Below are 57,671 nucleotides of genomic sequence, written 5' to 3' on the forward strand. Positions count from 1 at the left end.
GTGTGGGTGCGTCAATTCCCTCCCAAGGAATCGAAAAACAATTCGTCCTGACATGAGCTTGCACTCCGGATATTCAAAGCAACGCCACCCCTCTTTGTGTGCTGGCGCCGAAGTTCTTCGCGCTGCACGGTCGACGGCGCCGCCGGTGGGGCCGTTTCTCCCCACCCCTGGCGTTCTCAACGCCAGGCTGCACGTCGTCCGCATCCTTGTGCCCAGATGCCCCACCAACACCGCCGCCGACCGGCACACCACGACTACGCGACTACGCGACGGCATTACCGGACGACCAGCACGCACCCTCCCGGTGCCGCACTGACGAGTCAGGAAACGCCACGGCGACGACTCGTCGCCTCTGCCCGCAGTCTCGTGCGCCGCCACTGTACCGCCACAACTTCACCCTGAACCCATTGCGAGCGTCATCGGTAACGCTATCGGTTGTTACATGATCGGCGTGATTATCGCGTTCGGGTTCGGTTCTCTGCTCGAACGGCCCGAAATTCTGCTTCACGCGATCAAGTGGGCCGGCATCGCATACCTACTCTGGCTGGGAGTTCAGGCGATCCGCCATGCCCGCTCCATAGCCGAAACCCCTTCCGAATGGGCCCCTGTGGAGCCTATTTGGCGCGCAGTTCGCACCGGCACATTTGTTGGATTGACTAATCCGAAGAGCTTCGTCTTGTTCACGGCTATCGTTACCAGAAGGGAAATACAACCGCCGCCTACCGCATCTACTCAAGCAGTTGATTATCGATCTGGCCGATGAACGACCCCCGACATCGGAGCAGAGACACCCTCAAGATTACCTAACACTCACCTCACAGTCGTTCAGCGAGAATCTGCCGACACCCGCGCTCACACTCCATATCAGGGGGCTTTCCGAGAACGAACGACCCCAGCGGTGGTGTGTAGCACTGCGAGACCGCGTTCGACGCCGCAAGCGACGCAAGGCGATCAGAGCAGCAGTTTCGTCTTGAGTTCGTGGATCGTGGCAGTGCTCAGTCCGAGCCCGTCGGTGAGGTAGTTCTCGACGGAACCGTAGATGGCCGTTAGCTCATCTACCCCGGCCTGAAGGTAGCTGGCCTCGACACCGAACAGTGGCTCTAACATCAGCGCAACATGCTCACCCTGCGTGGCCGCAATATAGGTCCGGGTCTTGGTCACCCATTCCCTGTTGTATTCGTTGGTGAGCAGGTAATCCTGCATGATCGTGGCATCGTCGACGCCGGCGATGCTCTGCAGCAGCATCGTCGTCCAGTCGGTACGGTCCTTGCCTGCCGTGCAATGGAAAACCTGGCTTCCGTCGGCGTTGGCCATGCCGGTGAGCAATTGCTTGAACCCTGCGCGTTCACCCTCACCCGTAACGAAGGCACGATTGATGTGACGCATCATGTTCCGGGCATCTTCGGCAGTCCTGATGTCATCGACCCTGTCGATGACATTGCCGGACAGGATCGGAATACGGACATACTCGGCGCCTGCAGGCAAGCGATCTGGCTTCTCTGCGACTTCCCCGTCGGTCCGAAGATCGTAGACGGTCGACACATTCAGATTTTCGAGTGCGGCGAGGTCTGCATCGCCCGGCACGATCGCGTCAGCACGGTAGAGGACACCCTTGTTCAGATGGGCTCCGCCGGTGCCAACGTAGCCCGCGCCAGTTCCTGCCACATCACGAAAATTGGGCACGCTCGCCAAACGCGGTGCATCCACTGCAGGAATGTCCACGCTGCCGAACGCGAGGGACCCGGTATCGAATAATTCGGTCACCAGCGGCAGCACAGGAGTCTGTGCTTGCACCAACCCGGCCGAGGCGGCATTCAAGCCCGCCGTCAACAAGCTTGCAGCCAACACTGTCGCGGGGAGGCGATAGCTATAACGAGTCACAATTGATCTTTCTGTTCGATTGGCGAAGAAGAAAATTCTTCTCGAAATAGAATTACACTATTCTCTAGGACAATGTGCGATAAAGAGTAAATCGATCCAGGTCGACATTCTCCGGGCAGCTGCATTGCCTGTTGTCGAGGGTTAGCTGCATGGGGCACGGACGTCGGTGACGCGACCCCGTAGGTAAGCTACGGTTGTCGCCGTCGCCGTGTCGAATGCAGCCCATGATAGTGGTAGTGAACATTCCAGATCTCGACGGCGTACGTCGTTGTTGCTCGCTGCTGTATTCGAGGGAGGAGCAGTTCTTCGGCAATTTTGCGCTTGTAGCGCTCTACTTTCCCATGGTGTTTCGGGCTGTACGGCCGGGTGCGGCAGTGCCGCCACCTCGCAGCGAAGACATTAAATTTGCTGTCCGATAGCGTGGTCCGTTGTCGGCGATCACCCGCGCGCTCCGGGCGATGCCGTATGTGGCGAATAGGACGCGGGCGTTGTTCATGAATCGATGGCGATCACGACAGTTCGTTGTCCGTGGACTCGGTGTACGCCACCGCTATGTTGCCGTCGATCGCGAAGCGCAGGTGCATGTAGCCGATCCACGACTACTTCGCTCGGATCTTGCTGCGCTGGGATCGTTTGGCCTGCTCGGACCCGCGGTGGAGACGCACTAACCGCCGCCTTCTAGGATCTTCCCGACCTTGTTGACATCGGCATGGATCATCTGGCGGGGCCGTTTCGGGACGATAACCTGCGATCCATACATCCCCATTCCGGTCCGGATCAAATTTTTGGTCTGGTACTGTCCCGAGTATCCAACGATGACCAGATGAGGATGAGGACTCGGCATTGATCCAAGAACATGACATGTTCGTACTCAGCGAGGACCAGCAGCGCGGCAGTCCTGCCGACTCATGTGCCGGCAGTCTCCGATTTCATCTTAGCTTAATGTTAGCCGAACGGTGTTCACATCCGTGATATCTAACGACTTTGCACATCCCGGGCATGGCAGAGTGCGATCTGTCGATTGAAAGTACTTGGCCATGCAGTCTTCGAATCGACGACCGGTCCGTTGCAAACAATGAAAGGCGTGAACCTTGTCCCGATTTCGTGTCCACCTAGCCACAACGATCGCCGGGTTACCGGCATACCTTAATTCTGAGACGATCGACCGAATAAAAAAGTCAGAACACACCTCATCTCGGTAACCGAAGCGCAGAAACACCCCAATGTATCCGACAAGAATGTTCTTTACTCCAAGCTCCAAGTGGCTACAGAAGAGGCCCGACGCGCACTGGAATCTGCACAAAGATATAGATACATCGAAATCGAGGGGACCCCATCAGATTGCTTCGGCAAGGCTACGCCTGGTTGGTTAAAGCTGGATGTCGAAGCGACTACCGAAGCAGAAACCGCTCTTGTGACCGAACTTTGCAGTCTGTGCCGCGCGGAGGGCAGTCATCAAGAGGATAGTTCATTGACCGCCGCCTACACGCCTGCGCTGTACCTGCGCACCGGATCGACACGGTTCTTGGTGCCGAATCGATTGGTCACTTCATTTCAGGACATCAGTTCCGAGATACGACCATAGCGACGACGTCGGACTACTTCACTTCCACAATCGACTGAACACGCATCGATACCAGTTGACGGCAAGCATTCAACGGACCAATCGGCACATCACCAACAGGATCAGGAAATTCCATGACCAGCACTGATACTCGTGTCATCGCACACTGGTTGGACGGCAAGTCGTTCGCCGGAACATCCGAGAACACCGCCCCCGTCACCAACCCCGCCACCGGACAGATCACCGGCCGACTCGCCCTGGCGAACCTCGAGGACGCTCGCACCGTCATCGACGCTGCTGCGGCGGCCTTCCCCGCCTGGCGTGACACCTCCCTGGCCCGGCGAACACAGATACTGTTCAGCTTCCGCGAACTCCTCAACGCTCGCAAAGGTGAACTCGCCGAGATCATCACAGCCGAGCACGGCAAGGTTCTCTCCGACGCCCTCGGCGAAATCAGCCGCGGACAAGAAGTAGTCGAATTCGCCTGCGGAATACCGCATCTCCTCAAGGGCGGATACACCGAGAATGCATCGACCAAGGTCGACGTCTACTCCATCCGCCAACCCCTCGGCCCCGTAGGCATCATCTCCCCCTTCAACTTTCCCGCGACGGTCCCGATGTGGTTCTTCCCGGTCGCCATCGCCGCCGGGAACACCGTGATTCTCAAACCCTCGGAGAAGGACCCCACCGCGGCGATCTGGCTCGCCGAACTCTGGGCCGAAGCCGGTCTGCCCCCCGGCGTCTTCAACGTCCTCCAAGGTGACAAGCTCGCCGTCGATGAACTTCTGGAAAACAAAGCAGTCAAAGCGATTTCGTTTGTCGGATCCACCCCCATCGCCCAGTACGTCTATGCCACCGGCACCGCCAACGGCAAACGCGTGCAAGCACTCGGCGGCGCCAAGAACCACGCCATCGTTCTGCCGGACGCCGACCTCGACCTCGCCGCCGACGCAATGGTCAACGCGGGATTCGGCTCCGCGGGCGAACGATGCATGGCGATCTCCGCTCTGGTCGCAGTCGGCGACATCGCCGACGAACTGGTCGCCAAGATCGTCGAGCGGACCACTCCCCTCGTCACCGGTGACGGCACCAAGAACTCCGACATGGGTCCGCTCGTCACCAAGGCCCACCGCGACAAGGTCGCCTCATACGTCGATGCAGGCGAGAAGGACGGCGCCACCATCGTGGTCGACGGACGTACAGTCCAGGCCGATGGTGGACCGGACGGCTTCTGGCTTGGACCCACCCTCATCGACCACGTCACCACCGACATGTCGATCTACACCGACGAAATCTTCGGGCCTGTTCTCTCCGTCGTGCGCGTCGATACCTACGACCAAGCCCTCGAACTGATCAACAACAACCCGTACGGAAACGGCACCGCCATCTTCACCAACGACGGCGGCGCTGCCCGACGCTTCCAGAACGAGGTGGAGGTCGGCATGATCGGCATCAACGTCCCCATCCCGGTTCCCATGGCCTACTACAGCTTCGGCGGCTGGAAGAACAGCCTCTTCGGTGACACCCACGCTCACGGGACAGAAGGTGTTCATTTCTTCACGCGAGGTAAAGCCGTCACCAGTCGCTGGCTCGACCCCAGCCACGGCGGCATCAACCTCGGCTTCCCCGAAAACAGTTAGCCGCAAGACACCTGTGGCCGAGACTCTCGAAGAGGCTCGGCCACAGATGTTTTCGAGGTCTACGCGACCGTGGGGTGGTACGGAACACCGAGACTGACACCAAATGTACTTCCGTCGGGCAACGATTCTCGAATGCTTCGCTCGAAAACATCTCGCCTACTCCGACTTTCACTACCGTTCAGTACAGCTGACGGGCTCGCCCGAACCCCGTTGCAGTAATCACCGGGCGTAGGATCACTGTCGTGACTATCGCCCCAGAAGGACGTAAGCTGCTCCGTCTCGAGATCCGAAACGCGGAGACGCCCATCGAACGCAAACCCAACTGGATCAAGACCCGAGCAAAGATGGGCCCCGAGTACACGGAGCTTCGAGGGCCTGGTCAAGCGTGAAGGTTTGCACACCGTCTGCGAGGAAGCGGGCTGCCCCAACATCTACGAGTGCTGGGAAGACCGCGAAGCCACGTTCCTGATCGGCGGTGAGCAGTGCACACGCCGCTGCGACTTCTGCCAGATCGACACCGGCAAGCCCGAAGCCCTCGACCGCGACGAGCCCCGTCGCGTCGCGGAAAGCGTTCAGGCCATGGGCCTTCGGTACTCCACGATCACCGGCGTCGCCCGCGACGACCTCCCCGACGGCGGCGCCTGGCTCTACGCCGAGACCGTCCGCAAGATCCACGAACTCAACCCGGGCACCGGCGTCGAGAACCTGGTTCCGGACTTCAACGGCAAGCCCGAACTGCTCGACGAGGTCTTCGCCTCACGCCCCGAGGTACTCGCACACAACCTCGAGACCGTCCCCCGCATCTTCAAGCGGATCCGTCCGGCATTCCGGTACCAGCGCAGCCTCGACGTCATCACCGCAGCACGCGACTACGGACTGGTCACCAAGTCCAACCTGATCCTCGGCATGGGCGAAACCCCTGAAGAGGTCACCGAGGCGATGGCAGATCTCCACGCCGCCGGTTGCGACATCCTCACCATCACCCAGTACCTGCGCCCCTCGCCCCGGCACCACCCCGTCGAGCGGTGGGTCAAGCCCGAGGAGTTCGTCGCACACTCGAAGGCTGCAGAAGAGATGGGCTTCGCCGGCGTCATGGCCGGTCCGTTGGTTCGCTCGTCGTACCGCGCCGGCCGCCTGTATGCGCAGGCCATGGCACATCACGGCCGTGAACTGCCCGAGGCGCAGCGTCATCTGACCGAGGGCGGAGACGCTTCCCAGGAAGCCAGCTCACTCATGGCGCGCCTGAATCGCTGATCCACTTTTCGCTGTGCGCCTTACTCATTCACACCACGTCACTAACTCTGTCCCAGTCGGATCAAATATTTGGTTTAATTATCGGGATTTCATTCCGCGAAATGACAGGGGCTCGATGAACCAGCCGATGACGGATTTCGACATAGTTGTTCTTGGCGGCGGCAGCGGTGGATATGCCACTGCACTACGCGCATCTCAGCTCGGCTTCAGCGTGGCCCTCATCGAACAGGATCGCCTTGGCGGAACCTGTCTACACTCGGGCTGCATCCCGACGAAGGCCCTGTTGCACGTTGCCGAAGTCGCAGACACCGTCCGGGGCAGTTCCTTGCTCGGCATCAAGAGCGGCGTAGAGGCCCTGGACATGAAGGTGATTCAGGGCTTCAAGTCCGGAATCGTCGATCGTCTGCACCGCGGCCTGGAGGGGTTGGTCTCGTCGGCGTCCGGAATAACGTATGTCGAGGGCACCGGCCGACTGGTAGGACCGCTTTCGGTGAATGTCGATGGCACGATCATCACCGGGCGGCACCTCGTGCTGGCCACAGGTTCCTCGCCACGCTCCATCCCGGGAACGTCGACCGGAAAGCGTGTACTCACAAGCAGCGATGCTCTCGCCCTGAACGAAATACCGGAACGCGCCGTCATCATCGGCGGAAGTGTCATCGGTGTCGAATTCGCCAGCGCATGGAGGTCACTGGGTACCGAGGTGACCATCGTTGAAACCCTCGCGAACCTCGTTCCCCTGGAGGACCCTGCACTGTCGCGGCAATTGGAACGCGCATTCAGGAAGCGAAAGATCCTGTTCCGAAAGAAAACTCGGGTTACCGGGATCGAAGAGTTCCACGACCACGTACTGGTCACACTCGACGACGACAGCACGATCGAAACCGACTACGTCTTGGTCGCGGTGGGCCGCGCCCCGAACACCGCTGGTATCGGGCTGGAAGAAGCTGGCATCGATCTTCAAAAGGAGTGGATCAGGACCGATGAAAGGTTGTCGACGTCGATAGAGAACGTCTACGCCGTCGGCGACGTGGTTGAAGGGCTGCAACTTGCCCATCGGGGCTTCGCCCACGGGATCTTCGTAGCCGAAGAAATTGCCGGACTTTCGCCACTTCCCGTGCACGACTCGAGCATCCCCAGGGTCACATACTCGGATCCAGAACTTGCAAGTGTTGGACTCTCGGAGCTACAAGCTCGCGAGCAATTCGGTGAATCCGTCACGACGTACGAATACAGCTTGGCAGGAAATGGGAAGAGTCAGATTCTCAACACCACCGGGGTGGTTAAACTCGTCAAAGATCCGGCAGGGTCGATCGTCGGAGTGCACATGGTCGGCTCGCGTATCAGTGAACAGGCCGGTGAGGCGAGCTTGATCGTCGCTCTCGGCGCGACAACCGAGAGCCTCTCCCGCATAGTTCACGCGCACCCGACCCAGAATGAGGCATTGGGCGAAGCCATCCTCGCATTGGCAGGAAAGCCGCTCCACAGTCACAGCTGAGTGGTCGGTGCAGAATATGGCGGTGCGGGCGCGCCAAAAGGGCGCGCCCGCACCGCCGTTAAGACTGCCGTTAAACCAGGTACGGACTCAGCTCCCCCTCGAAGTTTTCGACAGCCAGATAGCCGCGCAGGGCCGTGAGGAAACGGCCCGCTGCCGCTCCGTCGATGAGCCGATGGTCGTAGGTAAGAGGTAGCGAACACACAGAGCGCGGAACAATCTGTTCGGTCCCGTCCTCGCCCGTCAGCACCCTGGGCCTGCGCACAACCGCTCCCGTGCCGAGAATGGCAACTTCCGGATAATTGATGATCGGAGTATCCGTCAGCGATCCGGCACCGCCGATGTTCGAGAGCGTGATGGTGCTCCCGGACAACTCGTCGGGCGAGGCCGTTCCTTCACGAATTTTACTGGCTCCCTTGGAAATTTCGCAGGCAAAGTCGCGCAGCGTGAAACTCTCCGCGTTTCGCAACACCGCGACCACCAAGCCAGCCGGGGTGTCGACAGCAATGCCGAGATGAACGACGCCGTGATAGGTGACGGACTTGCCATCGGGTTCGATCGAAGCGTTGAACTCCGGAAAGTCCTGTGCAGCAGAGACTAGCGCCCGTGCGATGAATGCAAGATAGGTCAGCGACGCACCTTCCTCTGCACGGAAGGCAGCCTTCGCTCGGTCCCGAAGCCGACCCAGCTCCGTCACGTCTGCTTCCTGCACCGCGGTCAATTGCGCAGTAGATCTCAGCGACTCGGTCATGCGCTCGGCAATGATCTTGCGGACACGGGGAAGTCGCCGGGTCGAACCGGCCAATGACTCTGCGGAGGGATGATTCTCGGACGATGCTGATACTTCAGTGATCATGTAGCGCAATGACTTTCGTGTCGTCAGGGACGGTTGGCCCAGTGCACGGGCGATCGTGGATCAAAGTTGGTTCCGAAACACCGTGCAGCGGGCGCACCGCTTCGTCATGTGTGAATCGATGCTCCGCCATCGACATTGATGTTCTGTCCCGTGATCCATCTGCTTTCGTCCGAGGCCAGGAAAATCAGCGCGGGTGCGATGTCCCGCGCCGGGTCTCCCAATCTGCCCAAGGGCCCTTTCGACATTTCCCCCTTGACGAAATCCGTGTATTCGGGAGCGAGTGTGTGTTCGATTGTGTCGGTCCAGGCGACCGGGCTCAGGTTGTTGACACGAATTCCGTCGACTCCCCACTCGCGAGCAACCACCATGGACAGCGCCCGGATTGCTGCTTTGTCCGGAGCGTACGAGGAATAGCCGGCCATTCCGCTTTGATAGACCCCGGACACGAAATTGATGATCGACGACGATTTGCCCTTCAGGTGCGGGTAGCACAATTTCATCAATCGCCATGCCGCATAGGCGCCGACGGCGAGTGCCTTGTCGAGATGGTCTTCGCTCTGCTCGAGGAACGGGAGGTGGTCAGCCTGGTAGTTTGCATTGTTGACAAGCACGTCGATGGTGCCGAATCGCTCGACTGTTCCTGCGACCATTGCTTCGAGTTCGTCAGGCTTCGACACGTCGCACTTGATAGCGAATACTTCTGCTCCCTCGGCTTTGCACAAGGCCTCCGTTTCGGCCAACTTGTCGTCCCAGAGATCGGAAATGGCCATCCTGGCACCCTCAGCCGCCATCCGAACTGCATTCTGCCTTCCCAACCCGGCCCCGACACCGGTGATGATTACGACCTTGCCATCCAGCTTTCCCACGAAGACTCCTTGATATATGTGATGGTTTCACCTGTAGGAAACGATCTCGAAAGTGTCGAACTAGTCCTTGCGATCGATACTCGGGGCTTCGGTCGGCGAAACCAACGCCTCCGTGTCACCGACCGTGGGCACCAAATCCTCTGGCGCACCTCCCACTTGAGCCGCCAGCAATTCGGCCTGCGCTTCGTCCATGTCGTCCGCTGCAGCGAAGCTGTTCACGCGCGGGCGAAGAACCGTCGACATGATGACTGCACCCGTGGCCGCGAGTGCAACGCAGCCGAACAATGCAGCAGTAATCGCTGCATCCGAGTAGACAATCGCGCCGCCCGGTCCCGAGAACGCCGATCGGCCGAGAACTACGAAGCCGAGAACCGGTGTGACACCACCAATTCCGGATATGACAACCTGGATGCCGGATGAGAACGAAGCCTGGTCCTTCTTCGGCGAAGCTGCGATGACGAGGTTGGGGACCGAGGCCGCACAGGAGCCGGACCCGAGGCCCATCAGCAGGACACCAAAGATCATGTCGGGAACGGAATCATGACGCAACGCAATCCAGAGAGTCCCCAGTCCGATGAACACCATCCCGAAGCGCGCCGTGTGCCATGGACCGACGCGTCGGACGACTAACCCGGTGATCAAACCGGCGACGACAGATGTCAGTGACTGAGTAGTGGTGATCTGAGCGAGACCGGTTGCCGACAAACCGAGACCGTACCCGCCCCCCAGGATACTGGGCGTCAATCCGATGATCGAGACCAAGGTGAGTGCCAGCGAGGACACGCCGTACATGACAGCGGCCGCGGTCGCAGCCATCAGAATTCCGCGGCGCGTAAACATCCGTACGTTGAGAATGGGGTCGGTGCGACGGAGCGACGAAACGACGTAGAGGACACCCAGAGCGAGGCCCAAGACGATGAGCCCAAGGGTCTTGAAGTCCGTCCATCCCCACGTGTTCCCCATACTGATACCAGTGAGGAAGCTTCCCAATGCGGCGGCGAACAGGAATGCGCCCAGGCCATCTGTGCGCGATTCCGTGCGCACCGTGGATTCCTTCGTGGTGAAGAGAATCGCGAAGAACATCGTGCCCACCCAGATCGAGCTGAGCACGAATACCCCGCGCCATCCGAAATTGTCGATGATAGTTCCGACGACTGTCGGGATCAGGGCCGCCAGCGCGCCTGCACCTGTGACTGTGACGGCGGCGGCGAACGGAACGATCTTGGCCGGATAAGTGTCACGCACGAGTGAGTAGCTCAAGAACATTGCGCCGGTTAGGCAGCCCTCGAGCGCACGTCCGAGCAGCAATATCTCGAAACTCTGTGAGGTGGCAGCAATTACCGACCCGGCTACGGACAGTACGGCAATGATGAGCAGCATTCGCCGCTTGCCGTATTTGTCCGCCAGCTTTCCGAATAGGGGCGCGGTGACTGCGCCTGACAGGGAGTAGACCGTGAGGATCCACGCACCCTGCGTCGTCTGGAAATGACTACTGATGAAAGGCAGCGCCGTCGTGGCCTTGGTGTACGACAGTGTCACCGCCTCGATGAGGAAAACCACGCTGATCAAGGACAGGACGAGACGGGGCGTCCAACCCGCGCCGCGGAACGTGCCGGCGGTTGCGGAGCTTCCGCTCGAAATTGGTGATGGCAAGGCAATCTCCATGATGTGATGGGGACGGGCACGTGGGGTGCACCGACGGGCTGATGGCCTCGTTCGGCGTTGGCTTCCCTTGTTCTGCAAGTCGCGCCAGCGCGGTGTCGAGACTAAGTTCACGGATTTGAATTTGTGTTCGGCGTCACTGTACTTCGTTTCGGCCCCGCCGTAGTCCTTTTGAACCCCAGACTGAACAAATATTTGGTGCGCGGCAGATTCAGTCCGCATACACAAGGAGTCGACCGTGGCCACAACCGTCCGAGGACACGGAAAGGCCCTTGCCGCACTCACGTGCAGCAAGGGCCTTACATGAATACCGGCTACTTCGACGCGTGCGCGAGGTCGTACAACTTGCGCCATTCGTGCTTCGAGCGAATCTCCGTGCTGACATCAGGCGACGACGCACGAAGTGCGCCGACAGTGGCGTTTTCCTTCGAGATGTGCTTAAACGGATCGATACCGAAGAACCGTGCAGAGTTCTGGTAAAGAATCTTGTTCATCTCGTCGTCCGGAACACCGACCTTCTCCATCTCGGCGTGAACGAACTCCGGTGCGTTCGGCCAGATAGCATCCGAGTGCGGGTAGTCGCACTCCCACGCGATGATGTCCATGCCGATATCGTGCCGCACCTTGAGCGCAGTCGGATCGGTGACGTAGCAGGCCAGCGAGTGCTGTTTGAAGATTTCACTCGGAAGTAGGCCGTTGAAGTCGTGACCGAGCCAACGCTGGTTGGTGTAATGCCGATCGCACCGATCGAGATAGAAAGGGATCCAACCGATTCCGGCCTCGGACCAGGCGATCTTGAGGTCGGGGTACTTGGTCATCGCGCCGCCCCAGAGCAGGTCCTGAGCCGCGAACGTTGAAACTTGAGTGGCAAGGATGATCATGTTGTCCAAGGGTGCATCCGGTGCGCCGTTGATCGCACCGAACCCTTGACCGATGTGCAGACACATGACGACCTGTAGCTCGGAAATCGTCTGCATGAACGGACCCCAGTACTCGAGATCGTGGTAGCTGGGCAGGCCCTGAAGGTGCGGGAGCTCCGGCATCGTGACGGCCCTGACACCCTTGGCTGCAACTCGGCGGACTTCTTCCACCAGCGCGACAGGATCCCAGACCGGGAGGATCGCGCATGGAATCATGCGTCCGGGGTAGGCCGTGCACCACTCGTCGATGTGCCAGTCATTGTAGGCCTTGAGCATGATCAGAGCCATGTCCTTGTCCTTCGCCTCCTGGAAGTAGCGGGCACTGAAGCCGGCGAAGGAGGGGAAGCACATGGACGAAACGATGCCGTTGCGATTCATGTCGCGGATGCGCTCGTGAATGTCGTATGCCCCGGGACGCATCTCGGCGAATGTCGACGGATTCAGGCCCCACTCCTCGTTGGGCCATCCGACGACAGCGTTGAGACCAATCGTTCCCATCGAGTTGCCCTGGAACCACCAGCGCTCGTAGCCGTTCTCGTCGACGATGCTCTTGGGCGCCTGGTCTTTCCATTTGGCCGGCACATGGTTCTTGAACATGTCGGGCGGCTCCACGACGTGGTCGTCGATACTCAGCATGATCATGTCTTCGATCTTCATATTGCGTTCCTTTCGCTTGTGAAATAGACCAATGTCCGCCGGGACGGCGGTCTAGTTACCAGGAGTTGGTTTCGGTGACGACTTTCGATCCGAGAAGTTCAAGTGGAGCAACGTCACCCAAATCCGGGACAGCGCCGTAGACGGTAGTGAACCCGAGATCGTGAAGTCGCCGCAGATCGTCGAGCAAAGCGTCAACTCCACCTTTGCCATTGACGTCGAAGTTGATCAACGCGGTCTTCTCGATCTCGTCCGGATTGCGGCCGATCTCGTCGCAACGCTCGGCCAGGCGGGTGATCTTCTGACGCGCTTCCTCGCCACCCCACACGTTCATGGCATCGGCGTACTTCGCGACCAACTTGAGGGTTCGCAGCTCACCGCCTCCCCCGAGCAGAATCCGCGGACGCGGACGGGACACGGGCGCGGGAATGCTCATCGTCTGCCCGAGCTGGTAGTTCTCGGTGACGTACTCACCGTCGTTGTCGCTCCACATCTGCAGGACGATCTTCAACGTCTCTTCGAGTCTGCGGAACCGGCCGTCGTGGTGGTCGAACGGCAGTCCGAGCCCTGTCGCTTCCTGCTCGTTCCATCCCGTCCCGATTCCCAACCATGCGCGGCCGCCGGAAAGCACGTCCAACGTCGTCACTATCTTTGCCAGCAATCCCGGCGCCCGGTACGTTGCCGCGGTAACGAGGGTCTGCAGTTCGATTTTCGATGTTGACCCCGCGAGGAACGCCAGAACGGTGTACGCCTCCAGCATCGGCTCGTCCTCTTCGCCGACCAGGCTGATCTGCCAGAGGTGATCCGTCACGCTCAATCGCGCGAAGCCAACCTCCTCGGCCGTCTTCGCGATGCGAACCAGCGACGGCCCCATCTCCGCGGGGGATCCAAGGTGCGAGTAGTCGTTCAGATGTAGTGCGAGTTTCATACTGCGCTCCGTACCGCCCGAACCGGGCGCCTCGAAATAGTGTCGGTGATCACTTGAACCTTAGTGACGAGTGATCATTCACACAAGTGAAACTTGGTTCATAGTCTTGAGACTACGTTCGGACTGTCTCCCCACCACCCGAGAAAGCGCTGCGTCGACGCGAACCGCGGGACGCAACTATGCTCGGTCGATGCCCGTCAACGCTGAACGGTCCGACACTGACGTGCTCATATCGAACGGTCTCGATCTGGACGGTGCGCCGTTGAGTCTGCGTCTACGACACGGATCGATCGCAGAGCGTGCACCTAGCCTCGCCGCTCATCCCGACGAGAGGGTCATCGATGCCAAGGGCTGCACGGTGATCCCTGGCCTTCACGATCACCACGTGCATCTGAGATCCGCTGCTGCGTCGCTGGATTCGATCCAACTCGGCCCACCGGTGATCTCGACTCACGCCCAGGCCGTCAGAGCTGTGCAAACGGCGCATCCACGTGCCGACGGCTGGGTTCGGGCTGTGGGTTATCACGAGTCGGTCGCCGGACACCTCGACCGCGGCGTCCTCGACCACTGGCGCAGCGATGTCCCGGTCCGAGTACAACACCGCAGCGGAGCCCTCTGGATCGTCAACTCTGCCGGTTTACATGAACTCGACCAGGCAGAGCATCCAGACGGACTGTTGTTCCGCCGTGACGCGGATGTGGGCAGACGCGCCGGCGACACTGGCGGGAATCTGACCGCAATCGGAAAGCTGTTGTCCGCCCTCGGGGTCACGGGGTGCACGGACGCGACCCCTGACATGGGATCGGCGACGATCGACTACTTCGACGAGGAAATCCGCACCGGCCGTTTTCGGCAGAACGTTCACCTTTTAACACGGCGAGACCACACCACACGCGCTGTGACCTTCGGACCTGTCAAGCGGATCCTCGACGATACCGATTTAGTACTCGACGACCTCGTCGCATGGATACGCGACGTACACGACGCAGATCAGTCGATCGCAGTGCACTGTGTGACCGTGGCTCAACTGGTCCTAACCATGGTCGCACTGCGCAGCACGGGAATCCGGCCAGGAGACCGAATCGAACACGCCGCCATGGTTCCCTCGGATGCGCTCGAGGAATTGGCGGAACTCGGCGTCACTGTCGTCACGTCGCCGAACTTTATCTCCGAACGAGGTGAGCAGTATCTGCGCGACATCGACGCGTCGTGTCACCACCAGTTGTGGCGGGTGGCCTCCTTGGTCCACGCAGGAGTATCGACTGCCTGCGGGACCGATGCCCCGTTCGGTGACATCGATCCCTGGGCGTGCATGCGCGCTGCCCGCACTCGATCGAGCCCGTCCGGTGCGGTCATCGGCGCCGCGGAACGGATAGGTAGCCGACAGGCGCTCGAGATGTTTCTGGGCGCCGCGGACTCCCCGACCAGGCTGCGTCTTCTTCAACCAGGACATTCTGCTGATCTCTGCATCCTCGCTGCCACGCCCTCAACGGTTCTCGCAGATCTGTCGGCGGACCTGGTTCGCACCACCATCGTCCGCGGCGAAGTGGTCTTCAGACGATGACGCTTCAGGACACTGGCGCTGTCGGGACCGCAGAACGTCCGTCGGCACCGAGTTTCCTCGCGATGTTCTTCAACGGAAAGTGACATGCCGCGAACTGCCCCGAGCCTACCTCTCGCATCATGGGTTCCTCCGTCGCACAAACATCCTGCACCGACGGACACCGATTGCGAAAACGACAGCCCGACGGCGGATTCAGGGGTGAGGGGACGTCGCCTTCCAGAGCAGGTCCCTCAAAGCCCTTGTCCGGATCCGTCAGCGGCACCGAGTCCAGAAGCGCACGTGTATACGGATGCGCCGGATTTTCATACACCTGCGCTGAGTCGCCGAATTCGCACACCTTACCGAGGTACATGACCATGACGTTGTCGCTCACCGCGCGCACGACACCGAGGTCGTGCGCGATGAACACGACGGTCAGGTCGAACTCCGCCTTCAGTTTCTCCAGCAGGTTGATGATCTGCGCCTGCACCGAGACATCAAGAGCAGAAACTGGTTCGTCACAGATCAGCAGTGTCGGTTTCACAGCCAATGCCCTACCGATCGCCACACGCTGCGCCTGCCCACCCGACAGTTGGCGCGGCAGCATCCCCGCAAAGCGTTCGCCGCCCAGCCCAACCTGGCCGAGCACCGCCGAAGACGTCGCATCCCTCTCCGCTGTCGGTTTGCCTTCAATCGCGAGTCCCTCGGCAACGATGTCCCGAACGGTCCGCCGCGGATTCAACGATCCGACGGGGTCCTGGAAGATCATCTGCATGTCTCGCCGGAGCGTGCGCATACGGCTCTCTGACGCGTCGCCGATTGACTCTCCGTTGAACTCGATCCGCCCGGAGGTTACGCGGTCCAGCCGCAGCACAGCCCGTCCGGTCGTCGACTTGCCGCAGCCGGATTCTCCGACGATCCCCAGGGTTTCGCCGGGAAGAACGTCGAAACTGATGTCCGAGACGGCCTGGACCACACCCGATTTCGCCGGGTATTCGACTACCAGACTTTCCACTCTGAGCAATGCCTCGGGTCCGCGAAGATGCGCAGTTCCACTACCTGCCATGATGACTGCCTCCGGACGACGCTGCTGCGCCAACTGGCGCGACTGGGTTGACAGGTACGGGTCCGCCAGTAGATACCGGTGCACCGACCGGAACAACGCACGCGACCGCGTGGTCCGGACCGACAGACTCGAAGATCGGACCCGGCGTCGAACACGCTGCGACTGCCACCTCGCATCGCGGGCCGTACCGGCAGCCGTCTGGTTGACTGACCGGGTCCGGCAGAGCACCGTCGATCAGCCGGAGTGGGGTGTGACGAGGGTGATCGATCCGGGGCGTCGCCCCCAGCAGCGCATACGTATATCGATGGCGCGGAGAGTCGAATACCTCCCTCGTCGAGCCCATTTCGGCGAGGCGCCCCGCATACATGACGGCGACTCGATCGGTCTGACCTGCCACGACGGCCAAATCGTGGCTGATCAACATGATCGACGTGCCCCGGTCCCGCTGGATCCTGCGCAGTAGGTCGAGTATCTGTCGCTGGACGGTCACGTCCAACGCGGTGGTCGGTTCGTCCGCGATGAGCAATTCGGGTTCACAGGCGAGTGCAATCGCGATCATGACGCGTTGCCGCATCCCACCGGACATCTCGTGTGGATAGTTGCGGAGGCGACGCTCGGGGTCGGGAACTCCGACTTCCTCGAGAAGCTGCAAAGCGCGCGAATGGGCATCAGATCGGTTCATTCCCAGGTGCTTGCGCATTCCCTCGGTCAGCTGTCGCTCGACGCGAACAACAGGATTCAGCGAACGCCCGGGATCCTGGAAGACCATCGATATCTGGTTACCCCAGATTTCGAGTTTGTCTTTCTTACTCAGCGACAACAGGTCTCGTCCGTCAAAGATCACCTCGCCCGACCGCCCGGATCGTGGAGGCATGAGGCCCATCAGGGCTTTCGCCATCACCGACTTTCCAGAACCGGACTCTCCGACGACGCCCAGAGACTCCCCTCGCCCGAGCGCGAACGTCACGTCGTCCACCGCGCGCACGTTTCCGCGCGGAGTTCCGATGTAGGCGCGGAGGTTACGTACTTCCAACAGTGCCTCGGTAGTCATCGGTGCCACGCCTCTCGAGCCTCGAAAATGTCTGTTTGCGGGTCTAGTCGGCGATCCATAGTTCCTCCGGTAACAGTGATCCCGTTCCGTACTGGTGAACGCCGCCCACGTCGAGACCGCTGACGACTGCGGGTGAAGCACGCACGTAGAAGATTCCGGGAGTCAACGCCAGCACTCGCTCCTGGACGACCTCGTAGGCAGCCTTCCGTTCCTCCGTCGACTCGCTGTATCGGCCGGTGGCCAGCGCACGATCGAGTTCCGGATCCGAGATACCGCTCACGTTTCCGCGGGACTTGCTCTGAAAAGCCAACCACAGCCCGTAGTCCGGATCCTGGATGTTCGACGCACTGATGATGACCTGGAAGTCCTTCGACCCAGCTTTGGCCAGGCCAGTGGGAAAGTCGACGGTCTCGACGTTCACTTTTACGTTGTCGAACGCGCTCAACTGTGCCTGCACACTTTCCGATCCTGCTCGATTCTCAACCGTGGAGAAGGCGGTGAAGGTGAACTCGACTGGTCGTCCCTCTGCTGCCAACTCGTCGAACAGCGCCTGCGCACCATCCGGGTTGTACTGGCTCAGCTTCGTGTCGGTGTAGTAGGGAGTCCCGTCCTTGAACAACGACTCCGGGATTTCGCCCTCGCCGTTGTAGACGGCGAGGTTCAGTGATTCGACGTTAACTGCCATTGCAACCGCCTGGCGTGCCCGAATATCATCGAACGGCGCTCGTGCGCTGTTCATCGCGATGTACTGGCCCCCGCTCATCGGAACCACGTCGACCGGTAGACCGGCGTTCCTGGCCTTGGCCAGGCTCGCCCAATTCGATTCCATCACCACATCCGCCCCGCCCGCGATCACCGTGTTGATGCGCTGGTTGGTGTCGTTGGCCGAGCGCAGACTGATCTTGTCCAGATACGGCTTGGGGGCATCCCAATAGTCCGGGTTCCGCACCAACTCGGTGACGTCCTGGCGTGTCCAGGATTCGAGGAGAAACGGTCCTGCGCCGACTGGTTTGGCGTTGAAGGCTTCCGGGCTTCCAGCGAGCGCGGCCGGCGACCCGATCCAATTCATCGACGAATTCACGATGGACTGCGCGAAATGCGGATTGGGTGTTTGCAACGTCGAGCGCAGAGTGAGCGGATCGAGGACTTCGTTGGATGCCACATTGACCGCTTGCGCGATCGACTGGGATGCGGTTACTGGATCGCGCAGCCTGTCCCAGTTGAACTTCACCGCAGCCGCGTCCAACGGTGATCCGTCCGAGAACTTCAGACCCGGACGCAATTTCAAGATGAACGTCGCACCGCCGTCCGTGGTGTCGTACTTCAATGCCATCGAGGGTTCGATGGCCGTGGTAACGACGTCGTTAATCAGCAATGTTCCGTACAGGGCGTTGCCGAGAAAACCCTGGGTTGTCCAGGTGTTGGACAAGGCTGCGGGGTCGAGTGCTCGGGGTTCGGCCGCTTGAACGGCCCGGGCAGAACCACCGATGATCGGATCACCGGTGGCACCGACGGCGGGTGTGGACGGTTGGGGTGGCGTCACAGAGCACCCAGCGCCAACGAGCATCGTCACGGTGGCGAAGGCGAGCCAACCGACAACTAGACTGTGACCGCTGAAAACGCGTCGACGAAGCATGTTTGCCTTTCTTTCATGAACTCGCACGGAGACGGTGATCTCGCAGCGAAGAGACATGCGCTCAATCTCGCAACGCACTGTCGAACTTGCCGCGCAAATAGTCGCCTACCTGGTTGAGGGCAAAGACGGTGAAGAAGATCGCCAACGCCGGAACGAACACGAGGTGCGGTGACGTTGCTATCGCGTCCTTGCCGTCGTTGATCATTCCGCCCCAACTGGGTGCGGGCGGAGGAACGCCCATGCCGAGGAAGCTCAGCGAACCCTCGGCGACGATCATGGCGGCCATGACGATCGGGAGATACGATGCAAGTGGCGCAACTAGATTGGGCATAATTTCTCTGAAAAGAATCCTTCCTTGCCCAGCGCCCATGTTCCGTGCTGCGCGGACGAACTCACGCGCAGACCACACCAAGGTATTGGCACGAGCGAGCCTGATGAATGACGGAATTACGATCAGGCTCAGTCCAATCAGAATGGTTCCGACAGTCGGCGTGAGAATCGAGGACAGCGCGAGCAGAAGAATCAGCGGCGGGAACGCCAGCATTGCGTCCGTCAAGAGCGAGATTCCCGCGTCGGTTGCCTTGCCGAAGTAGCCGGCCACCATTCCGATCAACGATCCGATCGAGAAACCGATTATCGCGGCGACGGAACCGACAACGAGCGAGATCCGCGCTCCGTAGACGACCCGCGACAACATCGACCTACCAAGCGAATCGGTGCCGAGTAGCAGGTCCCAAGATCCCCACTGTGGACCTAGTCGAGGGAGTCCGACGGGAATTGTGTACGAGGCCAAGGGAAGTACGTTCGCGAACACAGCTGCGAAAAAAATGACGGCCAGCCATCCAATTGCGAGACAGACGAGTACGGATCGCGTGGTCTTGACCGGTGGTATCTCCGGAAGGGCGACTGGAGCGATGGATTCGCGCATCGGCTGACTTAATGGCCTGCTCGTGGTCGTGTCGGTCATGCGCGCACTGCCTTTCTGACGCGGGGGTCGATCATTCCGTAACTCAGATCGACAACGGCGTTGATGCCGACGTAGGTGATTGCGATGAAGACGACGACTCCCTGCACCATGACGACGTCCCTTGATGTAATGGACAGCGCCACCAGCTGGCCCAGGCCTGGCAGACCGAATAGCGTCTCGACGACGACGGTCCCACCGATCAGACGACCGAGGTTGATTCCCGCGACCGTGATCAGTGAAAAGGTCGATGGCCGTAGGGCATGGCGAAGCATGACGTATGAGCTGCTCATTCCCTTCGCCCGCGCTGCAATCACGTAGTCCTCTCGCAGCGTGCCGATGAGGTCGGTTCGGAGCAGACGATGAAAGGCTGCGATCTCGGTAAGCGCGATCGCGAGGGCCGGCAGCAGTGCGCTGCGTAGGTTGTCGCCCAGCCCGTCGGCCATACGCGACCAGCCGGTGACCGGGAAGTAATTCACTTGAATAGCGAAGAAGTAGATCAATACCGGGCCCGCGATGAACGCGGGGACCGAGAGGAATACCGAGGTGACGCCATTGATAGCGCGATCGAGTGCGCTTCCCGGCTTGGATGCCGACGCAATTCCCAAAACCACGGCGACGGCCAGCGAGATGGCCAGTCCCATCAGCGCGAGTTGCATTGTGACAGGCAACCGTTCGACGATCGCCTCCGTGACCGACTGGCCGGTCAGAGGCGAGACGCCGAGATCCCCTTGGACCGCGTTGCCAAGCCAACCGCCGTACTGAACCCAGATCGGGTCGTCCAGACCCAGTTTCGCGTCGAGAGCCGCGAGCGCCTCGGGGGTGGCGTTCTCACCGAGCATCACCTGCGCGATAGAACCGGGAGCGAGACTCAGCAGGGCCACCGCGGCGACCGTCACCAGCAACACGACTATGACGCTTCGGCCAAGTCTCTTCGAGAGGTCGATAAGCATCGGCACTCAACTTTCGTTGCACTGCAGTGGAATTAATTAACGTTCGAAGATTTCGATACCGCTTGCCGGCGGTGGTTTGCGGGCAGCCGATGTCATTGATTGTGACGCACGTCATTAAAGTCGCATTCACCCCGATATGCAAGCGCAACGAACAACCGATGTGCCGATTCGCTTGTACATCAGTAATTTTCGCGAACAGATGTGACCTACCGATGGCTCGGATACAACTCCCCCAACGTCATCGGCCGCGCCACCATCTCACGATGGTGGCGCGGCCGATGACGAGCGCTGCTGTGGCGGCAGATCAGACGCTGATTCCGATCAGCTTGGTGTCGAGGTACTCCGCGATTCCTACCGCGGATCCTTCTCTACCCAAACCACTTTCCTTGACCCCGCCGAAAGGTGCAGCTGCGGAGGTGGGGTTAATGTCATTGATGCCGACCATTCCGAACCGGAGCTTCTCGGCAACACGAATTGCACGAGAGATATCCCGGGTGTAGACGTACGACGCCAACCCATAGTCGGTGTCGTTGGCCATTGCGATCACTTCGTCTTCGGTGTCGAAGATCGTGACTGCGGCGATCGGCCCGAACGTCTCCTCTCGATAGATATCCATGTCCGAGGTCACATCCGTCAGAATCGTTGGGGGGTAGAAGTATCCCGCGTCGTACGGCGCATTCGTCAACCTCGCACCTCCCGCCAGCACGTGCGCGCCGCCGGACACAGCATTGTCGACCTGCCGCTGCATCCGCCCGACCGAGGCCTCGTCGATCAACGGGCCGACGCCACTGGCTGCGTCCATTCCGTTGCCCGCCTTCAACTTACTCGTTCGAGCCACCAACGTATCGAGAAATTTGTCGGCAATGGACCGGTGCACGAAGATGCGGTTGGGACTGATGCACGCTTGCCCCGTATTGAGGAACTTGACCAAAGTGGCGCCCTTGGCGGCATGCTCGGGATCTGCGTCGGGAAAGACGATGAACGGCGCATGGCCGCCCAATTCCAACGACACGCGCTTGACCGTCGATGCAGCATCTCGCGCAATCATCTTGCCGACTTCGGTGGAACCGGTGAAGGTGATCTTGCGAACTGCCTTGCTCGCGAGCACTTCCTCGCTGAAGAAGTTCGGTTTCTTCGTCGTGACGAGGTTGACGACGCCTGCCGGAATCCCGACTTCCTCGAAGATTCGAAACACCGCGAGAGCTGTCAGTGGTGTCTGTTTGGCCGGCTTGAGCACGACTGTGCACCCCGCAGCCAAGGCGGGTGCGACCTTGCGCGTGATCATCGAAATCGGGTAGTTCCAAGGCGTAATTGCCGCGACGACGCCAACCGGCTGCTGAAGGACGACGAAGCGCTGGTCTGCGCGGGCGGACGGGATGGTAGATCCGTAGACACGCTTGGCTTCCTCCGCGAACCAGATCAGGAAGTCCGCAGCGTATTTGACTTCGGTGCGTGATGCTTTGAGCGGTTTACCTTGCTCGAGCGTCATCAACGTGGCGAGATCCTCGGATCGCTCCAGCATCAACTTGTGCGCGGCGTAGAGGTACTCGGCCCGCTGATATGCGGTTGACTCCGACCACACAGGGAACGCCTCGTCGGCGGCAGTGATTGCGTCACGGACGTCGGACTGCTGCCCCGCGGCGATCGATGCCAGTACCTCACCCGTCGCCGGATTGGTGACGTCCAGATATTCTTCCGAAGCCCCGGATCGCCATTTTCCGTTGATGAACAGTGAATCTCGCGCATCCGCGGGACGATCGAACAACGGTAGCGACATGAAATCTCCTGAGCTGAACTGGGCGACCCCTGTGATCGCAGGCCAAGTGTATCGCGTTCATGGACTTATTTTCAGTTGAATGAACTGTGATTCACAAGATGTTAGAGAGCGATGCCCAACTCAGCGAGAACGGCGGCGGTATGTGTTCCGCTTACGGGCGCGCGCCCGACCGGTGTTCGGCCGCGGGGTGGTTGTGCCGTCGGAGCATCATTCGCATCGGCGGTGTCGTTCTCGTCGGCAGAACACGTCAGTGTCGAGGCTGCCAGCGTCGAGGACACCACCTCCGTCATCGACACGTCCCACACTCGCCCTGCGGAGACGTTGCGGGCATCCAGCGCACAGACTGCAGCACGTAACCCCGTCAAAGGGTCTGCGATCGCGTCACCCACGAAGAGCGGGTTGGTTTCATTTTCCCATGCAACGAGCCCGGCCGATGCCGCCACGTCGTCACCGAACCCGACGCGATTCGAGGATCTGCCGTCGGCGGTGATGGACACCCAGGTGCATCCCCGTGCGGCCTCGGCATGCGCGTCGAGTCCGAAGCGGGCGAGTGCTCGGGGCCTCGACGACTCGATGACAATGTCTGCGGATGCGACAAGGGCGGCAAGCGCGGCACGCTCGCCGGGTCTATTCGGGTCGAGGACCACGCTCTCATGGCCGGCGTGCAACAGATCGTAGAAGTCCTTGTTTCCCAAACGCGCCCCGTCGAGTCTGGTCGGTGTCTCGACTTTGATCACCCGCGCACCCGCCGCGCCCAGGATGTGAGCACACAAAGGTCCTGCCCACAGCGCGCTGAAGTCGACCACCACCGCTCCACTGACGGATCGAGCAGCGCGGGGTAACTCTGGGGACAGCGCCACATCTCGTGGCCTGACCTCGCCGCCCCGAACACAGCAGCCCGCGATTCCGAGCAGGTCCGTGCGCTCGTTCACCTCGTCATCGATGCGGGTAGCGAGCCAATTCTCCACCAACGGCCACGGGTCTCCATCGATTGTGCTGCCGATCATGGCCCCTAACAAGCCGACGTCGTCCGGTCTCGCACATGAGAGTGCCGCCCAGCCGTCCGCAGTCGGAAGTAGTCTGGCGTGCCCGCCCACCGATGTTCGCCCTTGTCGCGTGTGGCCGGTAAAAGCAGCACGCTCCCCCAACAACGCGGCGCCGTCGAGTCCGTCCAGCGGCGTTCCACCGACGGGCGTGGAGTCGAGAATCCATGCAGCCCAACGCCGGGCCCACAAGGGCGCGTCCCCCACCGGAACAACTGGCGGTCCGTCCGGCCTGCCGGTGAGCGCGAGCGCTCCACTCTCGGCCCAATCCTTACGCGCCTGCATCTCATTCACCTCGTGGACGATACGATCTCTTCTCGAGCCCGAAGGTTCATCGCCGGAAGAGGAATACTACGTGTCCGCCACCCTGACCGTTATCGACCTGGACCTGCCTGCATCGGAATTCGCCGGTTCGGAAATTGGGAATTTCTCCGCATCGGACAAAGTCACGATCGGCGTAAGCGCGGATCCGAGCCTTTTGACAGATTCAGCCAGAGCAATCACAGACGTGATGGACTTCAATCTGACCGAAGCGGATACCGTGAACAGGCGCTTCATTCAGGTCGATTCGATCGCGGACACGGTGGAGTTATGCCGCCAACGCGTCTCATCGCGACCAAGTGCGTCTGCGGTATTGCTCGACGTACTGCGTTCCTTCGACTGCCACGGTGACGTCGAAGCAGGTCTGGTCACCGAGTCTCTCGCCTATTCGACGTTGCAAGCTGGTCCGGAGTTCCAGGAATGGCTTTCGGTCCAGAAACCGAGGCGCAGACACATCCAGGACGATTCTGTCCGACTGGCACGACGCAACGACAGTCTCGAGATCGTGTTCGACCGTCCCTACATGCATAATGCTTTCAGCGATTCGCTTCGGGCCGGGCTGATCGCCGGACTGGAGGTGGCGATCATGGATGCAACGATCACCGACGTCACGCTGCAGGGCAACGGACCCTCATTCTGTAGCGGCGGCGATTTGGGCGAGTTCGGCTTGTTCACCGACCCTACTTCTTCGCACTTGGCACGGCGATTACACAGTCCAGCAACCCTTCTGGAGATTCTGCGTACCCGACTCGGGAGCGCACTCGGAGCCGACGTGCACGGGGCCGTCATCGGCAGCGGACTGGAGATGGCCGCGTTCTGCGGGACTGTCACCGCGCATCCAGACAGCATCTTCGGGCTGCCGGAGCTCACGCTCGGGCTAATTCCCGGCGCGGGTGGAACCGTCAGCGTCACACGCCGCGTGGGTCGGTGGCGCACCTGCTACCTGGTGCTGTCTGGTGCTCGCCTCGACGCCGACACCGCGCTGCGATGGGGTCTGATCGACGCCGTCGCAGCGCAGTGAGCCTGCCGGACACGACGATCAGAAGGCGTGTGCGCCACCGTCGATGGACAGGTGCTCAGCGGTCATGAACTTCGACTCGTCAGACGCAAGGAACGCAACAACCGCGGCGACCTCTTCCGGTTCCGCCAGCCATTGCTGCAGCATCGGAGTCCCCATCGGAGCCAGACGCGGATAGGATGCTGCGGTCTCGGTGATGCGATCGACCATTGTTCCTGAACCCATCGGCGTTCCGACCGCTCCGGGATGCACACTGTTGACGCGAATACTGTGCTGCCCCAGCTCTGCAGCGAAGGCGCGAGCCATGCCCGTCACTGCATGCTTGCTGGTCGTGTAATGAACCATGAAGGGTTGCATCTTCATTCCTGCGAGCGAGCTGATCATCACGATCGATCCACCGCCGCGCGTCACCAGGTGCGGCGCCGTGGCCATGACGGTGTTCCACACTCCTGTGACGTTGATGTCCATCGTGTCCTTGAACATCTCCGGGGTCGACTCGTCCCATGTAGCGGGTATGCAGATTCCGGCATTCGCCACCACGACATCCAAGCCGCCGAAGCGTTCCACTCCACCGTCCACGACGCGCTTCAACGCGTCGAGGTCACGGACGTCAGCCTGCTCCAGAAAGGCTTTGCGCCCCTCGGCTTCGACGAGAGCAGCGGTCTCCGCCAGGTCTGCCATGGTCGCCGAGTCATATGGCACCCCGGGCAAGGTAGCGGCGAGGTCGATGCCGACGATGTCAGCGCCTTCTCGTGCCAGACGCACCGCGTGCGCCCGTCCCTGACCGCGGGCGACGCCGGTGATGAATGCAACTTTATTGTCGAGTCTTGCCATTCGAACCAATTCCTTTGCTGTCGAGGTCTCTTCGACGTCGAAGTTATCTAGTCAGGGTCGCGTCGAGAATTCCCAAGTTCACGTCGAGGTCGGCCGCAACCTGCCGAACGACCTCCACGTCCTTGCCTAGAAACTCGCCGACGGCCAGTGCGAAGACTTCGGATCCGCCTGCGCGAAGAACGTTGTCGAGCACAATGCTCGACGCACTGCCTTGTTGCAGGCACTGCAGCAGCACGGACTCGTCGACTCCGAGTCCGCGTCCGATACCCGTCGCAGCATCAAGAACGGCGATGTTCGACGCAAACACTGCGTTGTTGACCAGCTTCGTCAGCTGCCCCGTACCGAGATCGCCCGTGTGAAAGCTGGGATTGGAGTAGTGGCAGAGTACCTCGCTCGCTGCTGCGAATGCGCCGACGCTACCGCCCACAAATGTTGTGATACTGCCTTTTTCAATGTCCTGAGGACCGCCGCTCACCGGGGCGTCGACGATCTCGACACCCCGGTGAGTGAGGACATCTTCCATGTCTCGAACGGTCTGCGGGTGTCCCGTCGTGTGCACTATCAACACCGAGTTCGGACGCATCGCGGAAAGCAATCCTCCGTCATGACAGACGTGCCGGACCTGCGCGTCGTTGTGCACACACACCACTACGGCATCGGCGTCGGCGACAGTGGCCGCGATGGTGGCGACCATCTCGACGTCTCCGTCGAAACCGATCCGCAAGGCGTTCGGTCGTGCATGCACACGGACTGTCTCCCTCATCAAAGCAAGCCGCGCCACCATTGGGGCTCCCATTCGACCCGCGCCGACGAAACCGATGACCATGCAGTTGCTCCCTTCGAGTCCTTCAAATCCGGCTAGGTGACTGCGCCCGCGATTTTCAGCTCGATGATGCGCTCGTCGCTCGCGCCGATCTCCTTGAGGATCTCGTCGGTGTGCTCCGCGAATTGTGGTGCGCGTCCCGGAGCCGCGGGCGTCTCGTCGAATTGCACCGGCGAGGTGACGAGTTCGCGGCTGACGCCATTGACGTCGATGATCGTTGCGATGTAACCATTGGAACGGAGCTGAACGTCGTGACCCGCTTCCAATGCGTTCTGCACAGCACCCCACTGTCCTTCGAGTGTCTTAAACTTCTCGATCCAGTGGGCGAGCGGCTGGGAACCCAAAGCTGCCGCAACGATTTCCGTGGCGGGTTCCCAGTTCCGCATGAGATTCTCTGCGGAGTCGAAACGCGGGTCTTCGACAAGCTCGGGGCGATCGAGGTGCTGGACGAAGTCCGCCCAGTAACGGCCCGGCTGCAGCATGCACAGGTTCAGGTGCCGACTGTCCGATGTTTCGTACATTCCGACCAGCGGGTTGCCTGGCACTCCGGACCTGGGCTCGGAGCCACCCGAGACAGGTCCGCCGGCCAGCGCCACGTCGATGGACATGGCGTTGGCCCATGCACCGCTTGCGAGCAGAGAGACGTCGACGATTGACGGCTCCCCCGTCTGTGCGCGCGCGAACAACGCTGCGGCGATACCGCCGGCGATGTTCAAGCCACCAATGGTGTCTCCCCAGGCGGGTCCCGGCTGGTTCAGCGCACCCTTCAAGCTCGGTGGTGTGGCGCCGAACGAGCTGCCGCCTCGGCACCAGAACATCGGTGAGTCGTAGCCGCCCTTTTCCGCTTCCGGTCCCCTGGCTCCGAGAGCCGAGCCGCGGACGTAAATGATGTCGGGGTTGATCGCCCGGATGTGCTCGATATCGATCTTGAGTCGAGTCCGTGCATCCGGAAGAAAGTTCGTCACGAATACATCGCTGTTGCGAACGATCTCGTACAGAACTTCCAGAGCCTCCGGATTTTCGAGGGCGAGCCCGATGCCCCGCTTGCTGCGGTTGGGATGTTCCATCAGAGGCGCGAACCCGCCGATTGCGTCGGTGCCGCCCAGGTTGGCCAGCCCGCGCTGCGCGTCACCCTTGACCGCGTGCTCGACCTTGATGACATCAGCACCCCAGTCCGCGAGAACTGCGCCCGACACTGGTACGTACGTGAACTGAGCGACCTCTACGACCCGCACACCGCTCATTGGCCTGGCTGGCATCTTCACTCCTGAATGTGTTTCAAGTTTCTCCGCCACCTCACCCTGAGATGTGCGTCACTCTACTGTAGAGCTTTTCACCAAATTGCACTATCGATTCATGCAATTGAATCAATGTTCATCCATGGGCGGTGCCTACAATCGCGGATGATCCAGCTTGTCGAGGCCAACGTCAGCCGCAGTCCAGACCAATCCGTTCGCACCGGAACGTTCCTCCATGAGTGATGCGAGGAGACCGACATCCTTCCGAAGTAGTGGACCGGCCGTACCCGCCATCGCTGCCAAATTGCCCCCCATCGGGCCGACGAGATTCATCGCGAAACTCGCACCGCTACCGCGGGCGATCACCTCACCGAGCTTTCGCGGATCAACTCCGAGTTCAGCCCCGACGGCAAGCACACTCTCCGAAGTCGCAAGATGAGCAGCAAAGAGGGTGTTGTTCAGCAACTTCGTCACCTGGCCAGACCCGAGCGGCCCCAGGTGGACGATGGGGTCGGCGAAGATCTCGAACACCGGCCTGAAGCGGTCGACAACTTGGACGTCTCCGCCAACCATCACCAGCAGCGACTTCGTTGTCGCGGCTGCTCCGCCGCCGCTCACCGGCGCATCGATAATATCGATGCCACGCGCCTTGGCGGCATCCGCGAGGCGAAGGCATGTCCTCGGATGGACCGTGCTGTGAATGGCGATTGCGCCGCCGGGGGCCAACCCGGCCAACACGCCTTCCTCTCCCAGCACAATTTCCTCCACGCCCGCGTCATCCAGGACACAGATGCAGACGAGGTCGCTTCGTGAAGCTAGTTCAGCCGGGGTCGAGGCCGTCGCGGCATCGGTGTCGCCATACGGCTCGAGAGACTCCGGGCGCCTGGCCCACAACGTCGTTGGAAAGTGGGAGCGCGCAATGGCGTGCGCCATCGGCCCTCCTTGACTGCCAAGCCCTATGAAACCGACGCGCGGCAGATCGTCGGTGCCTTCCGCATCCGTGGCATGCACTGTGGGTAATTCGGTCATGGTGTACTCCTCCTGATTCACCGCAGACTACTATGAACTGTGGTTCAGTTTGATGAGTTTTGTGTCTACGATGTGATAATACTGGTTCATTCGCATGCATCCGTCGGGTGTGTGCGTTGCGGTAAATGGGTGCGAATCAAGCCGAGGAGCGTTGTGAGCGAAGGACATATCACGGATTCGATGCGATCGGTGATCGGTAAGGAGTATTCCAGATCTACCAGCTTTCCCGTTTCCGAATCTGACATCCGCCGGTGGGCGATGGCAACTTATTACCCGGAACCGCCGCCGCGCAGGTTCTGGGACGCGTCGGAGAGTGTAGGCATCGTCGCCCCGGAGGACTTCAACCCGTTCGCATGGATGTCGGCGTCGGGCCCGAAAACTTCGTCTGCAGACTACGACCCGGACGACCATTTCAGGGCTCTCGGCGTCGACGGACCAGGCCTGCAACGTCAGGTCAATGGCGGACTCGAAGTCACGTACGGCGAATCGATGAGACCAGGCGATGTGATCACTTCCTCGGCGTCGGTGTCCGCGCTGTCCGAGCGCACAGGGCGACTCGGTTTGATGCTCTTCACAACGCTCGAGACCGTGTGGACGAATCAGACCGGGGCGGAAGTCCGCCGACAGAAGATGACCATCATCCGCTACTGAAGCGCAGGAGCGAACATCATGACTACCAGTACATTCGACATCGCAATAGGCCAATCGGTGCTGCCTTTCGAGCGATCCACAGGCTTGGAGAATTGGAACCGCTTCGCTGCAGTGAACTACGAATTCGTAGACATCCACATGGACGACGAGGCGGGTCGGGCTGCGGGATACGACTCCGCCTTCGGGATGGGAAACCTCCTGTGGTCCTACCTCCACTGCATGCTCCGCGAGTGGATCGGCGAGAACGGTCGCATCCTCGAAGTTCGCTGCCAGTTCCGCAGTCCCAACACCAAGGGGATGCATCTCACCGCGGGCGGCACGGTCACTGCGGTGCGTGACGAGGACGGCCATCGGCTCGTCGACCTCGACGTCTGGATCTCGAACTCGGACGGGACGATCCTGACGCCTGGTTCGGCCACCGTCGAACTGTTCCGCTGACCCCCACACATACGGCGAGCTAGAATTCGCGACGATCGAAAGGAGCGTCCTCAGTGACGCTTGGCAAGATATTCCACCTGATCCACATGACCGGAGACCTGCCGGGTCTCGAAGCTTGGTACGACGACGTGTTCGCCGTCCGTAGGGGATGGCTGGACCACAACTACCTCGAATGGGAACAGCGCGACGCCTCCCTAGTCACGTTGGCTGACACGGTGATCGAACCCCTCGCGCCGTCGTTCAGCGTCGACGGCTGGGACAAGTATCCACTGGGACGGTTCTACAACAAGTTCGGCAACCATTGGCACTCCATCGCCTGGTACTGCGAGGACAATGGAGTCGTATGGAAGAATTTGGTGGACAACAACATTCGTGTACTCGGCACTGCTGGTTCGTCCACCGACCAACCGCCGGCACCCGACGCGACACTGATGACCCACCCGAAAGACACCATCACGCAGCTCGAGATGGAGCCGCCAAGGGATTTCCGCAATCTGGACCCACGTCTGAAGCCGGATTACGACCCGTTGTGGTGGCGCGACAATCACCCACTCGGTCTGCACGGACTCGCGTACACCACGGTCATCACCAAGGATCTCGATCGTGCGACTCGAATCTACGCCGACGTCCTGGGCGGGACCGTTCTGGAACGCTCGACCTCGACCCTGACGGGAACGCAGGACGTTTACGTCCGCGTCGGCGAAGCCGTGGTGCAGCTGTCGCTACCGACGGAGTCGGACACCATCGCTGGCAGGGATATGAGTGCCAACGGCGAGATGCACCATGCCGTGTCATTCCGCGTCGAAGATCTAGACGTGGCGGAGAAGTACCTGGCGTCCAAAGGCATCAAGACCGAAACCCGGAACGACGACACTATTCTCAGCCAGCCCGACACGACTCACGGCGTTCCGTTCCGATGGACTACTCGCCGGATCGAAGGAGATACCTTCTCCTGATCTTTCGACCTGATACAGAAGGGCAGGCTAGCTGTTGTGGGTATGGACGTTGATGACGCGGGACTGAAGTAGACGGGCTGGTCCTCGGCGTAAGAATGGGAGTTGCGGCACAACCGTTCTCGACCAAGAAGGACCAGCCCTGTGACACACCGTAATGCCCCCTTGACTGTCGAGGGAAGACGACGCCTGATCGAGCGGCGCCAGAGCCGTCCGATCGCCCATGTCGCCGCCGAGATGGGTATCTCCCGCCAATGCGCCTCCACATGGGTCAACCGGTACCGCAAGTACGGTGACCTGGGATTACAAGACCGATCCAGCGCACCGAAGCATCACCCGGCCGCCACAGCGGCAGAGGTCGTCACCGAGATCGAAGCGATGCGACGGACCCGGAAATGGTCTTCCCTCACGGATCACATTCGAGCTGCGCACCGACGGCATCCCCATTGCTCGTCGAACGGTCACGAGAATCTTGCGGGACCTCGGTCTGAATCGTCGCCGGTTCATCGACCCGAACGGCGAAACCACCCGAAAACCCCAGGTCATCGCCCAAGAAACGATCTGGTCAGATGGTCCATGTCGATGTGAAGAAAGTCGGAAGAATCCCGGACGGCGGCGGCTGGCGTGCCCACGGCCGCGGGTCCGAGCAGGCCAAACGATCCCAACGGCGGAAAACCCGAGCGAAGTAACCTCGGATCGGTTACACCTACCTGCATTCCGCGATCGACGGCAACACCCGTTTGGCGTACACCGAGGCACGCGACAACGAAACCGCTGCAACAGCCATCGATTTCATGAACAACGCCCGCGTCTTCTTCGCTGCACACGGAATCACCTGTATCGAGCGCGTGATCACCGACAACGGATCATGCTATCGGGCAGCAGATTTCACATCTTCACTGCGAGAGGCACGGCACTACCGGATCAAGCCGTACACGCCGAAACACAACGGGAAGGTCGAACGCTACAACCGTATCCTCGCCGAGGAGTTGTTGTACTCCCGCGAGTACACCAGCGAAGCCCAGCGTCGCACTGCCGTTGAGGTATGGAATGTTCACTACAATTATCACCGACCGCATTCAACACGCGGAGGACGACCGCCCGCCGCTTACCGCCGGCACCGCGTAACTAACGTCCGCGCCTCATACAGCTAGCGAGAAATGAACTGTTCCCTCGGTATCGGGCTTATCGACAAGGGGACAAGGCAGCGAGGGTCAGGGTTCGGTATTTCGCCGGGTTCCGGCTCTCGCGCCTTGTGGAGATACATTCGTGGTTGTGCAGCGGGAGGCCCCGTTCAGCGCCGCAACCAGCCCACCGATTGGAGTCCAGGAAGGGTGAAGGTCCTCCCACTCGAGGTGGCCGAAAAATTCTTCGATCGCAGCGGTGGCAAATAGAGTTGCCCTACTCGCCACCGACTGGATCGCACCGGCGACGGCGATGCTGACGCCGCCCGTACAAGACGTCGGTCAATCCCTCGATCCGAGTACGCCAGCGGCGTACACCCGGCGTCGAGTGGCGAAGTTACGGCGCGTAGCGAAACTGTTGGTCAGCTTCAGGTTCGGTGACATTCCAGCCGAGTGAGCGATGACCTGTCAGTCGAATGGTTCCATCACTGGACAGTGTCACGATGACGGAACTCAGCCACGGCGGTGTCCCGCTGCCGACTAGGCGCGATGGCCCGGGAAGTCGCGTCCGAGCGCGTTCGGGGCGATCTTGTCGACCGGTCGTCCGTAGCGCCCGTGCATGCGAGCGGCACATCGAGTCGGCACCGAACACAGAAGAGCACCAACATAGAACTGCCCCTCAATTTCGGAACTGAACTCTCAGTCCAACCCTCTGGGGAGCAGTCCAAGACGCTTGTGCACCCTATTCGGATTCCCGCCCCTACTCGCCGTCCGAGTCGTCGCTCGTACGGGCGGAGAACGTATCGTGCAGAAATGTCAGGAATTCCTGCGGGTCGTCGGGCTGGTCGGTGCCATACATCGTGCCCATCGCGCTGACGACGATGAACGATGTAACCACTGCCCAATAGAGCCGAGCAAGACTCTTCGGCGAGCCGGGGCGCAACGTACCGTCCTCCTGCCCCTGCCGCACGACATCCACGAGAAACTTCTGCAGGCGCTGGGCATGATGACTCCATACCTCGGGAATTGCCGTGCCCGGCGACCGTGCGATGCGTGTGACCTCCGCAGTGAGGGCGCCCCAGGCCGGGTGTTCGACCGAATGATTGATGAGGACCTCGGCGACACGGACAAGACGCTCATCCGCTGGCATCGAATCGGGCGCAAGTATCTGCAACGCGTCCACACCGATGCTCCGGCGCATCAAAACCTGTTCGTAAAGAACGTCTTTGCTCTCGAAAAACGTGTAGATCGACCCGACGGAGAATTCACACTTCGCCGCGACATCCTTCAATCCAGTGTCGTAGTACCCGTGTGTCGCGAACAGTTCTTCGGCAGTGTCCAGAATCTGTTCGCGCGAGAGCTCGATCCGCTGGAGGCGGCGAGCTTCGCGTGGACTCTGCTTCACTGGCTTTCTCGATGCTGCTGATCGCTTCGCAGGGGCAGCTTTGGCCGCGGTCGTTTTAGCAGCGCTCTTCTTGGCCGCGGTCGTTTTGGCAGCGACAGCCCTGCTGGTGGCCGCATTGACAGACGTAGCCCGCTTGACAGGCGTCGCCCTGCTGACCGGCGCTGCGGCACCCTCCGCGCTGGCTCCCTCTTTCGGCATCTGCCGACCCTCCTACTACTGGACGTCACGTCTACCAGCCCACCCGCCGCCAGACCGCTATCGGCAATTGAACCACGGTTCTCGCAGATGAACTTACTATGAACGCACTTGGGCATCATCGCGCCTCCCCTTGTACTGCAGGACTGATGCCGCCCACCAACCACCGGTCGGTGGCGTCGTCGATTCGCCGATGACGATGCCCCGGGGTCGCCTCCAGCAAGGCGGTTGCGACCGCAGATCTAGTTCCGACCAGCGACTGCGAAGAGGTGTCGGACGAGAGCACTCGGTCGCAGACGCCGAGTTCACGCAGTGCTTGGGCATCGATCCGTAAAGCAGATGTCGCCTCACTGGAACGCGTAGCGTCGTGCCAGAGGATCACCGCCGCCGCCTCGGGGCCGATCACAGAAAACACGGAATCCTCAAGCATGAGCATGAGATCGGTGTGGGCGATAGCTATGGCCCCCCCGCTTCCGCCCTCGCCGACGCACAGCGACACACTCGCGGTACCCAGCAGGTCGAAGCTCCGTAGGGTTCTCGCGATCTCGCGAGCGATACCGCCGGCCTCGGAATCGGGCGTCGGGTCTGCACCCGGTGTATCCACGAGAGTCAGAACCGGTAAGGACAGCTTCTCGGCGAGTTCGACTGCTCGCTGCGCCAATCGATACGCGGCAGGGCTCTGCCGTGCCCGCCCGTCGGAATACGCGTGCCGGTCCATAGCGACAACTACGCACCGCACACCGCCGACGGTCGCGAGACCGGCCCGCAGCGATGAATCCGAGCCTTTGATCTCAGACCAGCTCTCACAAAGCGCTGCTGCCCATTCCAGACCCGACGGGCGGGATACCTCGCGTACCGCGCCGATTGACGGAGGGCTCAGCGAGTGCCGCCTGTCGACTGCTTCATCGAGCACCGGGCGACCGGCTGGTAGCTCCAGTACGCCTGTCCCGGATCCGAGTACGCCGCGCAGCCAAGGTAGGAACTGACCGGGTCCGACGACCGCGTCCACGAGGCCAGCGGCAAGGGCCGATTCTGCGTTGTGGGACGTCGCGGGTGGGTACGCACCGGTCATCTCCGCGACGACCCGTGGCCCGGCGAACCCGATAGTCGCGCCGCTTTCTGCAACGCGGAGGTCCAACAACGACGCCCACGAGGCGAACACGCCGCCCGTGGTCGGCGATTGCAGCAGCCCGACCGACACCTTGCCGCAAGCCGCGTGTGCGTTGATCGCCGCCACCACGCGCGGCATCTGCACGAGCGAAAGCATGCCCTCCTGCATTCGTGCTCCACCGGTGCGCACGAACGCGACAACAGGAAGACGCTCGGCTGCCGCGCGCCGAAAGGCCCGTGAGACTTTTTCTCCCACAGCCAAACCCATGCTGCCACCGAAAACCGAATAGTCGCTATCCACGACGGCGCACCTAATATCGTCGACGTATCCCACGCCCGTGCGCACCGCTTCGGAATCACCGCGCCGGAGGTCGTACCCGGGGAAGCCCAACGGATCACCCGACGACAACCCCACGTCCCATTCGGTCATGATTTCGACGGGATGCGAGTCCCTCAGGGCACTGCCCGGCACCGAGACGCTCACCGATCGGCCCTCAGCAGCATTACACCGCTCGGGGTCAGGCCGCCGCTACTGACGACCGCGACATTTGCGTCGGCAACCTGCCGAGCGTCTGCTTCACCGCGTAGCTGCGCCACCGCTTCGTAGAGCAAACCCATACCGTGCGTGCGGCCGTGGGAAAGCTGGCCACCGTTGGTATTCAACGGCAGCACACCGTCACGGGCGATGTTGTGGCCCCCGTCAAGGAAGTCCTTGGCTTCGCCGATTCCACAGAAGCCGAGTGCCTCGATCCACGAGACGCAGTTGAAAGTGAACCCGTCGTACAGCTGCGCTACATCTACGTCCGCCGGCGTCAGATCGGTCCTCGTCCACAGGTGCGCGGCAGGTCCGAGCACCTGCGGCTCGTGTGTAGACGTACTTTGGTCCCATTCGAGCCGCTCGATCAGTTGTGTACCGACCGCCTCGACGAGCACTGGGGGCTTGGCGAGATCGCGTGCCGCGTCGACGGCCGAGACGATCACAGCGACCGCGCCGTCACACGGCACGTCGCAATCGTTGAGCCCGAAAGGAGTCGTAATGGCTCGGGCGCTCATGTAGTCGTCCATCGTCAACGGATCGCGGTAGATCGCCGTCGGATTCAGTGCGGCGTTCGCACGCTGATTGACTGCGATCCACCCCAGGGTTTCCCGAGTAGTCCCGTACTTCTGGAAGTGGCGCTGCGCATTCTGAGCCAACGTGTGCGCCGCGGAGACTCCACCGAAAGGAATCGTCCACAACATCGGACCGCCGATGCGCCCACCGCCTGGTGAAGCTACTTCGCCCTCGCGGACCAAGGCGTCATGGGTTGACTGCCACACCGTCCGGAAGCACAAAACGTGCTTGGCCAGACCCGCCGCAACCGCAAGCATCGCCGCGATCACGGACCCACCAGGCCCGAACGTCTCGCCTCCGCCGTTGTACCAGGTGGGGCGGATACGAAGAGCTGATTCAAGCGCTGTCACACCACCTTCGCCGAATCCGGAGTCACCGCCGCCTCCGCCCGGGTACGTCGAGAGCCCGTCGATGTCGTCGAACGTCAATCCGGCGTCGGCGACAGCCCGCTCGCACGCCTGAATGGTCAAACTCAGCGGATCAACCATCAGTCGCCGGCCCAGCGTAGAGGCACCTATTCCGCTGATCGCGACCTTGTCCTCGAATTTGTCCGTGGTGACCATCGGCCGTACCCACTTCGAGTATTCCCGTGGGTCGATCTCGTCCTCGGGCAATGGTGCGGGCGCGGGCTGATCGGCAGAAGGCCTGAACAACGGGAGCCACACGTCCGCGACGTTTTCGAAGAGAACCTCCATCTGCATTCCGAGAACCAGGTCGTTCGGATCGCACTCAACCACTGAGGTCGTGAGGCGAACCCGTGGATCCTCGACCAGAGCCACCTGGGCCACGACGTAAGGCGGGTTCAAGCCCGGTAATGCGAACCGTTCGTTGATCGTGAAGCCGAACAGGGTTGCCAGGCCCGACACAGTCCGGACGGCCGTGTCCTTGCTCCGGCAATGTGGGCACACGGGTCGCGGCGGATGTATCAGTGCAGAGCACGAGACGCACGACTGCAGCTGTAGTTCTCCGTTCCTACCCGAAGTCCAATAAAACTCGGTTTCAGGTGTGACGACGGGAATCGGACGGGTCGGTGCCGATGTCATGGTTTGTCCTTTTTCTGGTCGAGAAGGTCCTACAGGAGTCGGCGCATGAGCTTTCCGGTGTCGGTACGCGGAAGTTCGGGGCGAAAGATCACATCGTCGGGAGTCTTCGAGGAACGTAGGGCCGCCCGGACCCAGTCCTTGATGTCGCTGTCCGCCAACTCTTTCCCGGGGTAAGTGACGACGTGGGCGACGATCCGCTGCCCCCACTCCTCGTCCTGAACACCCACGACGCCCGCGTCAGCCACCGACGGGTGGCCAACGATGACTTCTTCGATCTCGGCAGGGGCCAGGTTCTCGCCGCCGCGGATGATCGTGTCGTCCATTCGGCCTTCGACGAAGACATATCCGGCGTCATCGACATAGGCCTGATCACGAGTGTGGAACCACCCGTCTTCTCCGAGTAAATTCCCCACACCGCGATACTCGCCCGATACCTGGGGACCGCGCACGCACAACTCGCCACGCACATGGGGGGCGCATTCGACACCGTTGTCGTCGAACACTGCGATGGTGACTCCTGGCACGGGCCTGCCCACCGAACCAAGACGGGCGCGAACAGCCGGATCGTCCGTGGCAAACGCGTCACGATGGTCATCCGGCCCGAGAAGTGCGATGGTGGAGGCAGTTTCAGTAAGTCCGTAGGCGTTGACGAATCCAGTGTTAGGGAACGCGTCGAGCGCCTGTTCGAGCACACTCACCGGCATTCTCGCGCCACCGTAAGAGATGGACGTCACCGGTGGTGCCTTCTGCTCGTGTTCAGCGAGATAGTCACAGATTCGAGCCAACATCGTTGGTACCACCATCGAGTGGGTTACGCCCTCCGAGTCGGCCATGTCGAGCCAGCCCTCGGCGTCGAAACGATCGAGATAGACCAGTCGGCGGCCCGCGTAGACGTTCGACAACAAGTTAGCGACGGCCGCGATGTGATACGGCGGGACACTGACCAGATTCGCCTGTTCTGTTCCGGCGGATGCAAATTCGACAGTGCCGAGGATGTACGAGGCCAGATGACGGTTGCGCAGAACTGCGGCTTTCGGAGCCGCGGTGGTTCCGCTCGTGTACAGCAGGACTGCCGTGGCTTCCGGGTCGACTACCTTCGCAACGACTGGCGGAGTCGTCGACGCGTCGTCGAGCCAGCGTTGCGGCGTGCGCACGGTGGCCGTGCCATGAATCCTCGACGGATCGTCCGCGATCACCAACGGATTGTCGAACTCGCCGATCAATGCAGCCAGTTTATCGTCCGCCAGTCGATAGTTGAGCGGCACAAACGGTATTCCGGCTTTTGCGGCCGCGAACAGGGCCACCGGCATCGCGACACCGTTCACACCGACGTAAACGATGGCGTCCGCGGACTCATCGTCGGCGACGGCAGCACCGCCGGAAGATTTTTCGCCGAGTTCACCGTAAGTGATGCGACGGACCTGATCCGAACGCTCGACCACGGCCGTCTCAGTAGGCCAGGCGGATGCGGCCATCTCGAGTAGCATTGCAACGTTCACGTCATTGTTCTCCAGTTCTGGCTTTCAGAAAGTCCCGGGCCGCACTCAGTCCGAGGCAGGCAGCGGTTTAGGCGCCTTGAGTTGCAGGGGTGCACTTCCCACAGCCAGGCTCCCCGCGCCGCCCGAGACACACAGCAGCTCCACCGTGGCCGCCTCATCTTCGTACCGCTTGCCGATCTCGATTGTGAAACTATCAGCGCCGACTTGATCGGCACTGACTGCGATATCTTCACCCTCACGGGCCAATGGTGTTCCACCACAGGTGATATCGAGACTGTCGGCTTCCGCGCGAACCACGACGAACTGTGCGGCAGACACCCTGCTCCGCAGACGCTCACCGGTCTTGTAATTAGGCATTGGTTGTCTCCTTTTCGTAGCTTTCAGATGCGCTTCGTTCGCGCATGAGCACGCATTCCTCAACGAATGCGAGAACTTTCAAGTGGTAGGCCAAGGCAGATGTGCCGAGGCTGAGGTTGTGTCCGGATTCGAATTGCTCGTCGACAGCTACTCGGGACGACGATGTGAAGAGCTTTGCCATTCCGTTCAACCCGGGGGGCCCCGATTGCCACCAATATTCGTGGTCTCCGAGGCTGAGGCGGACCGGAACAGTGATCCGAGGTGCCAAAGTAGTCAGATCCTTTGGCCAGACCATGGCGTCGACACCTTCGAACTTCGGCGCCGGGCTGAGCACCCGCCGACGGTTCGGATACAAGCGTGAAGGCTCCCACAACAGGCTGCGCAGAGTCGACCTCAACATCCCCGCTGTCACCGGCACCGCGAGCCGCTCGCGAGCAAGGTCATGATGCCGAATCCCGGTGCCGGAGAGTTCGATACCGAGTAAGTGCGCAGCGCGCGGGTCCGCCGCCATCTTCGCGGTCAGCACGGAGCCCTGAGAGTGCCCGAGTAGAAAAGTGCCGGCGCCCCGATCCCGTCCGGCCAGCACCTGCTCGATCAAACCGTAGGCGAGATCCACCTGGTCCGCCGGGCTGATTTCTTCACCGAGCATCTCCCTCGACGAGCCGTAACCGGGCCGATCAGGAGCCACCACAGTGAATCCGAGGCGGGCACCGATCCGCAGTAGGGACTGCTGGGGATACCCGGGTGCATCGAAGTAGTCAGGCGTCGAGCCACCGCCGTGCAGCGCGATGACAACAGCACGTGGATGTGCGACATCGTTCGCGATCCCGGACATCGGCACGCCTGCGACATCGACCGCGAAGGGGGCGGGAGCAGGATACATCTCAGTTGTCATTCGAACCCCTTTCCGGCGCCCTACTGGACCTGTCATTACATTGAGTCATCGTTCATTTTTATGAACACTAGCATCGTCAGTCAACTGGAGGCCGCGAACGAACGACCCGACCCCGCACCTGTCTCATCCGACCTTCGGTGGTCTCGGCAAGCCGAGCGTGTGCTGCGCAATGATGTTCCGCGCAATGTCCGTCGTACCGCCGTAGATAGCCGTACCCTGCGCGAACCTGTTCCCCCACTCCAGGACTCCATCCTCGATTGCGCCCTCCGCCCCTCTAGGCAGCACGCCGTCGACGCCGACCAGATCCAAAAGTTCAGCCGCGCGCTCAATGAGCTTCTCCGAGGCGATGACGCGTCCCATCGGCCCTTTGGAGTTGCGTATCGTCTCGAGATCCAATGCGATTTCGGCGAGCTGAGCTCGCACGATGCGGTCGTCGAACGGGCGCACACCTTCCGCGTCCGGTGTGTCGGCCCACCTCGCCGCGTGCCACAGCAGCTTACGCAGCGTCATGCCGTACTGCGTGCCGCCGCTGATCTCCGCCAAACCGTTTGCATCTTTGACTCCGTGCTCCGAATCCAAAGGCGCGCTCATCACTGCCCAACCACCGTTGACCGGGCCGAGTCGGTGATCGTCATCGATGAACACGTTGTCGTAGAACACGGCGTTGGTGCGCTCACCACCGAGGGTATGGACCGGCTGAATCTCGATACCCGGACCGTCCAACGGCACCAGGAATACGGTGATGCCCCGATGCTTGGGCGCTTCCGGATCGGTGCGCGTCACCAGCATGCTGTACTGGCAGTTGTGTGCACCCGTCGTGAACATCTTGGCGCCGTTGATCACCCAACCACCCTCGACCCGCGTCGCCCGAGTCCGCACACCTGCCAGGTCGGAACCGCCGTCCGGTTCGGTGTAGCCCAGGCAGATCTTGGTGTGTCCCGAGGCGACGCCGGGAAGGACCTTGGCTTTGAGAGAGTCGTTACCGTGCGCACGCACCACCGCGACGGTCATTCCGGTAGTCGCGATGGTCACGTTCGGCAAGTTGTGGCGATCGAGTTCGAGTTGCAGAATGTGTGCGCGCACTTCGTCCAGTTCCGCACCCCCTTCGGCCTTCGACCATCTCGGCATGATCCATCCGCGCTGTCCGAGCGCTTCGTGCACAGCCTGATTGTGGCCGGATCCTGTGCGCTCCTCCTCCTCGTGCACCGCCCTGGTCACGTGCTCGTCGAGGAAGGCGTCGACCTCCTTCCAGAAGTCGAGCTGTCCGGCGTCGAGATCGATTACTCCGAAATCCATAGTGGTCCTCGTTTCAGATGTGCGGAGTCGCCGGCAACGACTCGGCGATGGTCAGCAGGTCTTCGATCGGGCGCTGGGCCAGCAGCGGCCACCCCTTCGCCCGCCTGAAATGCAGCGTCATGTCCGACTCGTTGGTGAATCCGAATCCGCCCTGCACGTGTGTGCCCACCGTGGATGCCTTCACCGCCGCGCGCGATGCCGCAACGAATGCCATTGAGACCAGCGGCTGCGCGGACTCGGGTTCGTACTCCTCGAACCAGGCGGCTTTGCGCACCAGGTTTCGCGACGCCTCGGCGAGGGTCGCAGCATCGACCAGAGAGTGGGAAATTGCCTGGAAGGTGCCGATGAACTGCCCGAACGCAACTCGGCTACTCGCAAACTCGACGCCCAGCCGTACGGCCGACGAGGCCGACCCCGCTAACGCGCCCGCGGTCAGCAGCTTCCAGATGCGTTCTGCTCGCGAATAGGCACGCGTTGCCTCGCGTCCCTCAGCGAGGACTGTTCGGTCCTCTGCCCGCAGGTCCCATCGGCCCACCGGCGCACCGGCGACGTTCGGCTCGGTCGGGACCTCACCCAAGCGTCGTATGACGACGAGCTGGTCCCCATCGAGGGCCAACACGAGGTCAGCGACGGCACCGGCGGGCACCAGCTGATGGCGCTGCTTCTCGACAGGGTGCAGCGCGACTGTACCGGTACTCGACCCTTCGAGCACCTGAGCCAGCAGCTCCTCGGCCACCGCCCCGTCGAGATCGGCGAGGAGCAGTGCAGCGACTGCGGCCTCGACAAAGGGAATCGGCGCGAGCGTCTTGCCGCATTCCTCTGATACCAGGACGAGATCGACGAGTGTCGCGCCGTCGCCGCCGCGGCTCTCCGGCACTCCCATCGTCACGACTCCGGTTGCCTGCGCCTTTTGCCACAGGGCCTTATCGAAGCCTGTCGGCTCGGCCGCCCGGACGACCGAGCTGGGTGATAGCCGCGTGAAGAAGTCCGCGAACGTCTCCTGCACCGCCAGTTGTTGTTCGTCCAGTGAGTAATCATTGCGCCGCAAGGTGTATTGATGTGAATCCGCCACCAGAAGCCCCGTTCTCGAGTATCTTCGTAAGTTATGAACTCTGATTCAATCAGATGAAGAGTAGTTTCAGAAGCTTTTTCGGCAAGCAGTCCGAGACATATCCCGGCATTGCTCGCCAGAGCTGGGTGAACTACCGTTCAAATTGCTGCAACCATGCCCGGGCCCGGCCTTCCGGCCCGCATCGAAAAGAGGGACCGTGAACGAACCTGTAATCGTCAGTGCAGTCAGAACACCCGTGGGCACGGCAATGAAGGGGACCTTGCGCAACACGCCCGCCGAGACGCTCGCGACGCACATCCTCGTCGAAGCCGTGCGCCGATCGGGCTTCGAACCCGACGCCGTGGACGATGTGATCTTCGCTGAATCGATGTACGGCGGAGGCGACCTCGCGCGATACGCTGCGGTGGCCGCGGGCATGGTTTCGGTGCCGGGACTCGCGATCAACCGGCACTGCACAGGTGCACTGTCGGCGGTCGGTATCGCTGCGGCATCGATTCGCGCCGGAATCGACTCGGTCCTGGTGGCAGGCGGAGTCCAGTCGACGTCGATGATGCCGAAGAGCGCCTGGCGCATCCCAGGTACGGAAGAGACCGAAACCCGTATCGCCCCGACGTTCCCCTACACCGAGGACGCCAAGGACGACACGACCCTGTCCGTCGGCTGGAACATCGCCCAGAAGTACGGCCTGAGTCGCGAACAGATGGATGCGTGGGGCGTTCGATCGCACCACCGTGCGGTCGCGGCAATCGACGCAGGAAAGTTCGACGACGAGATCGCCCCCATCAAGGTGACGCTTCCGGACGGTTCGGTCGTCGATTTCGCCGTCGACGAGCATCCCCGTAGGATCACGTCCCTCGAAAAGGCCGCGGCCGTGAAGCCCGTCCATCCCGAGATCGAGGGATTCTCCATTACCGCCGCCAACGCGAGCGGATCGAACGACGCAGCTGCTGCGTTGACCCTCACCAGCGCCGAGAACGCTGCTGCGAACGGCATCGAAAGCCTTGGTACGGTGCGCGGCTGGACGTCGGTCGGCGTCAATCCGCAGTACACCGGCGACGGCGCCCTCGCGGCGATCCGCAAGATACTGTCCCGCAACGACCTGTCGGTCAGCGATGTCCACCTGTGGGAGATCAACGAAGCCTTCGCCTCTGTTCCCGTAGCCGCGTGCCAGGAGTTCGGCATCGACGAAGAACTCGTCAACATCTACGGCAGCGGCTGCAGCCTCGGACATCCGATCGCCGCAAGCGGCGCACGCATGCTCGCAACGCTGACACACGAGCTTCGTCGCCGTGGTGGCGGAATCGGAGTCGCCGCAATGTGTGCAGGCGGTGGCCAGGGCGGCGCAGTCGTCGTCGAAGTACGTTGACCTCCATCATCGATACCCCGTAATTTCCAGACAGGAATCTCATGGCCAAATCACTACTTCTTGCGTGGTCCAGTCCGACCTCCCCGGAATCGCAGCAAGAATTCGACGAGTGGTACGACAACACGCATGTCCCCCAGATTCGCGAGGCAGTCCCCGCGATCACCGGAGCGACCCGATACCGCCTGTCAGACCCGGAGGGAACCGATACCAGCAGGTTTCTCGCTGTGTACGAGGTCGACGATGCCGATGTCAGTCGAGCCGGTTCCCTACTGATGGATGCAGTGAAAGCCGGCCGAATCGACTTCACGACAACTATGGACATGACCGGCAATCCCCCGGTGATGCAGTGGTACATCCAGCACTCGTGACCATCCGCCATCTACAAGAGGAGTTAACATGCAGTTGAAAGACACGTCCGCGTTGGTGTGCGGTGGCGCAGGGGGTTTCGGTGAAGCGACGGTGCGACGGTTGGTCAGCGCCGGGGCACACGTCGTCATCGCCGATCTGGCCGACGAGAAGGGCAAAGCCCTCGAAGCCGAGCTAGGCGGCAAGGTACGATTCCTGAGCACCGACGTCACGAGCGAGGACTCGGTCCAGGCGGCCGTCGACGCAGCCGGTGAGGAAGCTCCTCTGAGATCGACGGTCATCGTTCACGGCGGACCCGCGGCAGCTCGGCGCATCGTAAGCCGTTCGGGCGCAACAATTCCACTCGAAGTGTTCCGTCGGACGGTCGACATCTTCCTTACCGGAACATTCAACGTCATGAGTCGTGCAGCGGCCGCGATGGCCAAGACCGAACCCGTCGACTCCGACCAGCGTGGAGTGATCGTCTCGACCGCGAGTATCGCAGGGTTCGAGGGCCAGGTCGGCCAGTCCGACTACTCGGCAGCCAAGGGCGGCGTGATCGGCTTGACGCTGACGGCCGCGCGGGATCTCGCTCCCATGGGTGTGCGCGTCATGTGCATCGCACCCGGCACGTTTTTCACTCCGGCCTTCCAGATGGAGGAGGCAGACGCACAAGCCAAATATGGCGTCGGCGTTCCCAATCCAAAGAGAATGGGCCACGTGAACGAATATGCGCGGCTTGCCCAAGACATCATCGAGAACGACTACTTGAACGGCACCGTCATCCGTATCGACGGGGCACTACGGTTCAATATCTGATTTTCACAACAGACGAAAGGTACTCGATGGCTCAGCATATCGCTCGCGAGGGAGTCGGTCATTCGGTCGCACGGCTACTGCTTCGCGCAGCAGTCGGTAGCACGATGGTCGCCCATGGCGTCAAGCACGCACGCAGCCTCGACGGCACCGCGGGGTGGTTCGGTTCCATCGGTTTCGAACGTCCCACGTTGCAGGCCAGGGCGAGTGCGGTCGTGGAGATCGGCGCAGGGGTCGCGCTGGCCGCCGGTGCCGCGACACCGCTTGCTGCAGCCAGCGTAGTCGGCGTCATGGGTGTTGCCGCTCGCTCGGTTCATGCCGAGAACGGATTCTTCATCACCTCCGAAGGATGGGAGTACGTGATGAATTTGTCTGTCGCCGCGGTCGCTCTGGCCGGACTCGGTCCGGGGCGGTGGAGCCTCGATGAGGCGCTCGGTGTGAATGGCCTGATCACGGGTGGGCGAGCGGCTGCGGTTGCCGCAGGCCTCGGAGCAGGCGCGGCGCTGGCTCAGCTCGCCCTGTTCTACCGCGCGCCGGCCTCGGCCTGACGTTCGAGGCGAGTTCCTTCCGCCCCAAGCTTGGGCCACCGCGTCTAAATTCCCCGGCGCGGTGGCCCAATCCATGTGTCGCCCAACCTATATGGAACACAGCAAAGAACCCGCCGGGTCCGTACCCGGCGGGTTCTTTCGCTTCTCGAAGGGACTTAGAAGTCCATTCCAATCCTGATCGTCTTGACCTGCTGGAACTCGTGGAGTCCCTCGATGCCACCTGCTCGACCGGCGCCACTCTGCTTGTATCCGCCGTAGGGGCTCTGCGGACCCAGGTCGCTGTGGCGATTCACCCACACCGATCCGGCTTCCAACTTGCGTGCGACGCGGTGCGCCCGTCCGACATTCTGCGTCTGAATGAACGCATTCAGGCCGTAGACGCTGTCGTTCGCCAGAGCGATCGCCTCTGCCTCGTCGGCGAACGGAATGACCGACACCACGGGACCGAATGTTTCGATCTGCGCCAGCGCGGACTTGTTGTCCACACGTGAGAACACCGTCGGTTCGAGATAGTACCCGGACGCAAGATCCCCGCCGAGTCGCTTTCCGCCGGTGACGAGTTCGCCCGCCTTCTCATCGACCGCGCGGTCGATCACGCCGAGAATTCGATTGGTCGCCGCTTGGCTGACGACCGGCCCGACGATGGTCGACGGATCGAACGGATCGCCGATCTTCGCCGATTCCACCGCGCCGATGAAACGCTCCATGAACGCGTCGTAGACCGTGTTCTGGACGAAGATGCGCGACGAGCACGCGCAACTCTGGCCACTCTGTCCGACGGGACCCTGAAACGACATCGTCACAGCAGCGACGTCCAGGTTCGCGTCGTCGAAGATCAACGCCGCCGACTTGCCGCCCAGTTCGGTTGCCACCGGAGTGAGGTTGTGTGCTGCCGCGGTGATGATCTTCTGCGCTGTCGAGCCGCCGCCGGTGAAGTGGATCTTCTTGACACCGGGATGACGGACCAACGCCTCCCCGCCTTCCGGGCCAGACGGAAGCACGTTGACGAGCCCAACAGGTAGACCGGCCTGCACGCACAGTTCACCGAATCGCAAGGGTGTGAAGGGAGATATCTCCGACGGCTTGAGAATTACGGCGTTTCCAGCGGCCAGGGCCGGTGCGACGTTGAGGCCGACGACGACGAGTGGACCGTTCCACGGAGCGATGATACCCACTACTCCGTAGGGTTCGTGCTCGATCAGATTGACATCGAACTTGTCCGCCACCGGGGTACTAGAACCGTTGGCCTTGTCGACGTAGCCCGCGTAGTAGCGAAAGAACTTCTCCGCTAAGCCGGCGTGCGCCGCCGACATCATTGTCGGAACTCCGAAGTCGTGCGTGTTCAAACGGCCGAGACGCTCGGCATCGTCACGCAACGCATCAGCCACATTCAGGAGCAGATCACGACGATGCTCGGGGGTGTAGGAGATCCACTCCCGGTGCGCTTCCCATGCAGACTCGACTGCTCGATCCACCTCCGCCTCGCCGGCGATCTCGATGGTCGCGTTGGGCGAACCGGTGCCCGGGAATATATGTTCCAGCGTGCCGCCCGACGATCCGGTGACCCAGTCCCCACCGATGAACAATCCGGTCGGAACATTGTCGGTCGCAGCAAGTGACTGCACTGTCGACGTCATTTGACGGCGAAGCCTGCATCGAGCGGCCACTGGATGCCGGTGATGAACTTGGCCTGGTCGGATACGAGGTACGCGACTGCGTTCGCGATGTCCTCTGCCTCCAGAATGGGAATCGGAAGCGCGTTCTGCATTCCGGCGATCTCGTTGTTGCCACCCGCGGCCGCCTCGGCCATCATCTGTTCCATCGCGGCGTTCTGAGTCATACCGCTGATGACACCGGTCGGGTGAATCGTGTTGACGCGGATCATCTCCGGCGCGAGCTCGAGTGCAAAGTTCTGCATCAGACCCACCACACCGCGCTTGGCGGCCGTGTAGGCGTTGCCACCGGCACTGACCGCCGCCGAGCCCTTGAGCCCGGCCGAGGAGCTGGTGATCACGATGGAACCACCGCGCTTGCCCTCTCGCATGGCGGGCACTGCTGCACGCAGGGTGTGGTAAACGCCGGTGAGATTGGTGTCGATGACGTCGTGCCACGCTTCGAGGAAGTTCTCCGGCTCCGAGCCCATACGCACAATGCCGGCATTGGCCAGAATGATGTCAACTCGGCCGAATTCCGCGAGACCTTCCTGGAATGCGGTGGTGACCTGCTCGTAGTTGCGCACGTCTGCCTTGCGCGCCACCATCCGTCGGCCTTCCTTCTCGACCTGACGAACGGTTTCTTCCAGGTCAGTCTCGGTGGCGTTGGGGTAGCCCATCGATTCGATATCTTCACAGATGTCGATTCCGATAATGTCCACGCCCTCACTAGCGAGCCGAACCGCGTGCGCGCGCCCCTGGCCGCGTGCGGCCCCGGTGATGAAGGCGACGTGTCCTTCCAATCCTGACATTTCGAGCTCCTTCTCGGCAGATATTGCCGTTTCTACAGTTATCGTTTCTCGACGGCTACTGCATGATTGCGGGTGAACTATTACTGGCTGATCGCGAGCTGACCGAGGCGTTCCAGGGCTTCATCTGCCGTCACCCGGAGCGCCTCGCCCTTGGCGAATCCCGAGTAGACCGAGAACTGGAGGATCAGTTCTTCCATTTCTTCCCGCGTGATATCGCCGGACTCGAGCGCCGAACCGACATGAGACTTCATCGGAAGTGCGGAGTCGCACACCGCAACTGACGCCACGGTGATGAACCGGCGGTCGCGTCGCGACAGGCCTGGACGCTGCCAGACGTGCCCGAACACGAAGTTCAGAATGCCCGCGTGAATGTACGGAGTCACCGGAGGCGGAGCCGGAATGCAGTTCACCTCGGCGAAACTCTTGCCACCGCGTTCGAGGCGCTCGGTCCAGTCGTTCGCCCCCAACTGGTCGTTGTTCGGTACGGAATAGGGTTCCACCTTGATGCCGCGCTCCTGGTGGATGCGCGCCCACTGCTGGTGAATGACGCCCTCGATGTGCGACGCCTTGGGCCAGCCGTTGTAGACGGCGAAGTGCAGCACGAACTCGAACATCTCGTCGATGGTCATATCGCCGCTGGCAAGCGCGGCATAGACATGGTCGTCGATCGGCTTCAACGAATCGGCTGCGCCGACACTTGTCAAGGTCACCCACCGGCGGTTTCGCCGACTCAGGCCCGGACGCGACCACACCTCGCCGAAGACGAAGTTCTCCGTCGCACTGGTGAAGGGGTCGGCGGCGTCCTCGAACGGCCTGACCATGACCTCTTGAAAGGTCTTCGCCGCTTCTTGGTTCATGTGCTTCTGTCTCACTTTCCGTGCAGCTGCCGTGCAGCCGGACGATTGCCTTGGGAAAGGCCTACATTGACGCCGATTACGCGTTCGGCGGCGACTGGCCGGGAGACGGACAGATCCGTTTGGGGTCCGCTGTATCTGTACTCAGTTTCATGAACGTACGTTCATTGGTGTGAAGGCTATCACATCCACCCGGCAATGAACCCGTTTCGCATCATCGAACTTCGCTGCTCCAGATATGCCAAACACGGACTTGGCCAGGACATCTGGCGTTGCGGCACCCGAAAGGCAGCGACATCGACTTCCGGTGCAGCTACGCCGTCACTTCGGCGCCGAGCGGCAGCGTGGACCCGATCGTTTTCGTCTCGAGGTAGGACGCGAAACCCTCTGGACCGCCCTGCCGTCCCACGCCACTCGCCTTGAATCCGCCGAACGGTGCGTCGGCGCCCGAATAGTTGCCGCCGTTGATCGCCAACGTCCCGGTGCGGACCGACCGTGCGATCGACATTGCACGCCCCGCCGACGCCGTGAAGACCGATCCCGATAGCCCGTAGCGGCTGTCATTGGCGAGGCGCACCGCGTCCGCGTCGTCATCGAAGGGTGTGACGGCCAGAACCGGACCGAAAACCTCCTCTTGCGCCAGTTTCGACGAATTGTCGACACCGACGAACAAGGTCGGCTGCACCCAGAAGCCCTTGTCGAAGTCACTGCCCAGCCCGTCGGGAACTCCACCGCCCACAACGAGTTCCGCACCAGCTGAGCGCGCCGCACCGATCATGGCCATGATGTTGTCGCGTTGACGTGCGCTGGCCACAGGTCCACAAAGGGTATCGGCCTTTCGTGGATCTCCGACGGGCAGAGCCGCGTACACGTGACCGAGCATGGCGACCATCTCGTCGTAGATCGACCTGTGGACCAGGAACCGACTCGTACCGGCGCAGACCTGGCCGGCGTGGAAGCACGCACCTGCCGCACTGCGCGCCGCCATCGCGAGGTCGGCGTCGTCGAGCACGATCGCCGCACTCTTTCCGCCCAATTCCAGCAGCGTCCGCTTCATAGTCGCCGCGCCCTCGCGGGCGATGAGCCGGCCCGTCGCCGTTGAACCGGTGAACGAGATCATGTCGACGCGGGGATCCGAGACCAAAGTCTGTGCAACAGTGACGTCATCGGTCGTCACGATGTTGACCACGCCCGGCGGAATGTCCGTCTTTTCGGCAATCAGCCGTCCGACGCGCGTCGCGTTCCATGGCGTTTCGGGCGATGCCTTGACCACCACGGTGTTGCCGGTCGCCAACGCAGGTGCGAGCTTGCTGATGAGAATTTCGAACGGGAAGTTCCAGGGCACGATCGCACCAACCACTCCGACAGGCTCCTTGAAGACCCACCGTTGCGAGGTCGACCCGAGGGTGTTTGAGTCGGCAATCCGACGTTCGAAGCCGAACCGTCCGATTTCGTCTGCTACCCACGGCAGTGTGTCGTCGATGGGCCAATCCAATTGCGAACCGTAGGTGGACATCAGCGGGGCGCCGACCTCCTCGATCAGTTCGCGTCGAAATTCTTCACGCTCACAGTCCAGGGCGGCGCGGAGCTGACGCAGTGCGCGCTCGCGAAAGCTGCGATCGGTTGTCCACGAACCGGTGTCGAACGCGTTCCTGGCTGCAGCGATAGCATCATCCATGTCGGCGGCCGACGCGTTGGCCACGACACCCGCTACCTCACCCGTTGCCGGGTTCAGAACCTCGAACACTCTTTCCTGCGCGGCGTCTCGTAGCTTCCCGTCGATCAACATTCGGCGTTCATGCTCGATCGGAGCCGGTTGTCTTACTTCACTATCGGACATCAATTTATTCTCCGGACTCAGTACTGCGTGGTGCCGGCGTCGACGGCGAATGTCGTGGACGTGACGTACCGCGCTTCGTCGCTCGCCAGGTACAGGACAGCATTCGATTGATCGATCGGCTCGCTGATCTCGATCGGTAGAAGGTTCATCGTCATGGGCCCCAGGCGTGGATGCCGACCGATGAAGTCGGTCATCGACTCGCCGAGCCCAGTCACCATGGTCGTGGCGACGCCTGTCGGGTGCAGCGTGTTGACCCGGACGTTGTGCTCAGCCAATTCGGTGGCGAACGCGCGCATGATGCCGACGACGCCGTGTTTGGCAGCGACGTACGGATTGAGGAAGGGTTGCCCTTTGAGACCTGCAGCAGAACTGGTGAGAATCATCGATCCGCCGCCGCTGTTGATGACGTGTTGGGCGGTCGCCATCACGGTATTCCATACGCCGGTCATGTTAGTGGCGATGGTCTCGTTCCAGATGTCTGTCGTGCCGTTCTGCCACTCGTGCATGATCATGATTCCGGCGTTGGCGCACACGATGTCGAGACGGCCGAACTCGGCCACGCCCTCATCTACGACTTTCTTGACACTCTCCAGATCGCGAACATCGCCTTTACGGGCGATGATTCGCCGATCGAGGCTCTCGACCAGTCGAACGGTCTCGGCCAGGTCGTCCTCGGTGGCCCCCGGATACGGCACGTGCGCAAGCGGTTCCATCAGGTCCAGCGCGATGATGTCGGCGCCCTCCTCTGCCAGACGAACCGCATGACTTCGGCCCTGACCGCGTGCCGCGCCGGTAATGAATGCAACTTTGCCCTCTACTCGTCCAGCCATTTTCGTGCACCTCTCGCTTCACCTAGGACCTCGCCGGCCGGGAAGTCCGATTGCGAGCTTAAGCTTTACTGAACGATTTCAGTAAGGAATCGAGAATCTACTTCACCCCGAAAATCGCCGCGTCGTACACTGCAGCCATGTCCGCGATCGAACCCATGCAGCCGAGTCGCCGGCGGCGCCGAGGCTCTCTCACTCAGGAGCGAGTTCTCGCGGCCGCGTACGCACTTGCCGAGGAGCACGGCCTTCCCGCGCTCACCATGCCCGATCTGGCACATCATCTCGATGTCGGCGTAACCGGCCTCTACTGGCACTACCGCACCAAGGACGACCTGATCCGCGCCATGAGCATGCCTGCCATGACACGCCTGGACAGTCTGATGATCCGACCCACCGACGAGAACCCGAACGAGTGGAGACAGTTCCTAAGTTCCTACTTCCATCGTCTGCGCACGGTGTACAACGACAACCCGGTCCTCGCCGACATCATGCTGATGCGCCCGTCACCACACGAATCCGAGGCGGTGACACTCGCCTACACGGCCGTGGACACGGTCGTCGAGTACTTGGTCAGCGCCGGGTTCTCACACGAGACCGCATGGTACTTGTTCTGCACCGCACTATATTTCACGCAGTCCGCTGTCATCGCCGAGCGGGCGAGGGCTCGGTACGGCGCACCCCTCGGCTGGCTTCAGGACAGCAACCGTGTGCAGGAGCAAGGTTGGTCAACGCTGGCCGCTTTGACCGCAGGCGGGGACGTCGATCTCGATATGACCGGAGACCGCGCCTTTCGGGCCGGTATCGACCTGATCATCGGCGGTGCGGAGCCCGAGTCACCCTGCACCCGTCCCGACGCCCTGCCGTAGTACCTCGTCAGGCAAAGCGGGGTGCTCCTCGAGATGCGCTACAGATTTTGGAATGAACGCAGCACAATGGCAGCGCACGTAACGGCAGCGACGAGTCCGCACCCGATGGCCAAATCGAAACCGGCAGCACTCGGCACCGCGATGCCAGCGACCGTCGTCGAGGACCGGGTCAGAATCATGGCGATGACTGCTGCCGCGAAACTTGTTCCGAGACCTCGCATCAGCGTGTTGAGACCGTTGGCCGCACCGGTTTCTGTCTCGGGGACTGCTGCCATGATGAGCGTTGGCATGGCGGCGAATCCGAGGCCTATCCCCACCCCGATCAGCAGATTGACAAGGACCACATGCCAAACAGCAACGTCGAAGAACACTGCGCCGCTGTATCCCACTGCAATGATCACACCACCTGCAATCAGAAGCGGCTTGGCTCCGATTCTCCGTTCCAGCCGACCCGCGACAGGTGACATTGCGAGCATCGCCAAACCAGCCGGCATGAGCACAAAACTGGCCTGTTGCAGAGTGAGCCCCATGCCCCCGGTTGCGACCGGAAGCTGTAGGAGCTGAGGAAAGACGATACTGGAAGAAAACAGCGCGAAACCCATTGCCACGGAGGCCAAGTTGGTTACCAGCACCGGGGAACGAGCGCTGACACGAAGGTCGACCAGAGGATTATCAACCCGCAGTTCGAACCAGCCCCACGCGAGAAGAACACACGAACCGCCGATCAGACAGCCGAGCGTGTAGACCGAATTCCAACCCCAATCATTACCCCTCGATACTGCGAGCAACAACCCGACCAGGCCCACCGACAAACCAAGAACGCCGACCAGATCAAGCCTGCCGCCCGACACCTTCACACTGGGGGGAACGACTGCCACGACGAGAACGAGCGACAGGACGCCGATACCTGTTGCCACCCAGAACAACACGTGCCAGTCGAAATGCTCGGTCACGAATGCGCTCAGCGGCAGCCCGAGTGCGCCACCTACCCCCAGCGTCGCACTGACGAGAGCGATGGCCGATCCGAGTCGCTTCGGAGGAATGGTGTCGCGAAGTATCGAGATACCCAGCGGGATAACACCCATGCCGGTTCCCTGTAGGCCTCGCCCGACAATCAAGGGCACCACGGTGAACGAGAGCGCGGCGACGATGGATCCGGCGACGAGCAGCGTGAGTAGCACGATGGCCACGCGACGCTTTCCGTACATGTCACCGAGCTTGCCTGAAATCGGCGTGCAGATCGCAGAGACCAGCAGGGTGATCGTGACAACCCAAGCCGTGCTGGCTCGACCCGCGTTCAACAACTCCGGTAGCTCCGATTGGATCGGGATCACGATCGTCTGCATGAATGATGCGCCCATACCTGCGAACGCAAGCGCTGCGATAATCACGCCGGGTCTGCGGTGCAGCGTGCTCACCGTCCCCTCGAATTTGGTTGCCGTACGCGGCAAACCTAATATTTGTTCCCGACGGTAACATTCTTCGCTTTGCGCATCAAGATCGCGAGAATGACCGTTACCCTTGCCGAGCAATCCCCTGTATCAAACCCTTTCGGCAGAGATCCATCGCCACCTCCTTACCGAAGCGATGCACCACGTGAGCTGGCCACATCAGGTCTCGGACACATCTGGCCAATAACGCAGACGACGGCGACGGATCCATCCCTCCAGCGTGCAACTGCCCCGAACGAACCCCATTTGTGACAACCTTGAGCAGTTGCTTGGCTCTCCGCTCGTGTGGAACCCACTCGGCATTTCCCGAGGCAGGTGCAATAACTCTCAAATAAGAGGACTGAATTTCAAATTCGTCGCGGAAGGTTTCGACGACATTGACGTTCACCCAGGCGAGTGCGTCGATCTTCTCGACTGCGGTCGACTCGGATTCGACGACCGCATCGTAGGCCTTTGAGACACACGCCTGGTAAGTGCTCATGATCGACAGCAACAGGCCGTGCTTGGACTCGATGACGCGATAGATTGCGCCAGGGCCCACCCCTGCCGCGCTGGCGATATCGCGTACAGTCGTGGCTTCGAACCCGCGCCTGGCGAACTCTGTTCGCGCTGCACTCTGTATCAACTTCAGCTTGTCGCCGACGGACTCATCGTCCGCTTCGTTCCAAGAGGCGATTTCGCGCTTCGCCGCCGCCATTGCGGCCGAGCGATCCAATCCTGAGCCATGCTGGTCGAGAACTGCGATTCCGCCTAACACCAAGTTGGCCAGAATTTCTGCTGTTGCTCTTGGATCGTCATTCTCGTGCAAGACACCGAGGCCGACGCCTTGCATGAAGATGTAGAGCCCTTCCGCGAGAACCGCGAGGTCGATATCTGCCGCGAAGTCCCCCGCCGCACGCCCCTGCGCCAGAATTTCGGTGATAGCCAGACCGATTTCTGGCGGTTGACCGCTTGCCAGCGTTGCGAACTCGACACCGGCATTCGTCGGCGGCTCGTAACGCGTGAAGTGAGTCGCCGCGCGGTGGCGGACACTCAGATCGGCCACCGCGCAGGCGAGTTCGACTATCTGGTCGGCTGCGGGCGGATGACCCTCGGCGTAGGCCTTCGCCATGGCCCGAGCCCCCACATCGGCAGCTTCCGCCCGAAAGCGCCTCAACAGTTCGACCATGAGCGCCTCCTTGGAGGCAAAATGGTGATACAGGCTGCCTGGCAAAATTCCGCAAGCGTCCGCAATATCCTTCATCACCGTCGAGGCGTAACCGGAATGTGCGAAGACTCCAGCCGCGGTATCGAGAATCTGCTCGCGACGGGCTCGATCTCCGGACGCAGGCGCCGAATCGCGGCCATGGTCCACAGATTCGTCGATCATCCGCTTTCAACCATCCCTTCCAGGGAACCCTTTACACCTCCGGAAGACTGTACACAGGCACCCAGCTACGTTTGCGCATGTGAGCGCTCGCTCCTGCTGGCGTCGAGCCGAATACCTGCACCCGACTGCACTTGTAATCCACATCACAGGCCGCTACCTTGGGAACAAACCTTTGGTTCCCGCTTTTTCGGCTCGTGCATCGCTACCAGCCCTACATCGCTACCAGCCCAAGACTACCCTGGCCCGAGAGGAACAAATCGGAATGTCGCTGACCGACTTGACCCCCACCGAACTAGAATTCGAACCCGACAAGTACGCATCCGGGGCGAACCCACCCGAAGTACAAGCGAAAGTGCCGTGTCCCGTGGTCGACGGGCTACGGATTCCGCGAGATCGCTACGTCGACAAAGACCACTACGAAGCCGAGCGGAAAGTGTGGTTGCATTCATGGCAGATGGCCGCTCGTGTGGAGGAAATACCCGAAGCCGGCGACTACACAGAGTACGAAATCGTTGGCAACTCCGTACTGATCATCCGTCAGACAGACGGTTCAATCAAAGCGCTGCACAACGCATGCCGCCATCGCGCAACCGAACTGGCGAAAGGCTGCGGCCGGCTTCCGGGCGGCCAGATCGTGTGCCCGTTCCACGGCTGGCGTTGGAACCTTGATGGATCGTCGTCATACGTGTTCGGCGACGCGGCGTTCGACGCGCGGACTCTCGCAAAGTCCGAACTTGCACTGCGTGAATGCCTCGTCGAGGTTTGGGCAGGGATGGTCTTCATCAACTTCGATCGAAATGCTCGCCCGCTTCACGAGGAACTGTCGCCGGCAAAGGAAATTCTGGACGAGGCAGGCGTCGGGAATCTCCGTGTGAAGTGGTGGAAGCAGGTGGTCCTCGACGCGAACTGGAAGATCGCAATGGAGGCGTTTCTCGAGGGCTACCATGTCATGCAGACTCATCCCCAGCTGATTCTGAGTGGCACCGAAGAAGAAGCCCTACGCCAGACCTACGGAACCGAATACACCGCGTTCCGCGGCGGCCATGGCCGTTTCCACTCGCCCAGGGGCGAACGCGCGAGCGATTGGGATTACGAAGATTTCATCGAGTCGAATCGTCTACTGGCGCAAGGTCAGGACGCGATGGCACTCGATCGCGAGGTGCAAATCTTCGAGGGGATGCGGAACAAGGCGCAGGGAACGACAGCCGAGAAGGTTGCTGCGGCTATCGGAGCACTCTTCGAATACGCAGCAGGAGCTGGCATTCCGATGACTCCGCCAACTCCGAAAATCAATTGGGGCGGTGAAATTTTCGTGTTCCCGAACTTCTTCATCTTTCCGATGTTCGCCAACGCCCTGTCTTACCGGGTACGGCCACACCTCGACGATCCGGAGAAATGCATCTTCGACGTGTGGTCGTTGATGACCTACCCTGTCGGTCAGGAACCCGAACGCGCCGAACTTCGCGGCGTATTCGACAAGGATGACACAGAGAACTGGGGACTGATTCCCCGTCAGGACTTCTCGAATATCGAACGTCAGCAGCGCGGTCTCAAATCCATGTCTTACGAGGGTCATCGCCTGTCCCCCACCGTGGAAAGCACCATTACCAATATGCACGAAGAGATCGACCGCGTCATCGCTGCCCACAGCTGACTGTCGACGGGAATCGATCGCAACACTCCGCACGCTGTGACCTCGATCCTGCGAATCTTCCCGCCGGGTAGAGGTCACGTCGGGAACACCACTTACGTTGTGCCACAGTAATACGACGACCGAAACAGGCATACGTGATCGCACCTTGACCTCTGTTGTGATCCGCGCCGCCGCAGCTGCCATTCGAGAACAGACATCCGGCTCAACCGCGTTCTCGTGCCCGGCTACCTAGGCATCTTCAATGACAGCAAAGGATATTTCCTGATGCGTGAAGACATTTCGATCACCAAACCATCGCCTGTATCGGACAGCGGCGGGTGGACCTCACAGCTCGTCATGACGACACTGTTCCTGGCGATGGTCCTGGAGGCTCTCGCTCTCGGCTCCTCCATGGTAACCATCGGGCTGCCGAGCATCCTGAAGGAATTTCCGACAGATCAGGGCGGCTGGCTGCTGACGACCTATTACCTCGCGGGAGCCGTCGCCGCGCCGGTACTCGGCAAATTCTCCGATATCTACGGCAAGCGCAAGGTGCTGCTCCTGACGCTATTGGCCTCCTGTGCAGGAGCTGTCATCTGTGCTCTTGCCGTCAACTTCCCGATGCTCATCGCAGGCCGAGCCTTGCAAGGCGTCATCATGGCGTCGATCTCATTATCGTATTCACTGATTCGCGATACGTTTCCGTCCAAACCTGCCGCGATCGCCGCAAGCATCACTGTCACAGGCATGGGCGCGTTCTCCATCGTCGCCCCATCATTGATTGGTTGGCTCGTCGACAATTGGGGTTTTCGTGGGATGTTCTGGTTCGATACGGCCTGGATGGGTGCCCTCGCTGTCGCAATCCTGCTCGTCGCCAAAGAGTCTCCACTTCGCCGTGATGCGAATCCGGATCTCCTCGGAGCGCTGTTCCTGGCGGCAGGTGTCGTTCCCTTGCTCGTCTGGGTGAGCATGAGCCGAACCTGGGGATGGATGTCAGCACAGGCGCTGATTGTCGCAGCGGTAGGTGTCGTGTCAATGATTCTGTTCTACAGCCACACCAAACGATCGAGCGACCCGATCATCAACTTGGGACTCTTTCGCGGCAAGCAACTTCAGTTCGCGACGCT

Annotated in this window: 49 protein-coding genes and 3 pseudogenes (1 of these 52 cut by a window edge); 19 read left to right on the plus strand and 33 right to left on the minus strand. The window is 61.1% G+C overall.

What is annotated here, in order from left to right:
* Positions 1–418: 418 nt before the first annotated feature.
* Positions 419–763: a LysE family translocator gene (locus tag ABIE52_RS00545; protein WP_354541446.1), complete on the plus strand. Its 345-nt coding sequence runs from the start codon at positions 419–421 to the stop codon at positions 761–763.
* Positions 764–951: 188 nt separating this feature from the next.
* Here ABIE52_RS00545 and ABIE52_RS00550 read toward each other — a convergent pair whose 3' ends face one another.
* On the minus strand, positions 952–1,848 hold the full coding sequence (locus tag ABIE52_RS00550; protein WP_354541376.1) for a tyrosine-protein phosphatase: 897 nt from the start codon (positions 1,846–1,848) through the stop codon (positions 952–954).
* Positions 1,849–2,309: 461 nt separating this feature from the next.
* Between ABIE52_RS00550 and ABIE52_RS00555 the strand changes: the two genes are divergently transcribed.
* The 5 genes and pseudogenes from ABIE52_RS00555 to lpdA all read left to right on the plus strand — a co-directional run bounded on the left by ABIE52_RS00555 (position 2,310) and on the right by lpdA (position 7,837).
* Entirely contained in the window at positions 2,310–2,549 is a 240-nt protein-coding gene (locus tag ABIE52_RS00555) for a hypothetical protein (RefSeq protein ID WP_354541377.1), read from the plus strand.
* 1,030 nt (positions 2,550–3,579) lie between these two features.
* On the plus strand, positions 3,580–5,085 hold the full coding sequence (locus tag ABIE52_RS00560; RefSeq protein WP_354541378.1) for a CoA-acylating methylmalonate-semialdehyde dehydrogenase: 1,506 nt from the start codon (positions 3,580–3,582) through the stop codon (positions 5,083–5,085).
* Positions 5,086–5,327: 242 nt separating this feature from the next.
* Entirely contained in the window at positions 5,328–5,474 is a 147-nt protein-coding gene (locus tag ABIE52_RS00565; protein WP_354541379.1) for a hypothetical protein, read from the plus strand.
* Positions 5,428–6,339, plus strand: a pseudogene (gene lipA, locus ABIE52_RS00570) (lipoyl synthase); the annotation flags it as partial. The gene ABIE52_RS00565 and the pseudogene lipA, both read left to right, overlap by 47 nt.
* A gap of 127 nt (positions 6,340–6,466) precedes the next feature.
* Positions 6,467–7,837, plus strand: a complete 1,371-nt coding sequence (lpdA, locus tag ABIE52_RS00575; RefSeq protein ID WP_192713176.1) for a dihydrolipoyl dehydrogenase — start codon at positions 6,467–6,469, stop codon at positions 7,835–7,837.
* Positions 7,838–7,907: 70 nt separating this feature from the next.
* Here the strand turns inward: lpdA and ABIE52_RS00580 are convergent, their stop codons facing one another.
* The 5 genes from ABIE52_RS00580 to ABIE52_RS00600 all read right to left on the minus strand — a co-directional run bounded on the left by ABIE52_RS00580 (position 7,908) and on the right by ABIE52_RS00600 (position 13,720).
* Positions 7,908–8,690: a 2-oxo acid dehydrogenase subunit E2 gene (locus tag ABIE52_RS00580; protein ID WP_192713175.1), complete on the minus strand. Its 783-nt coding sequence runs from the start codon at positions 8,688–8,690 to the stop codon at positions 7,908–7,910.
* Positions 8,691–8,794: 104 nt separating this feature from the next.
* Entirely contained in the window at positions 8,795–9,556 is a 762-nt protein-coding gene (locus ABIE52_RS00585) for an SDR family NAD(P)-dependent oxidoreductase (protein WP_192713174.1), read from the minus strand.
* Between the two features lie 60 nt (positions 9,557–9,616).
* Positions 9,617–11,209, minus strand: a complete 1,593-nt coding sequence (locus ABIE52_RS00590; RefSeq protein WP_354541380.1) for an MFS transporter — start codon at positions 11,207–11,209, stop codon at positions 9,617–9,619.
* Positions 11,210–11,532: 323 nt separating this feature from the next.
* The gene (locus tag ABIE52_RS00595; RefSeq protein ID WP_192713172.1) at positions 11,533–12,795 is read right to left on the minus strand and encodes an amidohydrolase family protein; all 1,263 of its coding nucleotides are present in this window, start codon (positions 12,793–12,795) and stop codon (positions 11,533–11,535) included.
* A gap of 55 nt (positions 12,796–12,850) precedes the next feature.
* A complete protein-coding gene (locus ABIE52_RS00600; protein ID WP_192713171.1) occupies positions 12,851–13,720 on the minus strand; it encodes an LLM class F420-dependent oxidoreductase in 870 nt (289 codons plus the stop codon).
* Positions 13,721–13,910: 190 nt separating this feature from the next.
* Here ABIE52_RS00600 and ABIE52_RS00605 point away from each other — a divergent pair, with 190 nt between their 5' ends.
* The gene (locus ABIE52_RS00605; RefSeq protein ID WP_354541381.1) at positions 13,911–15,284 is read left to right on the plus strand and encodes an amidohydrolase family protein; all 1,374 of its coding nucleotides are present in this window, start codon (positions 13,911–13,913) and stop codon (positions 15,282–15,284) included.
* A gap of 4 nt (positions 15,285–15,288) precedes the next feature.
* Here ABIE52_RS00605 and ABIE52_RS00610 read toward each other — a convergent pair whose 3' ends face one another.
* From ABIE52_RS00610 to ABIE52_RS00640, 7 genes are all read right to left on the minus strand, one after another.
* On the minus strand, positions 15,289–16,329 hold the full coding sequence (locus tag ABIE52_RS00610; protein ID WP_192713170.1) for an ABC transporter ATP-binding protein: 1,041 nt from the start codon (positions 16,327–16,329) through the stop codon (positions 15,289–15,291).
* Entirely contained in the window at positions 16,319–17,380 is a 1,062-nt protein-coding gene (locus ABIE52_RS00615; protein ID WP_192713169.1) for an ABC transporter ATP-binding protein, read from the minus strand. The genes ABIE52_RS00610 and ABIE52_RS00615 overlap by 11 nt, the downstream gene beginning before the upstream one ends.
* 43 nt (positions 17,381–17,423) lie before the next feature.
* Positions 17,424–18,923: an ABC transporter substrate-binding protein gene (locus ABIE52_RS00620; protein WP_354541382.1), complete on the minus strand. Its 1,500-nt coding sequence runs from the start codon at positions 18,921–18,923 to the stop codon at positions 17,424–17,426.
* Positions 18,924–19,077: 154 nt separating this feature from the next.
* Positions 19,078–19,983: an ABC transporter permease gene (locus tag ABIE52_RS00625; RefSeq protein ID WP_192713167.1), complete on the minus strand. Its 906-nt coding sequence runs from the start codon at positions 19,981–19,983 to the stop codon at positions 19,078–19,080.
* The gene (locus tag ABIE52_RS00630) at positions 19,980–20,933 is read right to left on the minus strand and encodes an ABC transporter permease (RefSeq protein ID WP_192713166.1); all 954 of its coding nucleotides are present in this window, start codon (positions 20,931–20,933) and stop codon (positions 19,980–19,982) included. Before ABIE52_RS00630 ends, ABIE52_RS00625 begins: the two co-directional genes overlap by 4 nt.
* A 304-nt stretch (positions 20,934–21,237) precedes the next feature.
* A complete protein-coding gene (locus ABIE52_RS00635) occupies positions 21,238–22,710 on the minus strand; it encodes an NAD-dependent succinate-semialdehyde dehydrogenase (protein ID WP_192713165.1) in 1,473 nt (490 codons plus the stop codon).
* 101 nt (positions 22,711–22,811) lie between these two features.
* Complete coding sequence (locus ABIE52_RS00640) at positions 22,812–24,038, minus strand: CoA transferase (protein ID WP_192713195.1); 1,227 nt, start codon at positions 24,036–24,038, stop codon at positions 22,812–22,814.
* Between the two features lie 70 nt (positions 24,039–24,108).
* Here ABIE52_RS00640 and ABIE52_RS00645 point away from each other — a divergent pair, with 70 nt between their 5' ends.
* On the plus strand, positions 24,109–25,095 hold the full coding sequence (locus tag ABIE52_RS00645) for an enoyl-CoA hydratase/isomerase family protein (protein WP_354541383.1): 987 nt from the start codon (positions 24,109–24,111) through the stop codon (positions 25,093–25,095).
* 18 nt (positions 25,096–25,113) lie between these two features.
* Here ABIE52_RS00645 and ABIE52_RS00650 read toward each other — a convergent pair whose 3' ends face one another.
* The 4 genes from ABIE52_RS00650 to ABIE52_RS00665 all read right to left on the minus strand — a co-directional run bounded on the left by ABIE52_RS00650 (position 25,114) and on the right by ABIE52_RS00665 (position 29,016).
* Entirely contained in the window at positions 25,114–25,926 is an 813-nt protein-coding gene (locus ABIE52_RS00650; protein WP_192713164.1) for a mycofactocin-coupled SDR family oxidoreductase, read from the minus strand.
* A gap of 43 nt (positions 25,927–25,969) precedes the next feature.
* Positions 25,970–26,752: an NAD(P)-dependent oxidoreductase gene (locus tag ABIE52_RS00655; RefSeq protein WP_192713163.1), complete on the minus strand. Its 783-nt coding sequence runs from the start codon at positions 26,750–26,752 to the stop codon at positions 25,970–25,972.
* Between the two features lie 32 nt (positions 26,753–26,784).
* Positions 26,785–28,008 (minus strand): CaiB/BaiF CoA transferase family protein, encoded by a 1,224-nt coding sequence (locus ABIE52_RS00660; protein WP_354541384.1) that lies wholly within the window; start codon positions 28,006–28,008, stop codon positions 26,785–26,787.
* 132 nt (positions 28,009–28,140) lie between these two features.
* Positions 28,141–29,016, minus strand: coding sequence for an NAD(P)-dependent oxidoreductase (locus ABIE52_RS00665; RefSeq protein WP_192713162.1), 876 nt, complete (start codon positions 29,014–29,016; stop codon positions 28,141–28,143).
* A 153-nt stretch (positions 29,017–29,169) separates the two neighbouring features.
* Here ABIE52_RS00665 and ABIE52_RS00670 point away from each other — a divergent pair, with 153 nt between their 5' ends.
* The 4 genes and pseudogenes from ABIE52_RS00670 (at position 29,170) to ABIE52_RS00685 (ending at position 32,212) form a co-directional block, all read left to right on the plus strand.
* Positions 29,170–29,667 (plus strand): FAS1-like dehydratase domain-containing protein, encoded by a 498-nt coding sequence (locus ABIE52_RS00670; protein ID WP_354541385.1) that lies wholly within the window; start codon positions 29,170–29,172, stop codon positions 29,665–29,667.
* Positions 29,668–29,685: 18 nt separating this feature from the next.
* Entirely contained in the window at positions 29,686–30,105 is a 420-nt protein-coding gene (locus tag ABIE52_RS00675) for a hotdog family protein (protein WP_192713161.1), read from the plus strand.
* A 53-nt stretch (positions 30,106–30,158) separates the two neighbouring features.
* Entirely contained in the window at positions 30,159–31,061 is a 903-nt protein-coding gene (locus ABIE52_RS00680; RefSeq protein WP_192713160.1) for a VOC family protein, read from the plus strand.
* A gap of 141 nt (positions 31,062–31,202) precedes the next feature.
* Positions 31,203–32,212 (plus strand): annotated as a pseudogene (locus ABIE52_RS00685) (IS481 family transposase).
* 730 nt (positions 32,213–32,942) lie between these two features.
* Here the strand turns inward: ABIE52_RS00685 and ABIE52_RS00690 are convergent.
* The 8 genes from ABIE52_RS00690 to ABIE52_RS00725 all read right to left on the minus strand — a co-directional run bounded on the left by ABIE52_RS00690 (position 32,943) and on the right by ABIE52_RS00725 (position 42,165).
* Positions 32,943–33,587 (minus strand): TetR/AcrR family transcriptional regulator, encoded by a 645-nt coding sequence (locus ABIE52_RS00690; RefSeq protein WP_354541386.1) that lies wholly within the window; start codon positions 33,585–33,587, stop codon positions 32,943–32,945.
* 313 nt (positions 33,588–33,900) lie between these two features.
* Positions 33,901–35,322, minus strand: coding sequence for a carboxyl transferase domain-containing protein (locus ABIE52_RS00695; protein ID WP_192713158.1), 1,422 nt, complete (start codon positions 35,320–35,322; stop codon positions 33,901–33,903).
* A 50-nt stretch (positions 35,323–35,372) separates the two neighbouring features.
* Entirely contained in the window at positions 35,373–37,046 is a 1,674-nt protein-coding gene (locus tag ABIE52_RS00700; RefSeq protein ID WP_192713157.1) for a thiolase C-terminal domain-containing protein, read from the minus strand.
* A gap of 29 nt (positions 37,047–37,075) precedes the next feature.
* On the minus strand, positions 37,076–38,545 hold the full coding sequence (locus ABIE52_RS00705; protein ID WP_354541387.1) for a class I adenylate-forming enzyme family protein: 1,470 nt from the start codon (positions 38,543–38,545) through the stop codon (positions 37,076–37,078).
* A gap of 45 nt (positions 38,546–38,590) precedes the next feature.
* Positions 38,591–38,902: a hypothetical protein gene (locus tag ABIE52_RS00710; RefSeq protein ID WP_192713156.1), complete on the minus strand. Its 312-nt coding sequence runs from the start codon at positions 38,900–38,902 to the stop codon at positions 38,591–38,593.
* Positions 38,895–39,797: an alpha/beta hydrolase gene (locus tag ABIE52_RS00715; RefSeq protein WP_192713155.1), complete on the minus strand. Its 903-nt coding sequence runs from the start codon at positions 39,795–39,797 to the stop codon at positions 38,895–38,897. Before ABIE52_RS00715 ends, ABIE52_RS00710 begins: the two co-directional genes overlap by 8 nt.
* A 123-nt stretch (positions 39,798–39,920) precedes the next feature.
* Positions 39,921–41,093 (minus strand): acyl-CoA dehydrogenase family protein, encoded by a 1,173-nt coding sequence (locus tag ABIE52_RS00720; protein WP_192713154.1) that lies wholly within the window; start codon positions 41,091–41,093, stop codon positions 39,921–39,923.
* A 13-nt stretch (positions 41,094–41,106) separates the two neighbouring features.
* Positions 41,107–42,165: an acyl-CoA dehydrogenase family protein gene (locus ABIE52_RS00725; protein ID WP_192713153.1), complete on the minus strand. Its 1,059-nt coding sequence runs from the start codon at positions 42,163–42,165 to the stop codon at positions 41,107–41,109.
* A 196-nt stretch (positions 42,166–42,361) separates the two neighbouring features.
* Between ABIE52_RS00725 and ABIE52_RS00730 the strand changes: the two genes are divergently transcribed.
* Genes ABIE52_RS00730 through ABIE52_RS00745 form a run of 4 tightly spaced genes read left to right on the plus strand, consistent with a single transcriptional unit; the run spans position 42,362 to position 45,240 of the window.
* Positions 42,362–43,531, plus strand: coding sequence for a thiolase family protein (locus ABIE52_RS00730; RefSeq protein WP_192713152.1), 1,170 nt, complete (start codon positions 42,362–42,364; stop codon positions 43,529–43,531).
* A 41-nt stretch (positions 43,532–43,572) separates the two neighbouring features.
* Positions 43,573–43,899, plus strand: a complete 327-nt coding sequence (locus ABIE52_RS00735; protein ID WP_192713151.1) for a DUF4286 family protein — start codon at positions 43,573–43,575, stop codon at positions 43,897–43,899.
* 28 nt (positions 43,900–43,927) lie between these two features.
* Positions 43,928–44,695, plus strand: a complete 768-nt coding sequence (locus tag ABIE52_RS00740) for an SDR family NAD(P)-dependent oxidoreductase (RefSeq protein ID WP_192713150.1) — start codon at positions 43,928–43,930, stop codon at positions 44,693–44,695.
* A 26-nt stretch (positions 44,696–44,721) separates the two neighbouring features.
* Complete coding sequence (locus tag ABIE52_RS00745) at positions 44,722–45,240, plus strand: DoxX family protein (RefSeq protein ID WP_192713149.1); 519 nt, start codon at positions 44,722–44,724, stop codon at positions 45,238–45,240.
* A 155-nt stretch (positions 45,241–45,395) separates the two neighbouring features.
* On the opposite strand, the gene ABIE52_RS00750 is transcribed toward ABIE52_RS00745, so the two are convergent.
* The 5 genes from ABIE52_RS00750 to ABIE52_RS00770 all read right to left on the minus strand — a co-directional run bounded on the left by ABIE52_RS00750 (position 45,396) and on the right by ABIE52_RS00770 (position 51,228).
* Positions 45,396–46,877, minus strand: a complete 1,482-nt coding sequence (locus ABIE52_RS00750; RefSeq protein WP_192713148.1) for an aldehyde dehydrogenase family protein — start codon at positions 46,875–46,877, stop codon at positions 45,396–45,398.
* Positions 46,874–47,704: a mycofactocin-coupled SDR family oxidoreductase gene (locus ABIE52_RS00755; protein WP_192713147.1), complete on the minus strand. Its 831-nt coding sequence runs from the start codon at positions 47,702–47,704 to the stop codon at positions 46,874–46,876. The genes ABIE52_RS00750 and ABIE52_RS00755 overlap by 4 nt, the downstream gene beginning before the upstream one ends.
* An 80-nt stretch (positions 47,705–47,784) precedes the next feature.
* Complete coding sequence (locus ABIE52_RS00760; protein ID WP_192713146.1) at positions 47,785–48,561, minus strand: carboxymuconolactone decarboxylase family protein; 777 nt, start codon at positions 48,559–48,561, stop codon at positions 47,785–47,787.
* Between the two features lie 310 nt (positions 48,562–48,871).
* Complete coding sequence (locus tag ABIE52_RS00765; RefSeq protein ID WP_354541388.1) at positions 48,872–50,398, minus strand: aldehyde dehydrogenase family protein; 1,527 nt, start codon at positions 50,396–50,398, stop codon at positions 48,872–48,874.
* Between the two features lie 17 nt (positions 50,399–50,415).
* Positions 50,416–51,228 carry a mycofactocin-coupled SDR family oxidoreductase gene (locus tag ABIE52_RS00770; RefSeq protein WP_192713145.1) on the minus strand — a complete coding sequence of 271 codons (813 nt, stop codon included), beginning with the start codon at positions 51,226–51,228 and terminating at the stop codon, positions 50,416–50,418.
* A gap of 137 nt (positions 51,229–51,365) precedes the next feature.
* On the opposite strand from ABIE52_RS00770, the gene ABIE52_RS00775 reads away from it, so the two are divergent.
* The gene (locus ABIE52_RS00775; RefSeq protein ID WP_192713144.1) at positions 51,366–52,091 is read left to right on the plus strand and encodes a TetR/AcrR family transcriptional regulator; all 726 of its coding nucleotides are present in this window, start codon (positions 51,366–51,368) and stop codon (positions 52,089–52,091) included.
* Positions 52,092–52,129: 38 nt separating this feature from the next.
* On the opposite strand, the gene ABIE52_RS00780 is transcribed toward ABIE52_RS00775, so the two are convergent.
* From ABIE52_RS00780 to ABIE52_RS00790, 3 genes and pseudogenes are all read right to left on the minus strand, one after another.
* The gene (locus ABIE52_RS00780) at positions 52,130–53,509 is read right to left on the minus strand and encodes an MFS transporter (RefSeq protein WP_354541389.1); all 1,380 of its coding nucleotides are present in this window, start codon (positions 53,507–53,509) and stop codon (positions 52,130–52,132) included.
* A 97-nt stretch (positions 53,510–53,606) separates the two neighbouring features.
* The gene (locus tag ABIE52_RS00785; protein ID WP_354541447.1) at positions 53,607–54,587 is read right to left on the minus strand and encodes a TetR/AcrR family transcriptional regulator; all 981 of its coding nucleotides are present in this window, start codon (positions 54,585–54,587) and stop codon (positions 53,607–53,609) included.
* Positions 54,588–54,710: 123 nt separating this feature from the next.
* Positions 54,711–54,911, minus strand: a pseudogene (locus ABIE52_RS00790) (TetR/AcrR family transcriptional regulator); the annotation flags it as partial.
* A gap of 262 nt (positions 54,912–55,173) precedes the next feature.
* Here ABIE52_RS00790 and ABIE52_RS00795 point away from each other — a divergent pair.
* Both ABIE52_RS00795 and ABIE52_RS00800 read left to right on the plus strand, forming a co-directional pair.
* The gene (locus ABIE52_RS00795) at positions 55,174–56,565 is read left to right on the plus strand and encodes an aromatic ring-hydroxylating oxygenase subunit alpha (protein WP_192713142.1); all 1,392 of its coding nucleotides are present in this window, start codon (positions 55,174–55,176) and stop codon (positions 56,563–56,565) included.
* 264 nt (positions 56,566–56,829) lie between these two features.
* Positions 56,830–57,671 carry the 5' portion of an MFS transporter gene (locus ABIE52_RS00800; RefSeq protein ID WP_192713141.1) on the plus strand. Its footprint extends 691 nt past the window's final position, so the window shows 842 of its 1,533 coding nt (coding positions 1–842); it begins with the start codon at positions 56,830–56,832; its stop codon lies off the right edge, out of view.

Origin of the sequence: Rhodococcus sp. OAS809 (assembly GCF_040546695.1) — a bacterium.
Classification (GTDB): Bacteria; Actinomycetota; Actinomycetes; order Mycobacteriales; family Mycobacteriaceae; genus Rhodococcus_F; species Rhodococcus_F qingshengii.

Excerpts from the sequence above, each read along its gene's own strand:
- ABIE52_RS00660 (WP_354541384.1), bottom strand. The coding sequence starts at position 28,008 with ATGCCAGCCAGGCCAATGAGCGGTGTGCGGGTCGTAGAGGTCGCTCAG.
- ABIE52_RS00650 (WP_192713164.1), bottom strand. The coding sequence starts at position 25,926 with ATGGCAAGACTCGACAATAAAGTTGCATTCATCACCGGCGTCGCCCGC.
- ABIE52_RS00655 (WP_192713163.1), bottom strand. The coding sequence starts at position 26,752 with ATGGTCATCGGTTTCGTCGGCGCGGGTCGAATGGGAGCCCCAATGGTG.
- ABIE52_RS00665 (WP_192713162.1), bottom strand. The coding sequence starts at position 29,016 with ATGACCGAATTACCCACAGTGCATGCCACGGATGCGGAAGGCACCGAC.
- ABIE52_RS00720 (WP_192713154.1), bottom strand. The coding sequence starts at position 41,093 with ATGGATTTCGGAGTAATCGATCTCGACGCCGGACAGCTCGACTTCTGG.
- ABIE52_RS00710 (WP_192713156.1), bottom strand. The coding sequence starts at position 38,902 with ATGCCTAATTACAAGACCGGTGAGCGTCTGCGGAGCAGGGTGTCTGCC.
- ABIE52_RS00735 (WP_192713151.1), top strand. The coding sequence starts at position 43,573 with ATGGCCAAATCACTACTTCTTGCGTGGTCCAGTCCGACCTCCCCGGAA.
- ABIE52_RS00640 (WP_192713195.1), bottom strand. The coding sequence starts at position 24,038 with ATGCAGGCGCGTAAGGATTGGGCCGAGAGTGGAGCGCTCGCGCTCACC.
- ABIE52_RS00745 (WP_192713149.1), top strand. The coding sequence starts at position 44,722 with ATGGCTCAGCATATCGCTCGCGAGGGAGTCGGTCATTCGGTCGCACGG.
- ABIE52_RS00750 (WP_192713148.1), bottom strand. The coding sequence starts at position 46,877 with ATGACGTCGACAGTGCAGTCACTTGCTGCGACCGACAATGTTCCGACC.
- ABIE52_RS00595 (WP_192713172.1), bottom strand. The coding sequence starts at position 12,795 with ATGAAGATCGAAGACATGATCATGCTGAGTATCGACGACCACGTCGTG.
- ABIE52_RS00775 (WP_192713144.1), top strand. The coding sequence starts at position 51,366 with ATGTCCGCGATCGAACCCATGCAGCCGAGTCGCCGGCGGCGCCGAGGC.
- ABIE52_RS00630 (WP_192713166.1), bottom strand. The coding sequence starts at position 20,933 with ATGCTTATCGACCTCTCGAAGAGACTTGGCCGAAGCGTCATAGTCGTG.
- ABIE52_RS00765 (WP_354541388.1), bottom strand. The coding sequence starts at position 50,398 with ATGTCCGATAGTGAAGTAAGACAACCGGCTCCGATCGAGCATGAACGC.
- ABIE52_RS00605 (WP_354541381.1), top strand. The coding sequence starts at position 13,911 with ATGCCCGTCAACGCTGAACGGTCCGACACTGACGTGCTCATATCGAAC.
- ABIE52_RS00580 (WP_192713175.1), bottom strand. The coding sequence starts at position 8,690 with ATGATCACTGAAGTATCAGCATCGTCCGAGAATCATCCCTCCGCAGAG.
- ABIE52_RS00625 (WP_192713167.1), bottom strand. The coding sequence starts at position 19,983 with ATGACCGACACGACCACGAGCAGGCCATTAAGTCAGCCGATGCGCGAA.
- ABIE52_RS00795 (WP_192713142.1), top strand. The coding sequence starts at position 55,174 with ATGTCGCTGACCGACTTGACCCCCACCGAACTAGAATTCGAACCCGAC.
- ABIE52_RS00760 (WP_192713146.1), bottom strand. The coding sequence starts at position 48,561 with ATGAACCAAGAAGCGGCGAAGACCTTTCAAGAGGTCATGGTCAGGCCG.
- ABIE52_RS00700 (WP_192713157.1), bottom strand. The coding sequence starts at position 37,046 with ATGACATCGGCACCGACCCGTCCGATTCCCGTCGTCACACCTGAAACC.
- ABIE52_RS00610 (WP_192713170.1), bottom strand. The coding sequence starts at position 16,329 with ATGGCAGGTAGTGGAACTGCGCATCTTCGCGGACCCGAGGCATTGCTC.
- ABIE52_RS00755 (WP_192713147.1), bottom strand. The coding sequence starts at position 47,704 with ATGTCAGGATTGGAAGGACACGTCGCCTTCATCACCGGGGCCGCACGC.
- ABIE52_RS00695 (WP_192713158.1), bottom strand. The coding sequence starts at position 35,322 with ATGACCGAATGGGACGTGGGGTTGTCGTCGGGTGATCCGTTGGGCTTC.
- ABIE52_RS00615 (WP_192713169.1), bottom strand. The coding sequence starts at position 17,380 with ATGACTACCGAGGCACTGTTGGAAGTACGTAACCTCCGCGCCTACATC.
- lpdA (WP_192713176.1), top strand. The coding sequence starts at position 6,467 with ATGACGGATTTCGACATAGTTGTTCTTGGCGGCGGCAGCGGTGGATAT.
- ABIE52_RS00740 (WP_192713150.1), top strand. The coding sequence starts at position 43,928 with ATGCAGTTGAAAGACACGTCCGCGTTGGTGTGCGGTGGCGCAGGGGGT.
- ABIE52_RS00770 (WP_192713145.1), bottom strand. The coding sequence starts at position 51,228 with ATGGCTGGACGAGTAGAGGGCAAAGTTGCATTCATTACCGGCGCGGCA.
- ABIE52_RS00715 (WP_192713155.1), bottom strand. The coding sequence starts at position 39,797 with ATGACAACTGAGATGTATCCTGCTCCCGCCCCCTTCGCGGTCGATGTC.
- ABIE52_RS00635 (WP_192713165.1), bottom strand. The coding sequence starts at position 22,710 with ATGTCGCTACCGTTGTTCGATCGTCCCGCGGATGCGCGAGATTCACTG.
- ABIE52_RS00560 (WP_354541378.1), top strand. The coding sequence starts at position 3,580 with ATGACCAGCACTGATACTCGTGTCATCGCACACTGGTTGGACGGCAAG.
- ABIE52_RS00675 (WP_192713161.1), top strand. The coding sequence starts at position 29,686 with ATGACTACCAGTACATTCGACATCGCAATAGGCCAATCGGTGCTGCCT.
- ABIE52_RS00600 (WP_192713171.1), bottom strand. The coding sequence starts at position 13,720 with ATGAAACTCGCACTACATCTGAACGACTACTCGCACCTTGGATCCCCC.